Genomic DNA, 57,671 nt, shown 5'->3' with positions numbered 1-57,671 from the left:
GGTCTCCAGCATTTGCCCCGTATTCAGGATGAGCAAAATCATGGCGATGGGCATAATGCCCGGAAGGTCAATGTGGCGCATCCGCTGCATTTTCGTAGCCCCATCCATGACGGCTGCTTCATGAAGTGCCGGATCAATACCTGAAAGCGTTGCCAAAAAAATGATGCAGGAAAACCCGACATTCTGCCAGATATGGGACCACACATAGATCGACTGAAACCAGGACGCCTCCGCCATGAAGTGAAACGGACCGATGCCGATCCAGCCGAGCATCGTATTGATGAGTCCCGTTCTGGGATCCATAAACTGCAGCATCAAGCCCACCAGCACGACCAGAGAGATGAAATACGGCGCGTATGTAACCATCTGGACGGTATTCTTGAATCGCCGGTTCCTTACATAATTCAGTCCAAGCGCCAGCATAATGGGAAACGGAAAACTGGCGATCAGTGTATACAAGCTGATGGAGAACGTATTCTTCAGCAATCGCCAGAATTCATGCGATTGAAAGAAACGTTCGAACTGGGCAAATCCTACCCATGGACTTCCGTTGATCCCCTTCGTGACGTTGAACTCTTTAAACGCAATTTGCGCTCCGTACATCGGCACATACTTGAAAATAATGATGTACAGCAGCGGAAGTAAAAAAAGCGCATACAACTGCCAGCTGCGGATGAAACTTTTCCAGCCACTCAGCGGCTACCACTCCAATCTTCAATGGATTCGTCCCGGGTGCGGTCCGTGATTGGAGTATATACAGAAGGGTGGATCTGCGTAAATCTTCATGTTTCCGGTCCATTATTCAGAATTTTAGAATGGGCTGTTATTCATCAATTAAGCACTACGCATTTCTTTAGATTAAGCATGTTCTCCTTCACGTTGAAGGCGTCTATACTCGGTAGCACTAATGCCATTTACTCGTTTGAACGCACGGCTGAAGGTATTGAGTGAGAGATAGCCAACAGAAGCAGCGATGTCGCTTACCGGCCTATCGCCAGACGACAATTCCCGCTTCGCCCCATCCATTCGGAGCTGCTCCAGGTAATCCGAGAAATTCAAGCCTGTTTGCTCCTTAAAAAAGTAAGATACATAGGCTTCGGAGGTGCGCGTTTCCCGGGCAAGCGCGGTCAAACTGAGATCACTTTCCCAAAAGTGTCCCTTGATATAGGTTAGCAGTCGGTTCGTTAAATGATCATTGTGACTCTTCTTCCTCTCTTCGTTCTTCCGACAGAGCTGAATGAAAGCGGTATGGAGAATATTCATGGCTTCCGCCGGGGACATCACCGGATGTAGAGCTCTGATGACGGCATCCATTTCCTCCGTTCTGCCGCTTCCATCATCTCCTGTCTGTTCGCAGCATTTCATCAGGGTACCGCTAAGCTCCTGAGCAAGGAGTTTCTCCACAGCCATCGGCAATTGCCGCTCCGATCTATTCTTCTCCTTGATCTGCAATAAGAGCTGCTTGGTCTCATCCAGATTGCCTGCTTTTACAAGCTGAATCAATCTCATCTCTTCATCGGCCGGATAATAATAGGTGAAGGGCGGCGTTTCCATTTCAGCATGAAATAAGATGGGGGTCTTCTCGCTCCATCCAGCGTGATGAAGCACAAACCTGGCTTCTCCGTAAGAACGGTATAGCTCAGCAATGCTGGACTGGCATTCACCTACAGCTATATACAAGCCCGTATCCGGGATTGCGCTCAAATGCTCATAAATTCCCTGTATATATGCTCGCATCCTTGTCGTAAAATCCGCGTTGTCTGCCGCCGTTCCGGACAGGATCAGGACCAACTGGTTTTCACCAAAATCATGCAGCAGCACTTCCTCCCCGCATAACGATTGAATCCGGTCGCGGATGTTGATTTTTACAATATCAAGTTCCATCAGCATCTCTTCCATAAACGGCTCCTGGTATCCCCGAATATGAAGCAGGGCAACCGCATGGTGAGAGCCCCGAAGTTGGACTTGTGCATGTTCCATGGCAGCGTCGATCTCCTGCATCGAGGTGAAACCTCCCTTCAGAAGCCTGTCAACTACGACATTTCGCAGCATCGGGATCTGCTCTTCCAACCGCTCCTTCAGCGTATGATGGCTTTCGATCAGCTCGGACACGGAATGACCGATATAATCGACAGCGTTACGAGCAATAGCATGTTTTACATCCCGGCGCGATGAGGGTAGAAGCTGGAGAATCTTCAGGAATGGCCTGCTGCTTCGATACGCGAGATAGCCGGCTATGCCAAGCCCTAGGAGAAGAGCCGTGATAAAGATCGCCAATGTCAGCTGTTTGATATAATTTACCTTTTGCAGAACCACGGATTTCGGTTGGGCAGATACATAGCTCCAGCCATTGTATTGGGACGTGGATTGCGTCACCAGCATTTCTTGACCACCTAATCGAATATGGGAGTAGCCTCCTTTTTTAGGAAGCGCTTTCAACACATCCGGTTCTTTCAAACCAATGGAGCTGATCAGGTTGCCGTTCTGATCTGCAATGTAGGCAAAACCCTCTTGTTCTGGATCGACTTTACGAAGCATGTCCTGGATCTGCATATTATTAATCAGTACAGTGACCACTCCGCTGCTCCTTTTATTCCCGAAGGATTGCATGTAGCTGACAACCGAGTAAGGTTTCCCTTCATATACAACCGCATGGCCCGGGGCATACGTTTTATAATGATACTGCCCAAACAAAGCTTGCTTCCACTCGCTTAATGGCTGGTCGTCATAGTGCAGCTGCATTCGATAATACTGGTCCACCGTATACACCTTGCGAGGTGATACGATCATGTTGCTGTTTCTGTAGGCGATGTAATAATCCACAATGAAGTGATTGAACAATTTGTAATTAAACAAACTCTTTTCCAAATCCCATAGACGATAGGGACCCGTACCGGCAAACGGTTCTTTCTCAAATTGAAAAGAGAGCACCTTCGATTCGCTCGACATCTGCCGTGCAAGGTTCTCTATTTCAGCAAATCTCTGATCCAGCGCTTCCTGGATTTGCTGCAGAGCTGCGGAGGTGGTTCTCACCGTCTCGCTTTCGATAAGCTCTGCGGTCTTCCCATAAGCAAACCATCCAACCAATAGGGAGCCCTCCAAAATGACAGCATACGGTATAAAAAATCGAACCAGCAGCGCTGCCTTCTCCCCGGAAACGAATTTCACCGCTTGATTCCCCCTTTCTACTATTCAGATATGATCCAATATAACAAAGAAAACGACGGATAGTCAGTAGACCAAATGGCACTCTTTAAGAGTCAATCAGGGTTCTATTTTCTCGCAAATTGGTATGATCAAGCATTTGGATACTGTCGGCATTTCATCCGTAAATTGGTTATCTCCTCCTTCTTCCCTTATACTGGAGATGAACCTATCATTTTCGAGAGGAGCCCCTATATGACAAATGCGAACGAATCTCTGAAAAATGTATTGTTTACGAAGGAATTTACCCATAACCCTTATCCGGTATACGAGAAATTGAGGCAGAGCGATCCCATTCTGAATCTGCAATTTCCCGATGGACGTTTCGGATGGCTGATCAGCAATTACGAGCAAGCTGTTGAAGCGCTCAAGGATGGCCGATTTAGCAAAGACGTCGCTAGAGCAATGGGTCAGGAACAGACCAGCGTATTCAGCACCAACATGCTGTTCTCCGATCCACCGGATCACAAACGGCTTCGCGGCTTGGTTCAAAAGGGCTTTACGCCACAGAGAATCGCAGATATGCGAGGCCATATCCAAGAGATCGCGGACAACCTGCTGGATGCTGTCTCCTCCAGAGACACCATAAATCTCATTGACGATTATGCCTTCAAACTTCCCATTATCGTAATAAGTGAAATCCTTGGCGTGCCTACGGAGGATCAGGACAAGTTCCGGGTATGGTCCAACTCCATCATCGGCGCCTCCAACCAGGAAATGAACGAGCAAGTGGTCCAGCATATGAATGAATTTATCGCTTATTTGAAGGATTGGTTCGCGAAGGTTCGCGAACAACCGGGCGATGATATGATCAGTCAGCTTGTGATTGCCGAGAATCAGGGTGATCGCTTATCCGAACAGGAGTTATATGGCGTCGTCACCCTGATGATCATAGCCGGTCATGAAACGACGGTGAACCTGATCGGCAATGGCTTGCTTGCGTTGTTGGAGCATCCGGAGCAGCGCAAGCTTCTGCAGGAACAACCCGAACTCATTCATGGCGCAATTGAGGAAATGCTTCGCTACAACGGTCCCGTTGAATTCAGTACATCCCGCTGGGCAGCGGAGGATATGGATTTTCATGGCGTTCACATGAAAAAAGGCGACTTGGTTGTCATCGCTTTAAACTCCGCAAATCGGGATGCCTCACAATTCGAGAATCCGGATATCTTTGATATTACCCGGGAGAAAAGCCAGCATTTAGCCTTCGGCAAAGGAATTCATCTCTGCCTGGGAGCCCCGCTTGCCAGACTGGAGGGTGAAATCGCAATCAACACGCTGCTCCGCCGCTACCCCCATTTTGAGCTTCAACGGGACATCGATGAGCTTGAATGGAGACCGGGTATGATTGTTCGCGGTGTGAAGGAGATTCCGATTTCACTTCATGCCTGATGCTCAACAACATAAATGCCAATATGAAAAGGCGAATCCTGTTAGGGGTTCGCCTTTTTCATGTGTTTTTAGAAGACAACCAAAGTGAACTGAAGTAGGAACTTTTGATACAGTCATCTAACGGGCAGGAATTCATCGTTAGGATTTATCCGCGAGTTTACATATTATACATTATGTAAACTATTCACCGTATTGCCGTTTATCTTTTAGTTCAATAAGGAATCCTCATTCCAAGCCCCAGGAGTTATTGAAATGGTAAAAATGGGTAACCTTAGTTAGTAGAACCCTTTTAAAACAATACACTTCGAATTTTTATGAAATGGAAGAGGATGAACCGAATGAAGTCAACAAAATCCAAAGAACACCAATTACAGCGCAGACGTTACTCCGCACGTAATTTATGGGCCGGCATCTTATTCGGATTAGGTCTAGTCGGTTTTATCGATGAGGCTGTGTTTCATCAATTGCTGCATTGGCATCATTTCTATGATAAATCTACAAGCGATATCGGTCTTGTCTCCGATGGACTGTTTCACGCTTTCAGCTGGTTCGCCACCATCGGATCCTCGTTCATGCTTGCCGATCTTCACCGCCGAAATGCGTTCTGGCTGAAACGGTGGATTGGAGGTATCCTGCTTGGAGGCGGCGCCTTCCAGCTGTATGACGGCATCATTCAGCATAAATGGATGCGTCTGCACCAGATTCGTTATAACGTCGATATCCGTCCCTACGATTGGATCTGGAACCTGATTGCTGCGGGCATGATCATAGTGGGTGTGATTCTCATCGTGCGAACTCAAAACCGTGCTCTTTCCAGGGAGGCCTGATCTTATGGTGAGTAACCATTCGTTTGATCATGGGGCTGGAATGTCCGGAGCCTCTGCTTCATGGACGTCCTGGGATTTATTCATAGGTGGCTTGATCTTCGCGTTTCTCATTCTTCTGTATATGGTTGCTGCTAGAGTCTCCAATCGAAACTACCGAACATGGCCGGTCTATCGTTATCTGTGCTGGGTTGCGGGAATGCTTTGCGTTGGTTTGCCGCTGATCGGTCCGCTGGCGCGACTCGCCCCTGCGAACTTCACGATCCACATGCTCGGACATCTGCTGCTTGGTATGCTGGGGCCGCTGTTGATTGCATTCTCCACTCCGATGACGCTGCTGCTCAGGTCTACCCCATTACTATTCGCAAGACGGATCGCTCGTTTGCTGAAGAGCAAGCCAGCTCAAATCGTTGCTCATCCAGCGGTAGCGGCCTTGTTGAATATTGGTGGACTATGGGTCCTGTACACAACCGGCCTATTCATGGATATGCATCATAGTCTTTTGCTTCATATCGTGGTGCATTTTCATGTTTTTGCAGCCGGATATATATTTACGGTATCTATGATTTACGTAGATGTGGCTCCGCACCGTCACAGCTTCCAGGCTCGTGCGATCATCCTGGTCATCGCCATTGCCGGACATGGAATCCTCTCCAAATACATATACGCCCATCCGCCAGACGGCGTCCCTTCGGAACAGGCCAAGCTCGGCGGAATGCTGATGTATTACGGCGGCGACGCGATTGAGCTCATTCTAGTGTTTTGGCTGTGTATGCAATGGTATAAGTCGGCGCGCCCGCGACCTGCTGCATCCATCCTCCAAGCCTTGGATTAATCACCGTTTACCGGATTGTGCTTGGTGTCACTCGTCTCCTCCGGCAGCATGTTAGATATGCTTGGTACATTGCGCGGCTTATATTCTATGAGTTCGGAAGAGTAGATGGCAACGGTCATTCTTCCTCCATTACCGAATGCCCGGATGAGGATAGGCTGATTATAGGCGTTCTCAAAAACAAAATCCGGACCTCCCCAGCTCACCGTAGCATCGCGCCCCGGCAGCACATAAGGGACGTTCCGGCTGTGAGAGTAACGCTTTACAATCTGCAAGCCTGCACGGTCAATGGCGTTATACAATGTAGAAGAAACCTGACAGATCCCTCCTCCTACTCCCTCTGATAACTCACCTCTGACGATAACGCCGGCACGTCTGTAACCTCTGTCCACTGTTCTCATGCCAACCACCTGATTAAATGAGAAGGTTTCTCCGGGGAACACGACTGCACTGTCAATCGCCTGGGCAGCTAATGCTATATTATGGGAACGATTTTTGTTGTTGGAATTAAAATAGGTGACATAGTAACCTATCGGTTTAACCCGAATGGAGGCAAGAAGCTCGGTATCCACCTTCGGATAAATCGGATACCTCGGCGCTTCGACGGTAGCGCCCCCAGTCCCGTACCAATACGAATAATATCGATCCAACAGTTTGCGTCGATCCAGTCTATGACCATTCTGCCCCGGAATGATTTGGCCGCTGCTGCCAATCCGGGCATTCCTGGCTTCCAGATAGGTTTTCCGATCAAGCGCATCCACCCATTGATTGTATTTATCCATATCCAGCAGCGGGAATACATCAAGTGCATGTTCGCTTCGGCTCACGCTGGCCATGACTTTGCCTTCTTGCGTTATCATTAAATTGTTGTTTTCCGGTTCATCCCCTTGCAGGAGCATAAACAATAGACCGAAGACTGACATCCATCTCAAGCTGGTTCACCTGCTTTATCTTTATGTTTTTCTCTTCTTTCGGTTTACGTAATATGTCCGGTTTCGTTTACTCTCTGGTATTATGATTGCATTACAGGTAATTCATTCAGATTGTTTTATAAACCAAAGAAACCCGCACCATGTATGTGCGAGTTTCTTTATATGTTCTGTCTTTATTTTACAAGGAGACCGGCGTCTCTTTCCTATGACTAAAGGGCATAACAAGGAACAGGAACGAGCTTACAGCCAGTAATTCTGCAATCCCGATGACCGTTCCCGTAGTTGCAGCAGTCGTTCCGTCTCCCAGGCCCACCAGTGGACTTGCGGCTGCGCCTAATAGCAAAGGCAGTAATCCAAGAAGCGCGGACGCACTGCCTGATGTATGGGCTGCTTGCTTCTGCATCGCCAGTGATGTTGTCGTTGCACTGACCATGCCGACGGCAGAAACAATCAGGAATAACATCGGGGCAATCAGCAGCAGTCCGCCGCCAAGCCAGGTGATCGCGAACAGCGAAGTCCCGCCAAAGGCCGCTATGATGAGACCCGTTGTCAACAATTTGGACTCCCCTGTGCGAGAGGCCAATCTACCCGTGATTTGAGAGAACAGCACAATGCCAACCCCATTAACGGCAAAGAACAGGCTGTACATTTGAGGGGATACGCCGAAGATATCCTGCAGCACGAATGGTGACCCTGAGATATACGCAAACATCGCGGCTGATACGAACGCTTGAGAGAGCGCATAACCGACAAATACGCGGTCCCGAATCAGCGTACCGAAGGTACGGAAGGTTTGTTTGATCCCTCCATTGGCCCTTTTCTCCCGATTGAGCGTTTCCGGAAGACCAAACCATACCGCGAGCAGCATAAGCAGTCCAATCAGGAACAGGACAACAAAAACCCCCCGCCAAGAGACAAAATTAAGGATAAACGCACCGAATACTGGAGCGATAATGGGTGCCAAACCATTGATCAGCATCAGCAATGTAAAAAACTTGGTCAGCTCCGAACCGGTGTATAAATCCCGGACGACAGCCCTGGATATGACAATACCGGCTGCTCCACTTGCTCCCTGTACAAATCGAAGCGCAACCAGAACCCATATACTTGGGGCAAACGCACACAGCAAAGAGGTAATCGAATAAATAATCAAGGATATGATGAGTGGTGCTCTTCTCCCCCGAATATCGCTGAGTGGGCCTGCTACAAGCTGTCCTAGTGCAAGACCAAGTAGAAATGCCGTCAGGCTTAATTGGGCCAACGATGCTGGCGATCCCAAACTCTCGGAGAGTTTAGGCAGTGCAGGTAAATACATATCAACGGAAAGTGGCCCGAAAGCCGAAAGAGATCCGAGAATCAAGGCAAACTGAAGCCTCTTCCTCCGAGATAGAACCATGGTTGAACCGGCTTCTTTCGTGGACATCGACATACGATCTGTTACTTCCTTTCTTGCAACACATTGATGCATGAGTATAAATTTTTGCAAAACCATGTTGGATTTGCTAAACAACTATCCTATCATAGGATATATTTCGGTCGATTGCCATCCAAATTTTCTAAGCCAGTGGAATCCGCAAGGTAAACGTCGTGCCGATCCCTAGCTCGCTGTGAACCGTTATTCTGCCGCCATGGTCCTCTACAATTTTTTGACACAGGGACAGCCCAAGGCCGGTCCCTTCTTCTTTGGTTGTATAGAACGGATCAAAAATCTTGACCAGATTTTCATCGGGAATGCCTTTTCCGGTATCCTCAACTTCCACAACAGCCATTCGTTCTTCCGCCCTGAGCGAGAGTCGGACAGTACCGGTGTGCTCCATCGCTTGAAAAGAATTACGGATCAGGTTGATTAGCACCTGAATGATCTTATCACGGTCCATGACAATCTGAATCGGCTCATCACTTAAGTCCAGCCTAAACAAATGACCGCGCGAAGTTGCTTCGGATTCACACAAGGAATAGACCCGGGTCAAACAATCCGTTAGGGATTCAACCCTCATATTGCTGGCATGCGGCTTGGAAAAGTGCAAAAATTCTGCCGTCAGCTCCCCTACCCGCGTGATTTCCCCCATAATGACCTCATACCACGGCTGAATGTTATAACCTTGATTTTTGGAGAGTTGGATGAAGCCTTTAATAGAGGTAAGCGGATTCCGAATTTCATGGGCCATTCCGGCAGCCAATTCCCCAACCATCTTCATCTTTTCCGTTCGGATCATTTCCTCCTGGCCTCGCATCCAGGAATTTCGCCGCATTTGAAATATCCGGTCTTCTGCCGTGCTGATCATCTCTTGATAAGTTAAAGCTTCGTGCGGGTAACAAGTGATGCTATAGGTCACCTGTACGCCGATACTTTCAAAATTGAACAGGCTGCTGTCGATGTTGACATGCTCGGGGAGCAGCACAGCAAAGCGATCCCCTGCATATCGGGAGGCTGCCAGCATATCACTCAGGAACAGCATGCGCAGCGCACGAGAGAAGTTGATCAGAATCTCATTGGCTGTGGAGATGTCCTTCGCATTTAACGATTTAAAATTGTTGATGTCCAGCAGCACCAACTGGAAAGGCTTGTTCAACTCAACAAGATGCTGGACTTTATGCAAATATCCATCATAATTCAGAAGCCCCGTCAAGGGATCGTGATAGGTCAAATAATCGTTTTGCTTATATAACTTCTTCTTCTCCGATTCGAGAAAGTTTACAAAGTGAAATGAAACCACGATGACAAAGGAAGACAAACAATCAAATACAGCGACCAGTATGTTGTACTTTGTAATCGGCACATAAGTCAGACGAATGATGGAATATTGAAGGATCATAAGAAGGCACAGCGGCAACGATTCTATGAAACGCTCTTTTTTATGAATGAGGTTGATGATGAGTATGTAATACAACAAGATACACCAATTCAAATGGCTGACAAAATGAAACGCCCCGAGAAAGAGAAATTGAATATTGCGAAGCCATTCTAACTTTCGATCAAAAATAACGGATGCATACAGTAACGATGCCGTGAGCAGCATCATAGGGATTGACGTTTGATATCCAAGATAAACCGATGACACCATAATAAAAACCGATATCAATGGAACAAATAGGAGCTTAAGTACTATAAAAGACAAAGCGAATCACTCCTAAACCACTATTACTGGCGCAAAATGTAGAAATCACGGAGGCAAGTTTCACCAAATATGGTACACCATATGTATGCGTCTGAACAGCAGGAAAACACGACTTTCAAAAAAAGAAACCGTGATTCTCTTTCAGGAAATCGTGTTTATTCCTGCTAACAAGCTCGTTTTTTGGGCTAGATTTCCTCGTACCGAATCGATATGAACTGATGGGTTGTTGGATGAAACGCAACGGTTACATATACGCCGAATTCAAGAGCCCCCTCCTTAAGCCAAAGTTTAAACTTCTCCTCCGCCAGTTCACTAGAGATCGTGGTTCTTCCCATGTAGAGGTAGTCGACTACATCCATATTGTATTTACGCTTTGCTTCCGTGACGGCAAGAGTTCCCCACGTGGCGTAAGCAGGGTCTTTGCTGTTCACCGCATGGATCAAGGACTCTGCAATTTCTGTCAATTCCTGCTGCCTGATTTCTGAAGAAGCACCATTTGCAGCAGTTAAAAGGTATTGCCAGTTCCCCTTTTCGAATACGAACAGTTGCAGCGTATTAGTCGACCCCTTGTAAAACTTTGCGGATGTATGATCTGTCAGCATCAATTCCTGAAATGATAGATGTTTCAACTGCTGTTTATTCTCTAGCGGATATAATTCGATTTTGTAGTCATTATCAAGTTTATATCGGTTAAGATAATGAATCTCCAAATGCTCGTCCAATCCCCCATCCATGTCATAACAGCGGCCATACTGATGCGTGAAAGCGACGGGCGGCAACTGCGGCGGTAAGTAGACGGCTGTACCGAAATGTTTCGCACACGCCCTCACTGCCTCCTCCACAAGCTCACCACCGGATTCAAAGATGCCCTGCTGAACATAAGAATCCTGAGGTTTGTTAATGCCTTGATCATTACCAGGACTAATCCCAAGCGATATAACCCCGGCCATTAAGATACTGCCCAGCATAGTAAACCTCCTCTTTACACCTCTAGATAAAATCTCGCTTCGTCTCTCAAGCCTAAGCTTCCCGCTAACGGTCTTCCTAATTCGATATGGGATTCGTTGGATAGATCCAGGGCAAAGTACGCACACTATGACAGACTATGCAGGAATCCGAGGTGTAAAGACGTGGGAATGAAGCAGAAGTTAAAATCCATCTTTCTGGTCAACCATGAGCAAGCCGATAAAGGTCCGGCTCAAGAAAATCAACAGGACCCTCATCCCCAGGAGGGAGCCACGCTGACACTGCAGCATATCATCGATCAATTTGATCATGCCGCCGATTTTGTCCATAAATCCTATCTTAATGAACGTCTGCATGTTCTGTATTTCAGTCATTTAGTCAATGAGGATCGGCTGGAGCGTGATCTGCTTCCCCCTGTGTTGACCGCTGAAGCGCCGCTTGCGTTGTTAACGGAGCAATCCCAATTTAAACCAGTAACGGATACCAAAAAATGTGTTGAAGGCATTCTTAGCGGCATGGCAGCTATCTTTTACGAGGAAAATGCATTCATGATCGATGTCATATTCCCGGTGTCCCGTACGGTTGCAGAATCCGAAACGGAATCCATCATTATCGGGCCGCACGAGGCGTTTACCGAACAGGCTTATACGAATCTGTCTTTAATTCGAAAGAGAGTTCAGAGTTCTCATCTCAAAGTCATTAAACTTTCCGTGGGAGAAGTCACGAAATCAGATGTCTATGTTCTGTACGTCAAGGACATCACGAATGAGAAGTACGTAAATGAAGTGATAAAGCGAATTAAGGATATTGAAATCGATGCTATACATGATACGAATATGCTAATTCAGTGCATTGATGATGCTCCTTATTCGATCTTCGCCCAATTTCTGACCACCGAGCGCCCGGATACGATTGCATCCAAGCTGGTTTCAGGTCGAGTCGTCGGGATTATGGACGGGAGTCCGACTGCCTTCAGCGCTCCGGTCAACTTTTTTGAGTTCTTCTCATCCTCCGATGATTATTACCAGAGATGGAGCATTGGTACAGCGACCTTGTTCCTGAGGTTTGCAGCGCTCATCATCACGGTGACATTGACGGCCCTTTACGTCTCGGTGACCTCTTTTCACTATGAAATGATTCCACAGAATCTACTCCTTACATTAACCGAGTCCAGAAGCAGAGTGCCTTTCCCCCCGATCTTTGAAGCGCTTCTGATGGAGACAACCATTGAGCTTCTAAGGGAAGCCGGGGCCAGACTGCCCACCAAGATCGGTCAGACTATCGGTATCGTAGGTGGTATCGTCATAGGACAAGCTGCCGTGCAGGCAGGCTTAACCAGTAACATTCTGATTATCGCCGTCGCTTCCTCGGCAATTGCCTCCTTTGTTATTCCCAATTATGTCATGAGCGCTTCTTTTCGCCTGCTCCGATTCGGACTCATTATTATGGCAGGATTTTGGGGCAATCTGGGTTTGGCCTTTGGACTGGCGTATATCGTCGTTCACCTTAGCGGTTTGACGAGTATAGGCAGCTCTTATTTGTCGCCAATTGCTCCTTTTGAGCCCTATGACTGGAAAGACGTATTTATGAGATTGCCTTTTTCCACCCTGGCCAAGCGGCCGACTCAAGTTAAAGCGAGAAACAAAGTGAAGTTAAAAATGAAGAGGTGAGGACAATTGAAAGAAAAACTATCCCAATTTCATACAGCGATCCTCATCTATATGATTCAAACGGGCGTCTACGTATTCAGCATCACGCAGATCGAAGCCCAGTATTTCGGAACAAATGGATGGCTTATTGTAATCCCGATATCCATTCTGGTCTGTCTCAATATTTACCTAATGTATTGGGTGTATCGGCTGGGCAAAGGTCAATCGATCTTTGAAATACTGGAGAAAAGCATTCCAAAGTTCCTCCTGGTTCCCTTCTATCTGGCTTTTAGCATGGTATGGGCACTAATCGGCTGTCTTGTTGCTAAGGAATATGTGCTGATCTTTCAGATGTTTGCCTTCCCAACAACCGACCCGATGGCATTCAAGATTGCGATCGATGTTCTAGCCTTTATGCTGCTGACCAAAGGGCTCTATAACATCTCCAAGGCTTCGACCGTTTACTTCTGGTGCACCATTTGGATGAGTTTGCTGCTTATTTACTACTCTGGGGAATTCAGATTCGAGCGATTAACGCCTTATATTTTTCAAGACAGCTACAATATGACCGAAGGATTCTTTCATATCTATTTGGCATTTATGGGATATGAGCTGTGTTTACTATTCTTTCCTTACACCGATAAGAAGACGAAATTGTTCAGGGCCGTTATTTACGGTCATCTTATTCGTACAGTATCCTACGTTCTCTTGGGTTTTGTCTCGTTCGGAGTCATTGGCAGCGATATGCTGAAGGTTATGTTGTTTCCATTACTCGATTTATTGGCTTATATCAAGCTGCCGTTCATGGAGCGAATTGAGAATCTCTTCTACGGCTTCTTTCTGTTCACCACCATCATCACCCTCGTCCTTTACTTTTGGGCAGCCGGTGAGAGCACCCAACGAGTTTTCCCGAAGATCAAAATCAATGTTCACTATTTCTTTATCATTCTTTTTGCTTTGCTCATATCCTACATTCCAACCGTATTGAATACCATCCGAGAATGGATTTTGTATCTGGGTTATATCCAGATCGGATTCGCCTATATTGTACCGGTGATACTAATCATTCTGCTGCTATGGCAGCGGCGAAAAAAGGCAGCGTGATGTGATATGTTAAAAAAATGTACATGCTTGCTCCTCCTGCTGTGTATCATCCCTCTATCAGGTTGCGGAGATCAGAGGATTCTGGAAGATCTGGGTTTCATCCAGACCACCAGTTATGATTTGCTGCCGGATGGCAAGCTAGCCATCACGGTCTCGATTCCCCAAGCGGATCCGGAAACCTCCGCTAAACGGGAGGTATTGACGGCGACCGCCGAGAGCAGCAAAGAAGCGAAAATGATCATGTCCAGGAGAACGGGTATGCTGCTGGTAAGCGGACAAATCCGCAACGTATTGTTCGGCCTTTCGATGGCGAAAAATGGACTTCATGGACATCTGGACACCTTGTTCAGAGATCCCTCCATTTCATCACAGGTCAAAGTGAGTGCCGCCGAGAGCAGCAAAGAAATCGACGATTACAGTCAGCATCCGCGTACAGGTCGATATATCGACATGCTGCTTGAAAAAGAAGCGCTGGGGCAGACGATTCCAAAGGTAACTTTGTTCAACTTTGCTAGGGATTTTTTCGATCAGGGTATAGACCCCGTTGCTCCGATTATTAAGAAGCATGAGAATAATTACATTACGACGAATGGAATCGCATTATTTCGAGATGATCGTTATGTAACGAAGATCGAACCTCAGGATGCAATGGTCTTCGCTTTTCTGAAAGGCAAATTCAGAGATGGCCAAATAAATATAGAACTAGCGGAGCCCGGTGACACGAAGGAAATTGTCATGTTCAGTTCATTGATCAGCTCACGTAAAGTGAAAGTCACCCGTGGAGCTCAGGGCGTTGACAAAGTGACGTATCATATTAAAGTGACCGGCACTGTTCTGGAATACATCGGCGATGCCAGGTTGAGCAATGATCGGGAACGGCATGAGCTGGAGAAGCGGATCAGTAAATATATTTCGAAAAAAGGCGATCGCATCATTACGCTCATGAAACAGCATCAGGTAGATAGCCTCGGAATAGGAACGGTTGTCCGTAACCGTGTTGGTTACGCGCAATGGAAAAAGATGAACTGGCGACAGGAGCTTCAGAAGCTGCCGGTGGAATGTTTGGTTGAAGTGCATATTAAAGATTATGGCAAGTTTCGATAAATTGTGAAGGGCCCGAACAGGGTCTTTTTTTGTGCTTATAAGAAATCCTCTATCCCGCTTGGAGTAAATCTGATCGTGAAGTGAAGTTAATGTAATAATATCTCACATTAATATTGACTATTTATTTGGGTAGTGCTACATTTATCCAAAATAAACACCATTATGCATCACTATCTTTATACACACCACACGGTGTGTGAAGTATTCTAACAAATACAATGTGAAGGAGTGGCCAGGATGCATCTCACTTACCAGGAAAGAGACAAATTATTGCTTTTCCTCGCGTCGGAATTAGCGCAGAAACGGTTAGCCCGCGGGTTGAAATTGAACTACCCTGAAGCGGCCGCACTCATTTCAGGTTATGTTGTTGAAGGAGCTCGTGATGGTAAGTCTGTAGCCGAATTAATGGAAGAAGCGCGTCATGTGCTGTCAGCGGATCAAGTGATGGACGGCGTCGCCCACTTGCTTAGGGAAGTCCAAGTCGAAGCCACCTTTGTGGATGGTACCAAGCTGGTCAGCGTTCATGACCCGATTCAAGGCGCGTCAGACGCACCCGGCATTATTGCAGGCGAATACGACCTGCGAGATGAGCCGATTGAGCTGGTACCCAGCCGCCCTCGCATTACGCGTGAAGTCACCAACAGTGGAGACCGACCGATTCAGGTAGGGTCGCACTTCCATTTTTACGAATGCAATCCCGCCTTGTTATTCGAGCGGAACGGCACGCAGGGATACAGGCTAGATATTGCTTCCGGATTGTCGACCAGGTTCGAACCCGGGGAAACCTTGGAGGTCACACTTGTTCAAATTGGCGGCACCCAGGAGATTCACGGTTTTGCAGGGTTAACGAACGGAAAAATCAATGGGGTGGTGAGCTTATGACAACAATTGATCGTGCTACCTATGCCAGCATGTACGGGCCAACAATTGGGGATCGGGTTAGGCTGGCCGACACCTCCCTCTGGCTTGAGATCGAGAAGGATTATACCGTCTACGGGGATGAATGTGTGTTTGGCGGCGGTAAAGTGATACGTGACGGCATGGGGCAGCATCCCCTCGCGACCCGCGCGGAAGGCGCACTGGATCTGGTCATTACGAATGCCATCATTATCGATACTTGGGGAATTGTTAAAGCGGATATCGGGATCAAGGACGGGTTCATCTGCGGTATCGGAAAAGCGGGAAATCCACTCATGATGGATGGGGTCACCGAAGGTATGATTATCGGTGTGGGCACCGAAGTTATCTCCGCCGAGAACATGATCGTAACAGCTGGCGGTGTGGATTCGCATGTGCACTTCATTAGTCCACAGCAAGTCGAAATCGCGCTCCAAAGCGGTGTCACTACCTTTGTTGGGGGAGGCACCGGGCCTGCTACGGGAACTCTGGCAACCAATTGTACTTCCGGGGTATGGAATCTGCAGCGGATGCTGCAGGCGACGGATGCTCTTCCGATAAATATGGTTTTTCTGGGCCGCGGGAATAGCAGCCGTCCGGAAGCGCTGGCGGAACAAGTCCATGCAGGTGCGGCCGGACTCAAAATTCACGAAGACTGGGGCAGCACGCCCTATGTGATTGACAAATGTCTAAATGTTGCCGAAGAACTGGATGTGCAGGTTAACATCCATACTGATACACTGAATGAAGCGGGTTTTGTTGAAGACAGCTTGCGATCCTTTAACGGCCGGGCGATTCATACCTATCATACCGAGGGTGCGGGAGGCGGTCACGCCCCTGATCTGCTGCGGGTAGCATCCATGCCGAATGTCCTCCCTTCCTCGACCAGTCCGACCATGCCCTATACGGTAAATACGGTTGACGAACATCTGGATATGCTGATGATTTGCCATCATCTTGATCCGCGTATTCCGGAGGATGTTGCCTTTGCCGCATCAAGGATCCGAGCAGAGACCATTGGGGCTGAAGATATTCTCCATGACATTGGCGCAATCAGCATGACCAGCTCCGATTCACAAGCGATGGGCCGTGTTGGTGAAGTCGCTATCCGTACATGGCAAACGGCGGACAAAATGAAACAACAGCGCGGTTCGCTAGAATCGGATACGAAATCGGACAATTTCCGAATCAAGCGCTACATCGCCAAATACACCATTAACCCTGCCATGACCCATGGCATATCCGATTACGTTGGCTCCATCGAAGTCGGGAAAATGGCCGACCTCGTACTCTGGAAACCCGCCTTCTTCGGAGCCAAGCCGGAGATCGTACTGAAGAGCGGCATGATTGTACACGCGGTCATGGGCGATCCGAACGCTTCCATCGCTACACCACAGCCTTATATGTATCGGCCGATGTTCGGCAGCTATGGCGGAGCGCAGGCTGCACTAAGCGCAACATTCGTTTCCCAGTCCTCCCTGCAGCTGGGTACGCTTGATCCATTAGGATTGCGCAAACAGCTACTGCCTGTTCGAAACTGCCGAACCGTAAGAAAGGCCGATCTGGTTCACAATGGTGAGACACCAGAAATTATGGTCGATCCGGTGACTTATGCGGTAACCGTTAACGGCGAGAGGCTGACAAGCGCCCCATCCTCCCACCTGCCTTTATCGCAGCGTTATTTCCTGGTTTAACGAATAAGCGAAATAAAATCCTATCAAATGAAGCGAATGTAGATATCTCTGGCAATGCCGAAACATAAAAACCATGAGCTGCTTGGTATGCAGCTCATGGTTTTTTTCTCCATCAGAAGTTTCTTAGCAGCGAATGCGAGCATGCCGTCTGAAGATCCCTCCAGCAGCGATTGATATCGGCGTCTTCCATCGCAGCGGATAAACCCAACAGCGGGAACATCTGTTGGCCGCAGGATAACGCGGTTTGGGCTGCTGCTATGCTGCGGGCGGTTACCTCTACTTCCGTTGCATTTGATATTTCACCATTACGCAGCAGCTCCTCCCATGAGCTTTCCACCGTTTTATAAAAATCCGAAACAGATAGCTCCAAAGCAGCCTTACGCTCCTCCAGCTTGCTGAACACATGAGAAGAGCTTCCTCGCTGTGTCGCAAGCGATTCCGCGGCCTCAAGGAAATGCTCGGCGATGCCCGCTGCGACGCCAGCAAAAGATACTTGGGCAAACGGCAGGAAGGGATATTGATAGATCGTTTCGTTCTCATACGCTTGGATTTCCGTAAGGGAGAACGTCATCTCCACCGGCACGAACGCCTCCACAGCAGATATCGTATGACTCGCCGTTGCCCGCAGTCCGAAGGCATTCCAATCCTCCAGAATCTCGATTTGATCAGGATTCAGAATAAAGGATCGAATATGAGACTCGTCCTGGTCCGCATTCGGTACATCAGCTGCATCTTGTACCGTGGAAGCCGGTTCAATAACTGCATTGGCTGTAAAGGTCGTAGCATAGGTAGAACCGCTGCAATACTTCCAGCTGCCGTTCACAATATATCCGCCATCTACCTGTCTTGCCGTACCTGTTGGCATCCCGCTGCCCGCAATCACCGCTTCGCGGTGCGCGAATACGCGGCGGCTCACCTCCCGGCTCATCAGCGCAGCGAAGAATCCTCCACCTGCACCAATCGTAACCAGCCATCCCAGGTTGCCGTCGATCCTGGCACTCTCCTGAAAAATGCGCGCAGCCTCCGGCAGCGATGTCATTCTTCCTTCAAGCTCATCGGGCACAAACAAGTGAAACAAACGATGATCATATATTGCTGCCAACACTTCGGGTGTTACTTGTCGACGCTTGTCCATCCCAAGCGCTTGTTCTCGTATGGTTTGAATCTGCTGTGCTGTAAATAACATAACTCCACCGCTTTCCACTTTCATTTCTCGGTCTGAATGATATAACAATTAAGGCCTTGTTCGAATGTGTTTCATCTATTCTATCGGAGCCGTTTCATCGATCTGGGTTAACACCTTCTCCAGGGAACCCATCAAGGATATACGTTGTTCTTGATGATGATGATACGAACTCATAAAGTCCTCGATTTGAGATTGTATGCTGGTCGTAACAGTTTCCTGGTTGGAGGAAACAGATGCTCCCAGACCCTCTGCATCCAATTGGCGTAGTTCTTCCATGAATCCACTCTCTGCAATGTTAATTTCCATCATCTCATGCAGCAGCGACTTCAGCTTCACGATCTTAGCCAAGCGTTGTTCATGGCTCCACTGTTCCTCGGAAGTCGATGCATCCACAAGTGATATGCTGTAATTTCGCATGGCATCCAGCTCGCCGGAGTAGGTTAATGCGCCTTCCTGAATCAGGTGACGAACCCGATATTCGATAAAAGAGTCGGAAACGGTTAATTCACCCATTCCGATCACCTCGCCAATAATGCGGGCTGATTTCTTGAAGAACCCATGTCTGGCCTCAAGACGATAAGCGGCTTGCAGTATATCTGCATCATAGTAAGATTCAGGAACGGTGCACAGCCGCTCGCCTTGAAGGACGCGAAGGAACCCATCGTCGTTTACGAGACGCTGCCAATCCGCACGATAGCCAGCCTGATCCTGCGGCGATAATGGAACTTGCTCGGCTGTATCCAGCACGATTTGAAGTTTATCTGAAGTCATCTCAAACGTTCCCCGATACCAACTGTTTGGATCCTGCTGACGATGAACGCTTGTCCGGTCAGCTGCTGGGGCCAGGTCAGCCAATCGAAGGCGGCTTGCAGCATTGTTAATTTTCTGTCTTCCGCATGCGCAATGCTGTATCGTTCCTGAAACCACTTATTTCGGGTAGAGAACGAACGGGAGAAATCATGGTCTTTGGGAAGCGGCCCTACCATAAGGTTATCGCCCAATGTAACCACGATCTCTCCCGGTTTCGAGCGCAGCATCATCTTTAACGACCCTGCCGTTGAATCATCGAAGGCAATATGGACACGTGATACATTCCGGCGATGAATCGGGGATTCGTGCAGGTAGGCTTCATTCCCCAACGCCCACTCTTTATCGAATAACTGGAGAAAGAGCTCGAAACTTTGATGCTTGCCATCTGCCAGCAGCCTTGCCGATTCCGTATTCATTTTATCCTTCAGCTTCAGAAGCTTTTCATGGAAATGGTTAACGGCCGTGCTTTTGCCTTTTCGATATTCCTCTTGTGTCATATGCTCCCGAAGGGAAATGTATGGATCGTACATGCTTTGACCCTTCCATCCGGAATAAGCGAAAGTACGGGCAATCCCGATTGCACCAATCGCATCCAGACGATCTGCATCCTGTACAATTCGCCCTTCCAATGTACGCATGGCGCTCCCCGTTCCGCCTGAGAACGACATCGTACTAATAATCTCCAACACGTTCTCCTGGTCAGATGCTTCAACACCGGCTTGGTTCAACCATTGCTGAACCCGCTCGTAACCCGCTTCCTTTGATTCATTCAGCTTCTCATCAGCAACGTCATGCAGGTAGGCTGACAACTCACATATGTATGCATTCGCCCCTTCAAGATAAGCTAGGAGTCGGGCGATGCGGGTGACACGCTGAACATGCCACCAATCATGACCGCTGGAATCTTGTCCATGCACGGAACGTGCAAAATCTTGAGCTTGCTGAATGATATGACTATGAGTCGATTTCATCTGATTTATTTTCCCCCATCTAAAGGTTCCGGCTTTTGCCTCTAGGTTCTATTATTCCCGATTTACTAGAGCGTCGCAACTTAGAGAATGTTATAGGCTGTTGTATCCGCCTAGCGCTTGCGGGCATACGATAAACAGGATTGGGTTGACGAATTGGGTTTAACAACGGCGAAGACAAGATAGAAAGGAACTGAACGGTTATGCTGGTGTTTATTCTTCCAGGTTCATATCCCCATTTAAGCGAGAATACCGCAGCTTCGATAAAACGCGTTTGCCCCGATGCCCTTCCTGTGATAATTCCTAGCGAAGAAGTGACCGCATCGATCCTAAATGAGACACTTGCCCGGGAGATTAAGCCGTGGTTCATAACGCTCCATGCCGGAGATACTGTCCAGCCTCATGCCAAGGAAGAGATTGAACGTTGGCTAAGGTCCTGTAGCGAGTACTCTGCCGGCTATATCATGAATCCAGCTTCGAATATAGATCAGTTGTCACCATCTAGGAACAGATACGTTTCACCTTTACGGATTCCCCGTGGTCCGCTGTTATGGCGCACGAAGACTGTCATGACAGGACAGACACCGGGTTTCAGAACTAGAGAGCAGTTGCCATTCCAGAGGTACGTATTGATCGATAAACAATTCGAGTTATCCACGCGGTATGAATGGACGGAAGTTGATTCCGATGGATTCTTGTACCTTCAACGCCAGGCGCCCGCCTGGATGAAAGAAGCTGAGGAATGGCAGGCCATATTCCCTCTTCTCAAAGCTGGTGCCCAAGCACAATCACAGCCACCGGATATTGACTGCCCTCCTCTGGTGACTATTGCTTTGTGCACCTATAATGATGGCGCATATCTTCCTTGGGCTGTGCGGTCCGTATTAGCGCAGACCCTCGGGGCATGGGAGCTTGTGATTCTCGATGACGGGTCAACCGATGCAGAGACCGCACATTATCTGATGAGACTGCCTCAGGATCCACGCATTAAGCTGATTCGGCAAGAAGAGAATATAGGCAAATCACGAGCTCTGAACAAAATATTGAAAATAGCAAAAGCCCCCTGGTTATTGGAGCTGGATGCCGATGACTGGCTTGCTCCTGATGCGCTGGAGATCCTCCTGAGGGAGGCTGGCAGCCAACAGGATACGGCCGTCGTTTATGCTAATCATACGGAGTGGCTGGAACGCGCAAATAAACAGCTCGTGTATCAAGGAGTTAAAGCAGCCCCCTCTTCCTTATCTCCTTATGTGCTGCTGCACGAGGCCCCAGCCGTAGCTCCGCGCATGTTCAATGTTCCCATACTTACGCAGGTCGACGGCTGGGATCCTCATACTCTCTTTGAAGGGAGATTGTATGAGGATATCGGACAATTAATGAAGCTATCCGGTACACACAAGCTATGCCACGTGGCGGAGGCGTTATACCACCGAAGACTACGAATGACCAGCTTGACGCATCGACACCCCCATCATTACTTGAAATGGAGGAATTCCATGATTGACGAGACCGAAACACTGAAACATGGCCATCCTTCAGAGAGGCAGAATGCGCACGAATGAAATACTCTCATTTAGCACAGTGACCACTTGAGAGGTAGGGATATAATTCGAGCTTACCACTTCCACTGTAATTAATCCGTCTGCTGAGGATCGTAACTGACCTTGCAGAAATTGATTGACCTGAACAACCTCTACCGTTCTGCCCACGAAAGTAGCCAGAATTTCTGAAAAGTCCATACTATCTGCTTCCTCCCATCTTTTATCAAGCGATAGACAAGAAACTGCGGAGCGGGATTATGACGATACTACCGTTCGGCTCTGCAATCTGAACATAATCTTCTCCAATCGCGATCAGCGTTCCGAATATGGTACCTGCCGTTGTTTCCACCGTAACCCGGCTGTTCAACCTGCCTCTTAAAAAAGCAATGATGCTGCTGCCTGGACCTACCCCTGCACCTGGACCTGCACCTGGACCTGCACCTGGACTTGCTCCACCTCGTAAACCGTTCACCTGCTCTTGAAGCGCATTTAGCCGTTCATTCAATCGAGCAATCTGCAATCGGATTCCTGCAATACTGCGGATGAGCTTTCGACGCAGAGATAAAAATTTACTCCATATCGAATACGAGGTCTTTTTACGCTTTTTCTTTTTTCGGACTGTGATTTCTTTGCATCCCTCATCAAGACTCCTGTTCCAGTATCTCCTCACAAGTGCCCCTCCCTTTGTTTGGTCATTGGTACCTTATGTGAATGCCGGGACAATGGCTACCTGGAAGGTCAAAGATAAGGAAATGGCCTAAATTCCTGGACACCGGAAGCCTGCAATCAGTGGTGCCCTTTCCAATCTTTCCCGGTATTTCCCCTTCATCTGGTGTTCTACCCATACAGATATTTGGAATGATACATAGTTTGTTAAATAGACCCTTGCACCAGAGAGGAGGCTAACCTTGAATAAAATCAAGCCTTACCGCCGACGTAAATCTTCAACCCATCGCTCGGCCTTGCGTCAATGGAAACAGCGCCAACTTGCTTTGAAATATATCCGAAGGAAGCGATCCGCTCCACCTCCAACTCCCGCGTACACATTACCAATGACATACCCGCGATCCATACAACTTATGGATCATGCACCTATCCAGGCCGTGGACGTAAGCATGCCCGCTGGGGAGCAGCCCGAGCCTGGTACGATGCCGTTGTACGACATCATGCGGTTTCCCGTCATTGATTGGCAGTTCCGATGGCAGCGCCCCCAGCAGATGTCAGAGCAATTCGCTCAGCAGGGGCATCGAGTGTTCTACGTAAATCCCGAGATTGTAGGGTTAGGAAAAGAGGAAGCGTCAAGAGAAGAAATCAGCCGTCAGGTTAAGGTTAAAAATATTGATCGTAATATATGGCTGGTTACCTTGTGCGCCAATCAGCCTTTGAATTTGTACCGGGATCGAATGGAATACTGGGATATCCAGTATTTGAAGTGGTCGGTAGAGCATGTAAGGGATAAATTTGGATTATCCCAACTGGTCTCCATCGTGGATCTTCCATTCTGGACTCCACTCGTTACCGCTATGGATCAGCATCATATCGTCTACGACTGCATGGATCATCATGCAGGTTTCTCAACGAACGACAAGACAATGCTTCTGCTGGAAGAACAGCTGCTGCAAGAAGCGGGGCTCGTGGTAACAACCTCCCAGCATCTGCATGACTGGGCCTCCCAGTACAATCCTTCGGCTGTACTTATCCGCAATGCAGCAGATACTGCTCACTTCTCGAAGCCGCCTGATGAGGCGCTGCCAGAGCTTGAGTCTATTCATCAGCCGATAATTGGTTACTACGGGGCAATATCCGACTGGTTTGACATTCAGCTGATGGAGTCACTCGCCAGAAGTCGGCCGGATTGGACGTTTGTCCTCCTTGGAAATACTTTCGGCTGTGACACCTCGGGGATCGAGGAACTGAGTAACGTATTATTGCTAGGTGAGAAGCCGTACCATGAACTCCCTGCTTATCTGCATCGCTTCCAGGTCGCTTTAATTCCGTTCAAGAAGAACGAGCTGACGCAAGCTACCAATCCAGTTAAGCTGTACGAATATTTGGCAGCAGGCAAGCCGGTCATCTCAACGGAACTTCCTGAAGTGAAAACCGTTGCAGATCACCTGGTCACGATTGCGGATACTCCCGCGCAATTTGAAGAGGCAATTGAAGCTGCCCTTCTACAGTCCGAGCATAGCGTCATTGAACAGCGCCAGCAGTTTGCCGAGCTCAACAACTGGGATCATCGATATGAAGTGCTTCATGGTGATATCGTGCAGTACCTGTTCCCCAAAGTCAGTGTAATCCTGGTTGTTCATAATAACTGGTCTTATACACAGCAATGCCTTCATCGACTCCTTCAACCGGGTCATTATCCGAACCTGGAGATAATCATCGTAGATAATGCCTCAAATGATCAGACATCCGCCTATCTCAGGAGTCAAAATCATCCGCTGATCAAAGTGATCACCTCGCCTACGAATCTCGGTTTTGCCGCTGGCAACACGCTGGGATGCGCGCAATCAAGCGGAGAATTTATCATTCTGCTCAATAATGATACGCTTGTTCCGGATGGAAGCTGGATCTCGCGCCTGCTGAGACCTTTTCAGAAAGACGAAATGTTAGCTATGACGGGTCCGATGTCTAATCACGTGGGGAACGATCAAGCGCTGGATCATTTTATAGGGGATGCTGTTCAAGGCGCTCACCCCCGCTGGCTTAGCGAATTCTACGAGCATTACCGGCGAAGATACCGTTATACCGATCTGCTTGGATTTTTCTGTGTAGCCATTAGGCGGAATGTATGGGAACGTGTAGGGGCACTGGATCCCGCTTATGGACTCGGGATGTTTGAAGACGATGATTATTGTGAACGTGTCTGGAACGCAGGGTACCGCCTGGCCATCGTGGAAGACGCCTTTGTTTATCATCACGGGAGCGTTACGATCAAGAAGCTTAAGAATCATGTCTATAACGAGTTATGGAATAAGAATAAAGCCTATTATGAACAAAAATGGAACAAACCGTGGAGGTCGCCAAAAGGACCGGATAGCATTTTTCATATGGTAGATCGTCCGGATGAAATCGCATCTAGAGTCAATCAAGCCGGAACAAAAGTGGTGCTGGTGCTCGGTCTTACCGTTTGGGAGACCAATTCCAGACGCTGGCAGCAGATTGTGAAGGGTTTGAGCGAGAACGAGAATCTGCTAGTAATTGTGTACACCCATGTATATCATGGCCATCTCATCGTAGGAACCCGAAAAATAGGCCCGCGGCTGTATTTTACAAACCGGATTGATCTGTTCTCGGAGGTTCGATTTGATCAAGTCGTATATTGCGGCTCTACAGATGTCCACCCGCAGGTCCACTCCGATCATTATTGGGTGGATTCCCTAAGCTATCATGAACAGCAGCTCAATTCCTTGCTAACTCAAATATCCAATCTGCAGGTATTGGACCGGGTCGGGGTAACTCAAGCTGTCAGCCACTTATGCTCGTCTGTCCACGCTTCAACAATATGACAACGGAATAATAAAAGTAACCCCTTCAAGATGACTGATTCTACAATCAGGTCTTGGAGGGGTTATTTCTTGATTATTCGGTTAAGATCCTAAAGCATCCCGCCGATTTAGATAGTTCATGATAACCTCAGGATGCTTGCCCTCATAAGGCTGTGTGACGATATCATAGGCTTCAGGCTTGAATGTCCAATCCGGCTGTCCGAGATTCATCTGAACATTGACATCTCCTCGGCGGTTATCATTGTACTTGATTTTGTTGCCAAGTGCATAGTGGTAGTGATACACGTTCACATCGCATCGCCCGCGGGGGATACTCCATATACTCCGGCCATCCGCAGCTTCCAGCGTGCAGTGATGCTTCTCATCACGATAGCGTATTCCTTGCTTGGCCCTCCACATTCGGGTGATATCATTGGACCAGCGCTCATCGCCAGGGCTATTCATCCGAATCGTCCACGGATCCCCCCAGAAATTAACGAAGGGAAACTGATAGATATCCACGTCTTGACGGTTCACGAGCTCTGGCAAAACATCAGCGAATCGATCATCCATCAGCTCGTCGATATCCAGATTCATGATCCAGTCTCCTTGGGCCTGATCAATCAAAAAATTACGGACCACGGATTCGTTCCAATCCTCGGTGTATGGCATTCCGCTCTGCTGGACATGGAACAGTCGAATCGCATAGCGCTGCTGAAGGCGCTCGATCTCCTCAATGGTCCCGTCGGTGCTGCCACCGTCGGCAATGATAATCTCATCCGCGTAACGGATCGCACTTTCTATATACAATGGAACGAAGGTGATTTCATTTAATACCGGTACAATTACTGACAGCCTCATAAGCTATTCGCCCCTCCTTATTGAGAAGATGCTTCCTGAATCAATAGCCGCATCTCTTCCTGATTGCCGCGCGCCTTTAGATAGCGCAGATACAGCGCATAATTGGAATCGTAATTGGGATTCCCGTCAGGTCCTACGAATGGATGCCAAAAATGAACCATTTCCCCTTCCAGGCGGATATGGCTGCCGACCAAAGTATCCAGCGCATAGGCAAAAGCCTCATCTTCCCCGCCCCAACCGACAAATCGTTCATCATATCCTCCTACCGTTTCATAGGCTTCGCGGCCAAGCACATTAAATCCGCCAACAAATGCGGTCGCCTGCTCCGCGGCTGTTTCAGTTTTAACGGTCAATGGCCATATGTTTTCTTGCTGCAGCAGCAAATGCGATATTTCTTTGGATAAACGAAGGATCCGGCTGAAGGGAATGACCCACTGCCCGCTGTTCACGTAAGTGATGGATTTCCTCAACAGGTTCGGGTCGTATACGATATCGCTATCCGCAATCACGATAATGTCTTTGGTAGACTGGTGATACGCACGATTGATCGCCCTGGATCTGCTGAAGAGCTCCCTTGCGTCCGCTATTTCGCCTACACATACCTCGACTTCCGGCATCATCCGTGCGTAGAAGCCCAATACCCACTCAAACGCTGTATCTCTGGGTCCGTTTCCATCCGATTGATACGGAATCAGCACGGATACTCGATCTAACACAGGCTCCCCTCCTTCACGGCTGCTTCTCCCATTGGAATAACACCCTTAACCAGCGCTCTATTACTTGTTCTATTGTCCAATATGACTCAATGTAGTGTCTGCACTGCTGTCCGATGTCAGCCAGCTTACGCTGCTCTCCCATCCATTGATCGATCATGTTGATAAAATTCTCCGGATTGTCACTGTCCAAGATCAAGCCGTGCGCATCCGGATGAGCCGCAGCTTTAATATTACCCACATTTGTTCCTAACACGGGTACCCCGCATGCGTAGGCCTCCAGTGCAGGAGCTGCGCTGCCCTCATTTGCCGAAGTGATGAGCAGCAGGTCCAGCTGATGATAAAATTTAGGCATCTCTTCATAGGAGTAAGCTCCGGCTGTTTCAATAAATCGAATCCGTTCATCTTGGCGGAAATGGTCACGGATATGCTTATATAATGTAGCGTAATTTTTGGATCGTTTCGCAGGATCTCCAGCCCAGCCTATGACAAACGGAGCACTACCCCTGCTCAATATCTTGCATGGTTGGAATAATCGATGGTCTACAAAATGCCCGATATATTCCACGTTAGCCTCCGGAGCCACCTGTCTAAGCACTTGGGTCAGCTGTTGATTCATCGCACCGATTACGCCGATTCGGGGAATGACCAGCCTGAGAAACTCCGGGTCGGGGATCAGTTCGTCACCGATCCATTCGCGAAAGGTTTCGTAATTCTGACTGAAATAATAATAAGAGACCGCTGCCGAGGCGTCGATACGAATATGCTTGAAAATACAATAGGCTGCGATTCCCAAGCACATTGCACCGATTCGGTCATAGGCCTGATTCATATCCTCACTGCTGTGCCGTTCCAGATACCGATCCAATTCCCCGATGGACATCAGATCCAGGGATGGGTGAAACTGTTGAATGACCTTTGCATGTTTACCTAAAATCCACCACTCCACATCATAGATCAGCAGATGCCTTCCCATGGGTCGAACACTCCTTTATGCTCATAGTGAATTATATTCGTTCCAAGGCCGCCAAGTTTGTCACCGCGGCATAAATGATGAATTTGTCCATCATTCACGAAAAAAAGAGCCGCCCCATACAGACAAGTTCTGTATCGGCACGGCTCTTCATACGGATTATAGTTCATGGTGGATCGAGATCGACTTATACTCTTTTATCCACGATATGCTTAATTATTCTGAATGAATCCCTTGAGCAAACCTTGCATCATCGCAAAGACCAGCTCGGAGTCCTGAAGCTCATTCTCCTTAATCCGGTGCAGGCAATCCTTTACGCTCATTCTTACTACGTCGATGTCCTCGTATCCCTCGAGCTGCTGATCCGCTTGACTGATTACCTCATCCGTATAATAAACATGGGCAATCTCATTGCATCTCCAGGACGCCGGATAGAGCGTGCCCAGATAATGAAGCTTGCCGCAGGTGCAGCCCGTTTCCTCCAGCATCTCACGGCGTGCTGCCGATTCCAGGTCCTCCTCCTCGCTTACGCCACCACCGGGTAACTGAATGACGTAGTCATCCACGGCGGCGCGATATTGGCGGATCAACAGCAGTTTATCGCCATGCTTAGCCAGAACAACAACGGACACATGATTCTCTTTCGTATAATACACTTTACCTGACGCTTCCTCGTAAATCGAAATTCCATTATGACGGATCAACAATTGGGTATTATCCATGCAGGCAGAAGCTCCTTAACCATATGATAGATTTAAACTTCGAATTCATCTTTGAGGATGGAGAATAAATAGGAATCATGGTAAGCCCCTTTAAACCATAGGTGCTGACGAAGATGCCCTTCCTGCTTCATTCCGATATGGCGCATAACCGCAGCTGACCCGATGTTTCCCGGCCTGCAGGTGGCGTAAATCCGATGAACTCCCAGCTCCTTAAAACCAAAACGGCACATGACGCTAGCAGCTTCCGTAGCATAACCCTGTCGCCAATAGGCGGAATTCAAGCAGTACCCAAGCTCTGCGTTTGTCTTGGATCGGTGAAGACCTACACCGCCGATTAACTGGCCGCTATCTTTTAGCACGATCGCCAGTTCATAGCTGTCGCGGGGGCTCTGCTCTTTCATTTGGTGGATTTCCTTTAAATATTCTAAAGTTTCCTCTTCCGTATTCGGTCCCCACATCGTATACTCGGTCACTAATGGGTCTGAGGCATAGGCATGAATACCAGCAAAATCCTCCTCCTCAAAATCCCGGATCACCAGTCTTGTTGACTCCATCTGCATATGTACTCACTCCTTTGAAATAACCTTCACACCACGGCATTAATTCCTGATTATAACACACCTCAGGTTTTGGAAGACAAAAAGAAGCCTGGGCATCTCATCGCCCAAGCTTCATGCAGCATCCTTATTTCAGGATACACCGTCCAGTTTCTCTTCACTGCCATGCGTATTAAATTTATGAAGATAGCGGGAGAGCACGCCATGTCTCGGAGAGAACAGGAAGCTGAGAATAAATACAATTCCGGTAGCAAATGCCATAGAGCCTGAGATGGAGGTGTCCAGCCATAACGCGACGTAGTAACCCATGAATGCAGAAATGACGCCGAATGCACCGCTTAACACCAGCATGATGGAGAGTTTATCCGTCCATAGATAGGCTGCTGCGGCAGGTGTTATAAGCATAGCCACCACCATGATCGCTCCCACGGCATCAAACGATGCAACCGTCGTGATGGAGACCAGCGACATAAATACATAGTGCATGAGCACGACAGGAATGCCGATACTGGCCGCCAAAGCCGGATCAAAGGACGTAATCTTCCATTCCTTATAGAATGCCAGGATGACGATCAGTACAACGAGGAGTACGGCTGCCAGCATGAAGGTAGCTTTAGGTACCTCCCCTAATAGAGGAACGTGCATCACATCCCAAGGCACAAACGTAATCTCACCCATGAGGGCATGCTTGGTATCCAGATGGGCATTGCCAACCTGGGTTGCAATCAGGATGACGCCAATCGCAAACAAGGTTGTAAATACAACACCGATGGAAGCATCCTGCTGAACGCCCCGGGAATGAAACCATTGAACGAGAACCGCTGTCAGCAATCCGGCAATAATCGCACCGATCAGCATATGAGGTCCGCTTAATTCTCTTGTGACGATAAAAGCCGTTACGATCCCAAGCAGCACAGTATGACTGATAGCATCGGCCATCATCGCCATTCTGCGCAGTATCAGGAACACGCCAACGATACCGCAAGATAATCCGACGAGAGAAGCCGTTAGCAATATCCATCCTGTATAGGTCATTGATTGCTCCCCCTTTCGGACAACCGCGGACTTAGAACCGATGGGTTATTGGAGTCCATATGTTCTTTTTTCTGAGAGCGGAGCTGCAGCGCCTGGATTAGCAGTCCTTTCTCGGCACCGAAGACCAGAGAAACCGTGAACAATATGGAAGAGGCGACAACGATAAACGGTCCTGTAGGCCATCCTTTTCCGATCGTGCTGACCAAGGTGCCGACAAACCCGGAGCCGCCACCAAATATTGCCGACAAAATGACCATCATTCTGAAGGATTGAGTCCAATATCTTGCGCTTACGGCAGGTATGATCAGCATGGCCGCCATCAAAATGACGCCAACGGCCTGAATACCAATGACAATGACAAGAACAAGCACCCCCATATAGAGGGAATTCATCAGACGGCTATTCATCCCTAATCCCCGGGCAAAATCGGGATCAAACAGGAATAGCTTCCATTCCTTAAAGCCAATCGAGACAACCAGAATAACTAAAGCAGCCAGAATGAGCATCGTAAAAACATCCTTACGAACCATGGATGCAGCCTGACCGAAAATAAAGTTATCCAGTCCGCTCTGATTCCCGCCCGCTGTTCGGTTCACAATGGTAAGCAGCATAATGCCCAGTCCGAAAAATACGGATAGAATCATGCCCATGGCCGTATCTTCCTTAATGCGGCTGGAAGTACGGATCCACTGGATCATCCAGGCTCCGATTAAGGCGCTGACAGCAGCTCCGAGTATCATCACCAGCAGATTCTTGCTTCCGGTCAATGCAAAAGCAACCACGACACCCGGAAGAGCCGCATGAGACAATGCGTCACTCATCAAACTTTGCCGCTTCCAATAGGCGAGACAGCCGATCATGCCGGCTGCCATGCCCAGAATTAATGTGCTCAATAGCACCCATTGCGTGTTCGGAGATAATAATGAATTCAGCATGAATTACGCCTCCTTCATCCAGCGAAGCGAACCGCCGTAGGCGCGGTATACATGTTCCTTCGTGAATACATCTTCCGTCTTCCCATGTGCAATGACCGTACGGTTCAGAAGCAGCACATGGTCGAAATAATCCTCAACCGTCTGCAGATCATGATGGACCACCATGACCGTTTTACCGGCCATTTTTAGATCCTTCAGCGTGGTCATAATCGCCCGCTCGGTTGCCGCATCAACACCAGCTAACGGTTCATCCATGAAATAGAGGTCGGCATCCTGGACAAGCGCCCTAGCGAGGAATACGCGCTGCTGCTGTCCGCCGGAGAGCTGGCTGATCTGGCGGTCGGCAAAGTCCGCCATGCCCATTTGATCCAGCGATGCCATCGCTTTTTCCTTATGGCTCTTGTTCGGTCGTTTCAGCCAGCCCACCCGGCCGTATAGACCCATCATGACAACATCCAGTGCATCGGTCGGGAAATCCCAGTCCACGGATCCGCGCTGCGGCACATAGCCGACACGGGTCTTGGTTTTGCTTAAGCTTGATCCAAAGAATGACACATTCCCGGACAGTTTGGGGTGAAGCTCCAGCATGACCTTTAACAGCGTTGATTTACCGGCGCCGTTTGGCCCGACAATGCTGGTTAAAGAGCCTTGTTCCACATGAAAGGAGACTTGGTGGAGCACTTTATTTTTACGATAGGATGCATTGAGGTCTTGAACTTGAAGTACAGACATTTTATTCACCACTTCCTGTTAATGCATGATAGATGGTTTCGACATTATGACGATACATTCCTATATAAGTTCCTTCCGTTGTTCCCGCTTCGCCCATGGCATCGGAGAAAAGCTCTCCTCCAAGCTTTATATCCAGCCCGTTCTTGGCAGCACCTTCAATAACGGCATTAATGGAAGCTGGATTGACGCTGCTCTCAACGAATACGGCAGGCACCTTGTGCTGCAGCAGGATATCGATCGTTCCGTTAATGTCCGAGAGGCCGATTTCATCCTCCGTACTCAATCCTTGCAGTCCAACTACCTCCAGACCATGCAAACGGCCGAAATACCCAAAGGCATCATGAGCGGTAACCATCACCCGCTGTTCTTCCGGAATTTGACTCAACTTATCCTTGGCCTCGGCTTTCAATTCATCCAGCTGGGCAAAATACTTCTGCTTGTTCTCTTCAAAATAGTCAGCGTCATTCGGAGCAAGGGACTTCAGCTCCTCTACAGCCGAATCCAAAGACACTTTCCACAAATCGATGTCAAACCACACATGGGGATCAATGGCCTGCGTATCATCCTGCAGCAATTGATCCTTCGGGATGGCATCTGCAATCGCCAGTACAGGTTTGTTCTTACCGATCTGTTCGAATATTTCCGTCATGTTGCCTTCGAGATGAAGCCCGCTATAGAAAATAACATCGCCACTATCCAGTTTCTTGATATCGCCTTGGGTAGCATTATATAAATGCGGATCGACGCCAGGCCCCATCAAGCTCAGTACCTCGACCCGATCTCCCCCAATAACGGAGATGGGTTCCGCAATCTGTCCAATGGTTGTAACCACTCGGATTTTCTTATCCCCTTGTTCACCCGCTGTTCCTTCCTGCTTCACTTCTCCCGTAGCGCAAGCGGTTAACACCAGCAGCAAACTCAGAATGGCGGCTGCCCCTAATAATATCCTGTTTCTATTCGTCCTCTTCTTCATCTTCTTCTTCTCCTCCACTCCACATCAATAATGAGTTTGCTCAATCCTTAGACGATCCCGGACATTCTCAAACCTCGTCCTGCCGCGATCCAATTATTTTGCTCTAATGCAACTTTAATTCCTATGTACAAAAAATAATCCATCTTTAGGATTTTGTCAATGGAATTTTATAATTTCGCAGATCTCATTCTAATGGATTTCTCCATTTTTCTTGATTTCATTGAGAATATTCGTACATTTATAGCTTGTTTTTCATTAAGGAAAAATATTTAGCTGCATATAAAATATTTTGTCAGTTAGATTTTCTGTTACCTTACAGACAGAAAAAGACGACTTCCCAATATGAGAAATCGCCTTTTCTTTAGTTATATTCCCGCTATCCTAAAACTCTACACTACGAACTTTCGAATAAACCTTCAAATGTGAAAATCCATCCACTTGTTATCCAAAAAATCGGATGTGCGCAAATTTGGTTTTGATTCGATCGAGTTTCTTCTTGGCGGAGCTGCGATGATCAGGCAACAGCTTCACATTTGCCAAAGCACCGATCGTTTCGACCACTTCATCGATCGATAGATGATCCGTGTCGATATGATGCTGAAACACTTCATTCGAGAATCCGCTGATACACCGGTCAATTTGTTGTGCGGCCCATGAATTCGAACCTTCCCCTCTGCTCCGCAGCCGTCTAAGGAGCACTTCCTTGGAAGCGCACAATGTAAAATGCTCTACTTTCACGCCATCACGTCTCAAATTACCAACGATTTCATCGAAATATTCCGCGTTTGTAATGGTCATCGGAGCAATGATCAATTGATCCGATTCCTGGTCCATATACTTAAACATGGAGTAATTAAACTCCCTCCACATCGGATAATGCTGAAAGTCATCGCGTTTGGCATCTCTTGGCACATTATCGCGAATGAAGTAACCTGCATTTTCCGGATCGTACACGTACGAGTTCGGGATTCTTCGCTGAAGCTCATGCGCAGCCTGGGTCTTCCCCGAACCGAATGCGCCGTTAACCCATATAATCATTGAGGAATCCCCCTTCTAACTAATCCTTCCGCAGAAAATCCGGCATACGAGTCAATGTTTTTCCATGATCGCGGACAAAACCATATTGCTCATACAGACCATGGGCATCCCGCGTTGCCAATATACCGAATACATTTAGGTAATCCTCGTGGGTCGTAATCGTTTCGATTAATTTCTTCCCCACGCCAATTCCACGATATGCCTCATCCACAAATACATCACACAGCCAATAGACGGTTGCGCCATCACTTACCACGCGAGCAAAACCGATCTGTCGGTTGGCATAATATGCCCCGAAGCACGTAGAACCTTCTAACGATGTTTTGATTTTTTGGTCAGAACGCTCATTAGCCCAGTAGCTTCGCCGCAAAAAATGTACAATGGCATCCAAATCCAACAGCGAAGGGTCGCTGCTGATAAGGACCTGCTTCATATCAATGTCCGACATCGCACCCACCTAGTCCTTTATCCCGGAGCCAAATCCAATTACGTAGCCGTCTGGATCTTGAATCGCAAAATCCTTCCACACGCCCCAGTCCGCTTCCATGAATACAGGTTCCTGTGCCACTTCGGCCCCCCTGGAGGTCAGTTCTTCATACAACGCATCCAAATCATAATGTGTACCCACGTAAGCGTATGTATCCCAGCGCGTCGTATGGTCCTTCCCCGCTGGATTGGGTGTGACATCAGCGCGGGATTCCGCCTGAATCAGCTTGAATCCGAGCGCAAAATCATCCCTGACCGCCCATACGTCATTCACTTCGCAACCCAGTACTTCTTCATAGAACTGTTTGGAACGGGTAAGATCGGATACCAATCGAACTTGGACTGAGAATTGAATCTTACTCATAAGATCATCTCCGACTAGTTTTATTCCATATTACAACCGTCCAATTCGCATAACAAGAGCTTTTCGTCAGCTTATTTTCAAAGCTATTTTTTTTCGTAATATTTTTGCAAGATCGGCGCGACTTTGTTCACGACATACCCGCTGCCTCCCCGATCTTCAACATGCTCTATCATCATCGCAAGGAGAAGCTTGGACTCCCTCGTGTCAAACGCAACGAACCATCCGTTCTCCTGTCCTTTTTCGCCTTTGCTGATTTTCAGTTCGGCGGTTCCCGTCTTCCCTGCAAGCTCAATGCCTGATAGATCAGCACCGTGTCCGCTGCCTTTTGGATCCTGAACCACATCGACGAGCATACGCTTGATGATTCCGGCAGTGTCCGAATCCAACACCTCTCTTGTCTTCTGAGGCTTGTTCTCCTGCTCTGATAAATCCAGTACAGGCTGAATCAGCTTCCCGCCATTAATGAAGGGAGTATAGGCCAATGCCAAATGTAAAGGACTCATGAGTACTTCACCTTGACCATATCCGGAGTCTGCGAGTTGAATTTCGTTCTTGATCCCCTCATTAGCCAAGCTTGCTTTCGGGAAAGGGAATGGAAGCGGCAATCCCTCTTCGAACCCGAATTTTACAGCTTCCTTCAGAAAAGGATCCGCACCCATCTCCAATGCTTCCTGTACCAGATAGATGTTATCTGAATACACAAGAGCATCTCTCAGATTCAGGACGGGTACTTCCTTCACGCGTGTCACGTAATAATTTCCCCAGCTCGGGTCTTTGGACCAACGCAAGCCGTGGATCTCCCTGACCTTTCCAGGGGTAGTAACCCCAAGCTTCAGACCAACCGCAGCCGTGATCGGTTTAAATACCGAGCCCGGAGCGTACAGCTTCGTGAATCGATTCAATAGCGGTTTATCCGGATTGTGGTTCCACTCATCCCACTGCTCTGTCGATAATCCAACAATGAAAGCATTGGGATCATAGGACGGGCTGTTAACCAATGCCAAGATTTCTCTGGTCTTGGGGTTGATGGATGCTGCGGTACCTGCATCCTCACGAAATGAAGCAAATATGGATTTTTGAAGTTCAGCATCAATGGTTAAACGAATATCCTGACCATCTACCGCTTCCTTCTCGGCTACGATTTCTTTGACCTTACCCGAGGAATCCACGATCGAGATCCGCTTACCGTCCCGGCCACGCAGCACTTCATTATATACCTGCTCGGATCCTGATTTACCTATAAGTTCAGTCGGTCCATACTGCGCCTCGGGCGCATGGGCCAAATCCTCCTCTGTCACTTGTCGGATGTAGCCTGTTAGATGTGCTGCCGCCGCGCCGTAAGGGTAGACTCGAGCACGTTCCTTCTTCTTTACAACGCCTGGCAGATCACTGTAATCCATTCTGCCCTGCTGGGCATTCAGGTTCAAGATGGGTACGAACAAATCGTCTTTCACCCACGGCGCATCAAGCTTACGCTTCATAATCTCGGTCGAAATCCCCAGGCGTTCAGCTAATTCAACCAAGGTCTGTTCTCCATCGGCGCCGAGCTTACCCGGAACGATACCGATGACCTCAATCGTGCCATTAATGGCCAGACCGTGACCGTTACGATCCAAAATCTCGCCCCTGCTGGATGGTAACGTCTGCACGTTCACCTTATCCAAGGCATCCATAGCCGGCAATATCAAGGAAGGTTGCCACACCATTCGCCAAGACAGCTTCTTAGTCTCGGTTGGATCCTCCTCTTTTAATAGCTCAAACGAACCTTCTGCCTGCACCCGACCTGCCGATGTTTCCAATTGGATTTGATAGGGATAGAACACTCGCTCATCCCTTGTTTCGCTTGCATCCTGAGCCGTAAAGTCTGTCGTGATGGTGAGGTCTTCTGCTCCAATCCCCTCATAAATGTTCCGAAATCGTGTTATAAAATCCTCTTTTGTCATCTTCTGTCTAGACTCCAGTGACAGCACATCATACATCGATTCGTAGCTGCCCTGCTCCCACCATTCCACATACTGTTTCACAATCTCTCCCGGATCCGATTCCTTGATGCGGTCACAGCCCGTAAGGATTACCATCACAATCAGGCACAAGAAGAGCCATGTCCATTTTAAATGCATCGATCCCATTCCTCAACCTCCGTATTAATCGTCATTACATCGTTCTCCTAACGATGAAAATGATCATGATCAGCACACAATCCATCCCAATCAACATCAACAGCTTGGCATGTTGTTTCCTTTGAATCGCAATCCCGGTTTCTATGAGTGCAATAGCAAGCAAGCTCCACAGAGAAACCTCCATCATGATCCCTGCCTTCTCAATTAAAACAATATCGAACCAAACCCCTGCTGTATTGTAGAGTATACTTATAGCATGTTGTTGTGAGAATGCATGTTTTCCGGCTCTGTACCCGTACAGATCGAATGGAGGTATAACGAGATATGAAATACACCGACATTATTCAGTCAGTTGAACGCCAAATACTGGATGGTTTATTGAAACCCGGCAGCAAACTGCCATCCATCCGCGCTTTGACAGAATCCTATTCATGCAGTAAAAATACAGCCATACGGGCCTATGCTGAATTGGAAAAGAGACATATTATCTATGCTGTTCCCAAGAGTGGTTACTATGTCGTGGAGGGCAGAGGAAACATAAACCTCTCGAACCCAGCGGACCAAGTGATCGATTTTCGATCTGCGGGACCTGACAAAACGGTCATGCCCTACCGAGACTTTCAGCATTGCATGAACCAAGCGATTGAAATATATAAAGAAGAGTTATTCACCTATTCCCAAATTCCGGGTTTGCAGTCACTTCGTATTGAGTTAGCACGGCATTTACTCGACTTGCAGGTCTTCACGGCTCCTGAAAGGATCTTTGTTGTGTCCGGTTCGCAGCAAGCGCTGCATCTGCTGGTCTCCCTTCCTTTTCCTAACGGAAAGAACAATATTTGCGTGGAGCAGCCCACGCACTTTAGCATGATGGACTCCCTCAAGATTCATCAAGCCGTGACATACGGGATTGAGGTTACGAAGAACGGCATCGACTTTGGGCGGTTGGAGGACATTTTTAAAACTCGGGATATCAAGTTTTTCTATACGGTCTCAAGGTTCCATAACCCAACAGGCTACAGTTATACCAATGTGGAGAAGAAGAGGATTGTAGAGCTTGCGCAGAAGTATGATGTCTATATCATCGAGGATGACTACATGGGAGATTTGGATCCGGATTCGAAACATGATCCGATGTTTGCCTTCGATCCCTCTGGCAGGGTGATCTACACGAAGAGCTTTTCCAAAGTCATGCTCCCCGGACTACGGCTGGGCTTGGCTGTGATCCCCGAAGCGATGAGTGAAATATTCCAGCGGGCGAAGCACGCGGCGGACATACACAGTCCGGTGCTCATGCAAGGCGCCCTCGAAATTTATCTGAAGAACGGGATGTTCCGAGCACATATTCAGAGGATGAGGCAGACCTATAGTAAAAAAGGGGCTCTGCTCCAGCAGGCTTATCAAACTCACCTGCCGCCCTTCTTATCCTTTACGGGTTCGCCATCCGGATTTTATTCCACGATCCAGCTGCCAGAACCATTAAAAGCATATCAATTGGTTCACTATCTGGAGAATGAGAACGTATATGCTCAGGATGCCAGCAGCATGTTCTTGCCTGAGTTTAAGAACGAATCCATGATACGACTAAGCGTATCTCAGGTGAAGGAGGAACTCATCGAAATCGGTGTTCAGAAAATTGCGGAAGGAGCCGCTGAATTGTTGAAGAGACGCAGCGAGGTGAGGTTCATCTAGTCGGTCCAAGCCGCAAGCGACCGGACCGACAGATGAAATAGGTTTAAGCGATGGGAGTGCCATTCGGCAGATCAACATCCGGCTTCAGAAGCACGACGTCTCCCTGCTCCGGCACCCCGCCGAGGACAAGCACTTCGGATTGATAGCCAGCTATGCGTCTAGGCGGAAAATTGACGATAGCGACGACTTGATTACCTATGATGGTGTCCGCATCATATCGATTCGTAATCTGGGCACTGGTGCGCTTGATCCCGAGCGGGCCGAAATCAATCTTCATTTTGATGGCGGGAACGCGCGCTTCCGGGAAAGGCTCTGCTTCCACGATCGTCCCGATCCGAATATCCAGCTTGGTAAAATCATCGATGGTTGCCATGACTATAGATCTCCTTACAGCTAGGTTATGAAGCAATAAGACGATGCTTCACAACACGAATTTTATGTACCATCTTATCATCTGCGTTTCCCGGTATTCAAGTGACAGATTGGTTTAGCATGTTCTATGCCGCTGAGGATCAGCTGGGGAACTAAAATAAGGTGAATCATTCGGTGTCTTCTATACTTGCTCATTCTCCATAAGCTTCTTCCAATTCTGATGCTGCCTGTTAACCTTATCCCATATCAGGTCCCGTTCGATCATGGAATAGTTGACGAGCGGCTCATTAAATATGTCCGCCAGGATCTCGAACCATTCCGACTTCGATGAAATCTCTATCTTATCCAGGGTATTGCCGCTCCACTTTCTCCATATGCAGCCCTTGAGTTCGTTCATGTCCTGCTCGTGCCGTTGCCTAACAATGAACAGCTCCATCCACGGGGATTCCGGTGATCGGCTATAAAATTCATGGTTTGATTTAAATAGTTCCAAGCTGTTCACAACATCAGGGGCATAATCTACGCCTACATATGAATAATGGGGATCATGGATCAGCCTCCAGCCACCATCCGTTATGCGAGACGGCTCAAGCGCATATTGAAAAGGTCCCTGTATGTATTGTCCGAATTTCAATGGGATCGGTTCCCATGGCATATCGCCAAGACCGACATCCACGAGCCACCGCTCTTCTTCCCCAAGTTGTTCATTCAATAGACTTACCGTTATCCCGAGATGGAAGCCGTTAATCCGTGGTTCTTGCCCTAAAGGCTGTACTCCTGCCCGATGCCAAGAAACCTTATAACCTAAGGCTCGAAGAAGCGCGGTAAAGGCTCCATTCAGATGAAAACAATAACCGCTTCGATGATGGATCATAAGTTGTACGGATTCCTGTATATCGATGGATGTCGGTTTCCCAGCAAAAATATCCAAGGTCTGCCAAGGTATTCGTGCCACGTGGGCTTTATGCAGCTCGAACAAATATTCCTTCGTCGGAGACTGAATATCCGAAATGCCTAAACGGTTTAAATATGCCCTTACCTCACTTTGGGTGATCATAGCATGCACTCCTACTTTTTTACGCTTATCATAAACAAGAAACTGACCCTTATGAAATGGTCAGTTTCAATATTTTATAAAAGACAGTCATAAACAAGCCGTGTTCAATCCATGTTCCAGGCCTTCTTCAGAAGCCGTATCCCCTTTTCCATGTCAGCTGCGTTCAAGCTTGCAAATCCCATATATAACCTCGGGAACTGGTTTGCATCTTGCTGGTGGTTCATCCACATTTTTCGCAGGTCGTATACGATAACCCCGACGTTCGCCGCCCTCTGAATCAATTCCTCCGAGGACACTTCTTTTTTGACGATGAGCTGAATATGGAGCCCTGAATTCTGACCCGTAATTTCAACAAACCTGCCAAGATAAGCCTCAATCAACTCAATCAACTGATGATGCCTCTTCCTGTACAGATTACGTACTTTACGAATATGACGGTACCAATGCCCCTGTTCAAAAAACGCGGTCATTGCCCACTGTTCCACGCGTGAAGGGGCAAAGAATACTTCCTGACGTTTGTGGGATATGTGATTCAGCAGCGCCGGCGGCAGAACAAGATAGTTCATACGCAGTGTCGGAGTCAACACTTTCGAGAACGTGCCGGCGTATATGACCCGCCTGTTATGATCCAACCCTTGAAGGGAAGGAATCGGTTTTCCCTGGTAACGAAACTCGCCGTCATAATCGTCCTCGATAATGTATGCATTTCTGGTATTGGCCCACTCCAGTAATCGTTCCCGCTCCGGATAAGGCATGATGCTTCCCGTCGGGAATTGGTGAGATGGTGTTACATATACGAGCTGTGCGTGGCTGCTCTCCAGCTGGTCAAGCGAGATTCCCTTATCACTAAGCGTAATCGGATGTAAATCACAGACATTCAAGTGAAATTGATCTCGTACCAAGCTGTAACCCGGCTCCTCAACCGCAATGTGCTTAAGTCCTGGCAGTACTCTGGTAAGCAGACCCATGCTATAGGCCGTGCCGGCGCCGATCACAATTTGATCAGGTGTTGAAATAACCCCTCTGGAATTTCGCAGATATTCCGAAACCACGGTGCGAAGCCCGTATTCGCCCTGCGGATCCCCATACATTCCCATTTCACTCACATGCTGTTCCAGCGCTTCCTTGAGCATTTTATTCCAGGTGCGTACCGGAAAAGACGCTTGATCTAATCGAGTGGGATTAAAGTCAATAACTCCTTGATTCAAGTGCCCGTTGGAATGCATAACTGACATCGTTGTTATAGAGGGGGTCTGCTGTTGATGATGGTGAGATAGTTCCTTGTATGGATTTATGACATATAGCCCCGACCTCGGTTTGCTGATCACGTACCCTTCAGACGTTAACATTTGATAAGCCGTCTCGATCGGCGTTTTGCTTATATTGAGCTGAAGCTGAAGGGCACGAACGGAAGGCAATCGTTGTCCGTCGGGAATGACCCCATTACGGATACCCTCACGAATTTGCAGATATAACTGCTGGTATAATGGGAACTCGCTTTGCTCGGGTAGAAGAATATCAAACAAGTGGGACCACCTCAGGCATTATATTAATAAAATTCACTGTCGTCATGGTAGGTATGTTTAATGAATTATACATGAAACTCAGCCCATGTTGCGCATCCTATTTCACGAATCGCTTCATTCGGTAACATAACCTTCAGTATATCTGACTTTCATAAACAGATAAAAACTGACCATTTCTGTATGGTCAGTTTTGTCTTAAGCTAACGTTAAATTGGATGTATCTCAATATGAATCTATTACGTTATGAAAGGACGTATGATCCTATGTCTTATCCTATCCATCTCCAACATAAAATCGGCCAGGGTTTAACGCCTCTCCAATTCATGGAGAATATGAAGATTCGGGAAATGAAATTGAGCAGAATCCCAAATACGAAGGAATTATTCAGACAAGTATATGATCGCTTTCAGTGGGAGAACAAAGAGACTGAGGGATTCTTCACTTCTGAGCCAAACCCATTCAACCATCTGCACTGCCTGATTCTCTGTACGGATTGGTGCCCGGATGTCATATGGAATGTTCCTGCCCTATTTAGAATATTGGAATATAGCCGAATCCCGTCCGACGTGCTCATCATGGAAGATCATATGGAAACAATGGACCTTTTTCTAACGGATGGCGGACGCGCACAGCCGATTGCTGTCTTCCTCCATGCAAGCACAGGGGAAGTACTCGGAACTTGGGGCGCTCGTCCGGCGTATATCCAGAACGTCATGGATGAGTTCAAGAGGAACCACCCCGATAAACAAGCAGCATCCTATCAAGAACAACTGGACCAAACGTACAAAAAGATCGGAGAGCTCTACCATGACGGTAATAAATATCAGAGGGTCATGATTCAGGAAATAAGGCAACTGCTTACTTCGTTTATACCTGATAGAATTGACGATAATAACCTATAACCGCGTTTGGCAAAAGCGTGATCCCCTCCCCTGATGAAGGTGTGGTTTCTGACATTGTCAATGTTAAAAATGAACACACAGGATGAAATATATCACAATCCCGCTGCTTAAATCTTCCTGAATATGTTATCATTACTATCGATGAAGTCTTAGGGGTTCACTGTTCCGGCAGCCTTTTATTAGGGTAATTCATCAGAAGTATACCATTCACCAAATTTCATTAACTCAGTACAAGGGAGCGAAACACTTATGACAAAAAATGAAGCTCAGCGTCCGTCCCGCGTGGTGATCATCGGTACAGGAGCTGTGGGAGCAACGACTGCGTACACCTTATTCTTACGCGAAAGAGTATCTGAACTGGTATTAATCGATGCGAACCATGACAAAGCGCTTGGTGAAGCCTTGGATATGAATCACGGCCTCCCCTTTGCCGGAGGCGTCAAGCTGTGGGCTGGAGATTACAGCGATTGCAAGGATGCAGACATCATTGTCATTGCCGCAGGCTCCAACCAAAGACCCGGCGAGACGCGAATTGACTTATTGAAGCGAAATACGGCGATATTTGACGATATTATCCAAAACATCGTGAAATACAATGACCACGGCATCATTCTTGTGGCTACGAATCCGGTGGATATTCTCTCTTACGTCACGTTGAAGAAGAGCGGCTTCCCGGTCAATCGCGTGATCGGCTCCGGCACCTTGCTGGATAGCGCCCGTTTCCGGTATTTGATTGGTCAAAACAAAGGCATTAATCCGCGCAGCATTCACGCCCATATCGTCGGGGAACACGGTGATTCCGAATTGCCGCTCTGGAGCATTGCCAACATCGCGGGGATCGGAATCGATCTGACTGACGGTGAAAAGGAAGATATTTTCGACCGCACCAAGAATGCGGCTTATGAAATCATTAACGCCAAGGGTTCCACCTCCTATGCAATCGCATTGGCACTCGATCGGATCATCGTCTCCATTTTGCAAAACGAAGGTTCCGTTCTCAATGTATCCACGCTGCTCACGGACTACCACGGTGTGTCTGATGTATACTTAGGCGTACCTTGTGTGGTTGATCGTACAGGCGTTCGGGAAATTCTGAATCTCGAGTTTAATGACGAGGAACTAACCCAATTTCATGCATCTGCTAACAAACTGAAAGAGCAGATCTCCAACATTTTCGAGTAATACAAAGCAAGGCTTTCCGGATGTGTGATTCGGGAAGCCTTGTTCTTTTGGCTGAGGAGCGATGACATTACGTTGTAGCTAGCAAATCAGTTCGTGGCATAAATAGAAAAGGCGCTGTAAAGCAGAAGCAATCCCATCGATATATTAAACGGGCGCTCATATCGGGATAACAGATGCTGGAACAGCGAACCGAATAGCGCCCAGGTCATGTTGGCACAAATGCCGACAATCGTGAGCAATAACGAGTAGGATATCAACTCCGCATGGGAAGTAGAGATCGGCATGACGAAGGTCGATACAGCTGTGATCCCGTATAAAATAACCTTCGGATTCATGAACTGGAAGATGAACCCGAAATAAAAGGTATTGAATCCACGTGCCTTATCATCTGCATGAGGGGGCTTGCTCTGCATGATTTTTATGGCAAGATAGATCAGATACAAGCATCCGATGATATTCATAACAAACCTGATCTTCGGGATGAATGGATATAATACCAGATTGAAATAGCTGGACAACAGCATAATGACCAAGCATCCAGCTGCTACCCCTCCGATAAAGCGCATCGTTTTTTTAAATCCGTGGCTCCGTGCATTCGTCATCGAAATGATGTTGTTGGGTCCGGGCGTAAATGACGCGACAATCGCATAGGTCAACAGCGAAACGATGAACACGCGCTCCCTCCTCTCGCGTATGTTATAGTAGTAATAATTGTACGTTATAGCGTCTGTGCGTTATAATTATACAATATGTATGTTATAACGCACAATCTAAAAAAGGCGGTGTATGATGTTGAAGCCGATTCATTTAATATTGGCGAATAATATGAAGCTGCTAAGGGAGCAAAGGAAGCTAAGCCTGGATAAAGTCGCGGAGATGACGGGGATCAGCAAAACGATGCTGGGCCAGATCGAACGAGGAGAATCGAGTCCCTCTATAACAACCGTATGGAAAATCGCGAACGGGTTAAAGCTTTCTTTTACGTCTTTGATTAATGAGCCTCAATCCGAAACGGTCGTGGTATCCCAAGAAGAGGTGCAAGCGCTGGTGGAGGATCACGGAAAAGTTCGAATTTATCCTTATTTCCCTTTTGAGGATGGGCGGCGCTTTGAAATGTATTCATTAGAAATGGACTGTGGCGGTTATTTAAGTGCAGAGGCTCATATCGAAGGGACGGAGGAGTTTATTACCGTATTCGAAGGGGAGCTCACCATTCGTATCGATCAAGAGGAATATACGGTAAAGCAAGGGGAATCCATCCGGTTTAAGGCCTATAAACCGCATGTTTATCATAACTCCGGCTCCTCCATGAACCGGTTAAGTATGGTGATCCATTATTCCAATTGAAAAAGCCGCAGCCCCTTCATAAGAGGGAGCTGCGGCTTCGTATAATAGCACTACGTTCATCTACGTAGCGAGTTCGTACTAACCACCCCGTAACGGGACAACAACTTGCGCCCGAGCAGACCTACGGCACGGTCCGTTATGAACCCCATCAATCCCAGACAAATCAATCCGACAAAAATCCAATCCGTACGGAAGAACAAACGTGAATTCCAGATCAGATACCCCACGCCTTCATTCGAAGCAATCATCTCTGCCCCGATAATCGCCATGAACGAGGTTCCCATGGCAAGCCGGATGCCGGTGAACATAAATGGGATCGTTGCAGGAATGATGACATGTTGCACAATCTGCCACTCGGATGCCCCCATGCTGCGGGCGGAGCGAATCTTATCCTCTTCTACGGATAACACACCCGTCAACGTATTTATTACCACAATAAAGAAGGTTGCATACAGAATAAGCATAACTTTCGATGTTTCCCCGATGCCGAACCAGACCAGAAACAAGGTGATGAAGGCAATCGGCGGAATGAACCGGATGAAATTGAGGAACGGTTCGGCGAAAGCGCGGATCGGCCCTACCTTCCCGATGATAAGTCCGGCCGGGATTGCAAGCAGGCTGCCGAGGGTCCATCCGAGCAGCACCCGGTACGAACTAATCCCGATATACTGAATCAGGGTGCCGTCCATCAACAATTCATATCCGCCCTTGGCGGTATAGATTGGACCTGGCAGAATTTCGGGCCCATACGCAAGGGAAAGCAAATGCCAGACGCCAAGACCAGCAATCCACACCAGAATATGAAGCGACCATTTCTTAATTTTCTTGCTCATGGGTTCCCTTCCTCTCTACTCGTCAAAATGCGATTGGATTTGGTTGTACAGCGCATGGAAAGCCGGATTAGATATATCTCTCGGATAGGCGAGAGGCACCTCGTAGATATCCGTTATTTTTGAGGACGGACCCGCTGACATGATGCCGATACGTCCTCCAAGTAGTAGAGCTTCCTGAATATCGTGCGTCACGAAGATGACGGTTTTATCCGTGTCCTGCCATATGCGTACCAACTCTCTTTGCATCGTCCGTCTTGTCATCGCATCCAATGCGCCGAATGGTTCATCCATGAGCAAAATCGCTGGATCATTGGACAATACCCTTGCCAGCTGTACCCGTTGTTTCATACCGCCTGACAGTTCGCGTGGATATTTGCTCTCATGCCCCGCAAGACCCACTAACGAAATAAACTGGCTGGATATGTCCTTTCGCTTCGCGGGAGGTATTCGCTTCATCCGAAGTCCAAATTCCACATTTTCTCTTACGGTCAGCCATGGGAACAAGGAGGAGTCGGCTTGCTGAAATACGACGGCGCGATCCTGGCCCGGACGGTCCACCTCCTTCTCGCCTACTCTCACCTGACCCGAAGTCTTGGATACAAAGCCGGCGATCAGACTCAGCAGCGTCGACTTGCCGCACCCGCTTGGACCCAGAAGAACAAAGAACTCGCCGCCTTTTACCGCCAAGTTGACGTCCTGGATAATATAGTGCAAGTCACCTGCCGAGGTTTGCTGCGCGTAACTTTTATTCAACTGTTCAATATGGATTTCATTCTGCCTTGACGCTGCTCTCATCGTCTTCATCTCCTCACTTCAGTTCAAGGACTCGATCCGGGAATGCTTCCCTCACCAAATCCAAATTCAGTTTCTCGTTCATCTCGAAATCCTTTTCGATGATGCCGTTATCCACCATATATTCCTTCTGTCCCTGTAATCCTTCGTAGGCTTTTTCCGTAAAACCAAGATTCCATGGATTCTTCGGCAGATCTTTTAGCGTCGCTTCTCTCGGCTGCTTGACCTCTTCATACATCAGATCCGCCGTTTCCTCCGGATGCGCCTGGGCATAAGCTGACGCCTCATCCAGCGCTTTCAGCAGCGCTACGAAACCTTTCTTGTTGCTGTTGAGCAATTCATTCGAAGCGATCAATCCGGTACCAAGCCTTACGGGTGTCTTGGACATATCCGACATTTCTTTGGCTTCGGTAAGCGCACCAAACTTCTCGTTTAGCACTGCTCCATATACCCAAGTGGCGTCAATGTCGCCTTTTTTGAGAGCCACATACGCCTCGTCGAAACCTCCCTGTCCGATCAGTTCCACATCCGAGAGCGCAACTCCGTTTTCGGCCAAATACACATCCCAAAGATAGGGGATGAAAGTGCCTCTTGAGAAACTTAACCTTTTCCCCTTGAGATCCGCAGCGCTTCCAATCTCTTTACGAACGAACAGCTTCCATTCGCTCGCACTTAAATCCGTTGCCGTTCCTGATGAAGCAAAGATGGAGTAATCGCCTTTGCTGACAGCGTTCAGGAGCGGGAAGTCCGCTCCGAACGCAACGTCGACCTGTTTAATGAATAAGGAGTTCACGCCTTCAGCCGGCGTAGCGAAGTTTACCAATTCGGCATCAATTCCGTGTTTGTCGAAGAAACCCTTGCTTTTTGCCACACGAAACACGGTATTGGTGGAAATGTCCGCGATTTTCAGTTTGAACCGATTCCCCTGCTGCTCACCCGAAGCATTGCTGCACCCGCTTAGCATACTCATGATAAGAATCACCGACAGCATCCGAAAACTCCATTGCTTCAAAGATTGATGTCTACTCATCCCGATCCCTCTCTTTATGCACGACTTCATCCGTTCTGGCCACGCAAAGCGCGCCCTCACCGTATGAGATTGTACCTTCGACTTCCACGCTTGTAACGGCACCTCTCGGCGCGGCCCCCGGCAGACGGTAATCGGCAACATCCAGCGGGGCAATCTCCGTCTCAACGGGCAATTCAAGCTGAGGAACCCATTCATATGGAACCCGGTATGCGCGATAGACCATATTGGAGTTGCGGCTGTTCTTATAAGGCGAAATATATTCCCACACCAGCTCGAATTCTCGTGTCACTTCGAATATTCGCCCGTCAGCCCCTTCGGTAATCAGGGTGTTGCCATTGGGAAGCCGCTGTGCTGAGCTGATATACGGGCTGTAAAAGCGGTAAGAGTCAAGCGGAGCCTGGAATCCGGCTTCCGTCGGCGTATATTGCCATTCAATCTCTAAAGTAACGGGGTTGATTTCCAGGATGCGCGAATGGTCACGCCGAGCTATTTTCAATCCATCTGCGGCTTCCGGATTCGGCTTTCCGTAACCGCCCCAACCCCCATTATCAAAGATCAAAATGTTGCCCTCGCCCGGAAGGCCCTGCGGTATGAGATGGGCATGATGCTGGCCGATAATCCAGCCGATATGCTTCGTTTCCTCCGTGGAATAATCGGGGCCAAGCTTCCAGACGATGTCCCCGGTTTTTTTATCAATGATGGCAATAATATTCGTTTCCCTGGCATCCCAGATTATATTATCGGGATGAAAGCGTTCGTCTCCCTCATCATAAAATCGGTTAGGCCCGAGCACCGAAGCCGAATTAATGTGCATCCAATCGCCCGCATGAGCTCCAAAGCCGCGGGTGTTCGGATCGCGGGATAATGCGAGCTTAGCATCCTCATCAAATCCCAGTTCATCAAAGTGATCGCTGACGGCCCATTCCCACACCACATTTCCTTCCCAATCCACTTCGATGATCGTATCATCCAGCAGCTCGATGTCGGATATCTCGGGACGCTTCACATTCTTGTGGGCCAGAATGAGCGTATTTCCCGAATCCACCTTCGGATCTTGCCCTGGAACATAATAACCGACGGGATTGCCCTCACGCTGATAATCGTGATGCTGGCGTGCCATCCACTGCGGCGGATGCCCCGGATCCTCTATGTATTCATAACGGTCAAATTTCCAGACGATATTGCCGTCCCAGTCGACCTGCACCAGATTTGTTTCATCCTGAAACCCGTATTTCGGGTCGCGCTCGGAGGTGCTTCCCAGCACGTAACCACCCGGAAACAGCTTGTTGGGAAATCCTCGAAGCCCTTTCCACAAATGAACCTCTCTCCCATTCATGTCAATGAGGAGAGCTCCTGTATCCGCTGCTTGATATATCGTGTAACCGCTCCAAGTCTTCTCCGGATTATAAACCGTTGTACCTGTTGGATAAATCGTCGGGTGTCCCATCGTCACAACTTCCTTTCAAATTTGATTTTTAGTAAGAAATAAAGGCATTTGAACGTTTCACGGAACCGCGATTACCTTGAACATTCCTTTCGTTTGGCTCGGTAAATATTGCACACTGTTGAAGCACGGAATCCGAGAAACCTTCAAGATGTTCATGAAGCTGTTTAAAATAATGAATGAGTTCCCTGAGCTCCTCGTGCGAGAATGCGCCGAAAATGAGGTCAATCATATACCCGCCAACATTTTCATTACGCTGCAGCATCTCTCTTCCTGCTTCTGTAATTTCTAAGGCAATCGCTCTCCGGTCCGTCTTGCTACGCCTTCTGATCGCGAACCCGGAAGTCTCCAGCTTGTCGCATATCGCCGTTACAGCTCCGGATGTGAAGTCGAGCTGTTCCGCCAGTTCGCCAAGCCTCTGCTCGCCATTCCGGAATATCGTGTTAAGAATCAACAAGCCTGGCAAGGATATGCCTTCTACCGAAATCTTGTCACGTTCTTTGACAAACCTGCGTACCACCTTGCGAAAATGCCAATCGGCCTCCTCCAATAAGTCCCAATTCTTCTCTTCCATGTCGCTCCTTTCTCGGGTCATGAACCTCCGTTTGCCGGTCATTATCCCCCATCGCTAACTCTTAAAAATACAGAAAGACCCCCATCTACCCCTTTCGTCGTACTAACGACTAAGGAGTAAACAGGAGCCTTTGGTGGACCAATCGGCTGACATTATCCTTCAATGCTAAGATAATGAATGGTCATTTAATGATGACTGAAGGGTGATACATGTGGCTAGATTAAACCAATTAATTCCACCTGTCAAGTAGGAATTAAATAAAGTTCATCCAGGGAGAAATGAGCAGCATTATAAAAAAGACAACCGCGCACCCATTTGACGGATATGGTTGACGTCCGCAAACAAGATAAAATAATTGTAGAACGTTTCCCCGATCTGCACAGGGCGTGGGTATCTTACGATCAGAGCGGACTGCTTATTCATCTCGGCTGGCTGGTCGGCTGACGGGAAAATGAAACACGCGTCTTGATGTTGCACCTTCACATGGATAATAGTTGGTGATGAGCCGTAGGGCATTAATGGATGAAAAGCCTCAGCGTGGCATACTTCGGTAATAGGGTCACTCGAGGAAATTGCGGATACCTGAAAAAAACCGTCGGCCCCTTCGTATCTTTCTTCACTTACCTGACGCCAGTTTGCGGGATATGGAAAGGATACCCGATAAACGAGGCTGGTGAAAATGTTTTCCGGAAGCCTTCTGGCGCGAGGAGACCACTGCACGGCGGTAATACGCCCGCCGCTGACGACGTTCACCGGCATCTGATCCCTGATATCCACGATCCAGAGCTGACTAGCGCTTTCAACACCTCCGCATCCCGACAAATACGCGATTTTCGCACCATCCGGCGACCAGCCGACAGGGGTGGCAAAACAGTCGGAAACCGCAACCGTCCTTTGATTCTGTCCGGTGCGGCTGTCAATCTGGATAAGAGAATAATAATATGGCTCTTCATAAGCGGTTGCGCTGTAGGCGATGTTCTGGGAATCCGGTGACCATGACGGAAAATAGTTTTTGGCGAGCGGTCCGCCTTCCAGCGTATAGACGGTTCCGGTTGCCAAATCGACAGTTGATATCATGGAGATGCTTGCACCGGGGAATGTATAGAGTGCGAAGGCACCGTCCGGGGATATCCGAACGTTATGGAGCGGTCCATTCGTATTCCGTGTGATTTGTCTCCGATTCGTGCCATCGCTCCGCATGCGGAAGAGCTGCGTAATGCCGCTGGCATCCGGAGCCGCAAATAGAAGCTCTGTACCCGAAGGGAACCATTGGACATCGCTAGCTCCAGGCTCTGAGATGGTATAGCTCCGATGTGTGAACGTATCATAAACGACGATTCGGCCGTTTTTAACATACACCAGCGACCGGTTATCAGGAGACCAGTCCAACAGCGTGTAAGGTTCGATTTGGTCAATTCTGGCTACGGTAAGCGTGGTTGTATCCAGCAAGTGGACAACATTTCCAATTCCGATAAATGCAATTCTCCTGCTGTCGGGCGACCAATAGGGAACGGAGAATTCCGCGCCAAGTCCCCGGGTAAGTTGAACATGAAGTCTATCCTGCGGTCGGTACAGCCAAATGTCGAACGATCCGGCACGATTCGATGTATAGGCGATCCACCCTTGATCTAGATCACGAGAAACAGCTTGCAAGGCCAACATCCTCTCTTGAATCATCTGATACTTCAGATATATTCAGTGGAGGACGGTTAGGCGACCGTCCTGATCGGATTTATATCGAGCTTCTTCATTTTTATTTGATTGGCTCACCATGCGTATGTGTCGTATTTTCGAACGAGCTGTTAGGCATTAAATTCAATTGCAGGGTTACCTGAATACGTTGTTTCGGAATATTCGCCGATCGTGTATTCTGAGATGATTTTTGTCCAAAATGCTTGGGCTGACCGATTTTTTCCCAACCAGGCAATACTCCACTTGCCTTTAAACATTTTGAATACTTTAAAGGCTGCTTCCTTACCAATTGCCTGCTTTCGGTATTTTTTTAAGATGAAAAATTCCGCCATGGAGTAGTTTCGAGTGGAATCTCTTGCTGTTTTTATTTCTCTCACCAATACAAATCCGGCCAGCTTCCCTGATTGTATAACAAAGTAAGGATGCCGCCCCTCTTCCGTCCAGTAATGGTCTAAATACTTATAATCGTACAGGCCAAATTCATTAACGTCATTCTCACTCTCAGCTTCATATTGACTCATATCGTATTGATAGAGTTCCATAAGGTTACGTAATATTGTTTTCTGTTCATATGAAACCTTTAAAAGTTCCACCTGCCCACCTCCTTGATCTCTGTATGGATGTAAAAATATATTCAACATGGTGTGTATGGATCCTGCCCATATTTGAGAATACGGCAGTCGAGGATCATTCTCTCATTGGTAATGATTTGCCTTTTTCTAGTATTGCTCAACTCCATGATGATTGGTAGAATATAACAGTTATATTATCGTACATATACAAGGAGAGGAACACAATGACAGTTCAACAACAAGCAGCAATGGATTCCATGATCGAATGGCTGGCAAATGAACAAGAGCTCGGTCATAAACCCAGCAAAATCGAAAAAGACCCTGTTTGGCAAATGGCTGGTCGGTGTCTGTGGCGGTTATGAAAATCCGTCAGACACCGAGCATTGCGGACATGTATTCAGTGAGATGCAGTCCTATCATTCTGCCACGGCGGAACAGGAAGCTGTAGCCATGGTTAACATGATTCGTGAGTATTGGATGAAACAGGCGGCGCTCTATGAGGCAGGGGAAGCTCCAGAGAATAACCCGACGGACTCCAACGAATCTTCCGGTATATTTAACGGCTTCGTTCTGTTGAACTCATCGGAATGCGACCTGGAGCAGATCAAAGCAAATCTTCAGCACGATTGGAATATTTCCTCTTCCCCGGAGAATGGCAGCTCCGAAGAGGAAAAGGAAGGTATTCTGGTCTTTGAAGCAGACGGCTGCATGGTCGCGGTCAGCTTCGTTGATGCTCCGGTACCGGATGGCGAGGCTGAGCATTACGCGCAAGGAAACTACCTGTGGCCAGAGGCAGTAGAGGTAACCAAAACCCATGTCAGTCAGCTTATTCTGGCTGTGTTTTCGCGTGCTGCCTCCCCGCTTGATAGCGGCAGGATGTACACCAAGCTGGCGGCGAGCTGTTTAAAACTGCCTAATGCCGTCGGTCTCTATTCATCCGGCACGGTATTTCAGCCCGAGCTCTTTGTGGAAATGGCTGAAACCATGAAATCCGACGATCTGTTTCCGCTGTTAAATCTCGTATACTTCGGGCTCGTACGCACGGAATCCGGAGTCAATGGTTATACCTATGGACTCAGAGCCTTTGGTAAAGACGAGATCGAAGTGCTGGACAGCCAGGTAACACCTGCCGAGCTTCGTGAATTCCTGATGGATATTTCTTTATATATCGTTGAACAGAACGTCACACTAAGGGACGGGGAAACCATCGGCTTTTCGGCGGAACAGAAGCTGCCGATTATGCGTTCCGACGGGGTTTATCTTGATGGTGACACACTTAAAATCAAATTCTGATTCAAATGTGATCTCTCATATTAAAAAGGCTCTCCAATTATCTTGGAGAGCCTTTTTAACTACAGCCCGTAGCTTGCCCTAAGAATTTATATCGTTAAAACAAAAGCCGTTCGACCCAGCGACTTCTCAAGTGTGTATGTACTAGTTCTTGTAGTAGTTATGGTCGTCCCTTCATTAAAGAGTCCATCCTCTAATCGTTGTCACCACTCATTTTCTTCCTAAACGCGAAAATGGCTGCGACCATGATAACCGCTGAATATCCAATCACCCACCACAGATGAGGTAAGATCGAAGCATATTCACCTGAAATAGCGGCTCTTCCCGCGTCAACCGCATGGGCGAAAGGGAGAACATACGCGATCTCTTTAAACCAACCACCGACAAGATTCAGATCAAACCAAGTACCGCTAAGCCATGCACTAAGATTCGTCAATAACGCTCCACATATACCGCCTACCTGCTTATCATTAAATATACTGCCTGTCAGTAACCCGATTCCTATAAACAATACTGCTGTTGGAAGGAGCACAATAACGGAGAGCATGACATTCAAAGTTACTTGCAGACCCAAGAAAGATGCCGCAACAAAGGTTATGGCAACTTGGAGAATCGCCATTGGAATTAATGGTAATGTGTATCCCAAGATATAATCCGGTGCTGTTAGCGGACCCGTATACAATCTCATCAAAAATGAGGAACTTCTATCTTTGGCTATGAGCATCCCAGAGAAAAGTGAAATGAAGGAGAAACCGAACACAGCAACGCCCGGAACAAGATGATCAATGACAAATAGTTCAATTTCAATATTCTGTTGAAGGGCTGTGAGCAGCAGCAGAATAACCAATGGGAAGCCGATGCCAAATGCCAAATTCAGTGGATCCCTAACCATTTCTTTGCGGTTTCGTGTGGCTAATGCTGCTGATCTCATCCTGTTGCCTCCTCAAATGCAGCTAATGATACAAATGCATCTTCAAGTGTTAGTGTGTTTGTCTTTGCTGTTAATTCTGCAGTAGTTCCAACTGCCTTTAATCTCCCTTTCGCCATAATCCCGATTCGATCCGAAAGCGCTTCTGCTTCCTCCATATGGTGAGTTGTGAGAATGATGGTGATTTTTCCCTTCAGTTTTTTAACAGCCGTCCAAAGCTGCCGTCTTGCGATAACATCCAGTCCGAGTGTGGGTTCGTCTAGGAAAAGGATCGAAGGGTTGGAAATCAGGGCCATTGCAATACTAAGGCGTCTTTGCATTCCTCCTGATAACGTTTTGGCTTTATCTTGAGCCACCTCGCGAAGACTAAAAGTATCCAGCATTTCTTCCACCTTAACGGCTATAGATGGACGTTCAAATCCGTAAACTTTTGCAATAAACTCAAGATTCTCTTTCACAGACAAATTCCGAGCAACAGCCGTTTCCTGTGGGGATACATTAATTTTTTCTTTCACTGTATACGGATTGGTAACGACACTGTCCCCTAACAGAGCGGCGTCACCGCTACTCGGCTTACTGAGGCAGGTTAGCATCTTAATCGTTGTCGTCTTTCCTGCACCATTCACGCCAAGCAGTGCAAACAGCTCGCCTTGCTCGATCTTAAGATTAAGAGAATCAACCGCGGTTTTGGTTTTATATCTTTTTGTTAAATTCATCGTTTGAATGGCAATCACTCATCTTCCTCCTCGTATGTCTGCGCATGTAATATATCCTCTGCAAACTGCAGCAAGCCTTCGCTTTTCATGATGGCAATTCCCTTCTGCGCCTCATCACCCAGAACCACCAGGTTATCACCGTGGCGTATATCGAATATTTCCCTGGCTTTTTTGGGAATTACGATCTGTCCTCGTTCCCCGACCCGGACCATTCCAAAGATATGTTTTCCCTTTGGCCGAAGGCCGATTTCTGAATGCTTATCGGAATAATGGACCAGATCATCCAGTACCACGCCATACAGATCTGCCAAAGCTGTGCAATGCTGAATATCCGGTACGGTCTCTCCATTTTCCCATTTCGCAACCGCTTGTCTTGACACGCCGATCTTTTCGGCAACCTCTTCTTGTGTGAATCGGTGCCTTTTTCGCAATTTCTTCAAATTCATACTAATCATATGGATCACATCCCTTTTTCTCATTATAAAGTCATTTTCAGAGTAAACCACCAATCAAGGATAACATCTCATGTTGCTTTCAGTTGCAGCAGAACAGTCTCACATAAAAAAGCCCCCTGTCAAAGGGAGGCTTTATTCGCGATTATGATCATCGTATTACGCCTGGATAAACAGGCTGAATTCCTGGCCGTTTTTGACCGGCTCCTGTGCCATGGTATAGCCGTGTTTGACGACTTCCTCCGGCACGTTCCGAAAAGCGGACGGACAGTCCGAAATGACCTGAAGCGTCTGCCCTTTTTTCATATCACGGAGTGTTTCGAGTGTGTAGATGACCGGGTAAGGACAAGATTCCCCCCGGAGATCCAGTGTGAAATCAACGGACATGGGTTGCATCCCCTTTCTTGAATCCAACGCCGAAGCGGTAGTTTTTTTGCCAGTATGCGGCGACAGCGAATCCGCCCCCGAGTACAAGCAGCGTAATGATCAATGCACCCGCCGGACCCATGGCGGTGATCAGGTTGATAGGCGAGCCGCTCTTCACGAGAAGGTTAAATATCCCCATATGATCCCATGCATATGCCAAAGCAGTTGCACCTATTATATTGCCGATAAACACAGGTAAAAAGACAACTTGTCCCTCCATCAGCCGGTACATCATGCCGGTTTCGCAACCGCCGGCCATAACAATACCCAAGCCGAAGAGCAATCCGCCGATAAAGGTGCTTGGGGCGGCAATTTTTGTAATCGGGTCCAGACCGTATACAAGAATAACGATAAGTGTAGCGACAGAGCTGACTGCCATACCGACGGCAATCGCTTTTGTCATCGTAGCCCGGCCGCTGATCCACAGATCGCGGAAAGCGGAAGTAAAGCAGATCTGCCCCCGTTCGATCAGAATACCGAATGCCGCTCCGAAAAGGGCGGCTGTCCCCAACATCGTGCGACCTGTTGCGTAAAAGTATACGATCAGCGCGATGTACGCAAGACCTAGCACACCCCCCAATAGGGGTTGCCGGTTCTTACCCGTTTTAAGGGAAGACACGGTACCGCCCATTTTCAAGACGGGCTTCCCTTTCCACCATCTTGTGTTAACCAGCCGAGCACCTAAGAATGTGCCCGCGCCGGTAGCAACGATAAAGATCCAGGAATGAAGGGAGAATTGTGGGACGCCGGTAAAAAAGGCTGCGAGATTGCAGCCCAGAGCCAGCCGGGCTCCGAAGCCCGCGATGATTCCTCCGGCAAATCCCTGAACGTACCGCCGTTTCTGTCTCGGCATTCGGATCTTGAAATTGCTGCTCAGCAGAATCGTAATGAGGGCTCCGATAAACATGCCCCATACGATCCAGCCGTCGGTCCGCGTCCAAGTCGTTCCGTTCATATGTACGAGGTCGAAATACGCCCAATCCGACACATCTACCCCGATGAATTCCAGAATATGTCCCCCGAAACGGGTAAACTCACCGGTTACCGCCCACACCGTATGGGTGATTCCGAAGTAAACCGCGCTGAGAATACCGGCCAGAGCCATAACCAGATAAGGGCTCCAATAACTTCCGAACCATGTTGAATATAACTTTTTCACTTGCCTCAATAACTCCTCTTCCATAAAGTCACGACACTCATCTATGGTAAAACCCGCACATTCCATTTTACTATAAAAACTGCAACGCAGGGATGAAAATGTTCATGCCATTACATCGTTAAAACAAAAAAGCCGCGTTTGTGGTATTATCCCCTTTTAGTAGACAAGAGAAAAAAGACATCTGTTAAGATGGACTTAATCTTGCCTAACGAAGGGGATTTTTTCATGGCTAAAAAAGGACAAACTTACCAACGGTACTCCTTGGAATTAAAATTGGAGGCGGCCCGGCACATCGTTAAAACAAAAAAGCCGCGTTTGTGGTATTATCCCCTTTTAGTAGACAAGAGAAAAAAGACATCTGTTAAGATGGACTTAATCTTGCCTAACGAAGGGGATTTTTTCATGGCTAAAAAAGGACAAACTTACCAACGGTACTCCTTGGAATTAAAATTGGAGGCGGCCCGGC

Annotated in this window: 56 protein-coding genes and 1 pseudogene (1 of these 57 running past the window's edge); 16 read left to right on the top strand and 41 right to left on the bottom strand. The window is 47.9% G+C overall.

Annotation, left to right across the window (positions count from 1 at the left end; translation table 11 throughout):
• Together ACPV3A_RS28040 and ACPV3A_RS28035 are read right to left on the bottom strand one after the other, a co-directional pair.
• Window positions 1-660, bottom strand: partial view of an ABC transporter permease gene (locus ACPV3A_RS28040; RefSeq protein WP_220685343.1) — the 5' portion only. 213 nt of this gene lie to the left of the window's left edge; 660 of the gene's 873 nt are visible here — the first part of the coding sequence; the start codon lies at window positions 658-660; its stop codon lies beyond the left edge, outside the window.
• A 198-nt stretch (window positions 661-858) separates the two neighbouring features.
• The gene (locus ACPV3A_RS28035; protein ID WP_426202703.1) at window positions 859-3,168 is read right to left on the bottom strand and encodes a helix-turn-helix domain-containing protein; all 2,310 of its coding nucleotides are present in this window, start codon (window positions 3,166-3,168) and stop codon (window positions 859-861) included.
• A gap of 231 nt (window positions 3,169-3,399) precedes the next feature.
• Between ACPV3A_RS28035 and ACPV3A_RS28030 the strand changes: the two genes are divergently transcribed.
• From ACPV3A_RS28030 to ACPV3A_RS28020, 3 genes are all read left to right on the top strand, one after another.
• Window positions 3,400-4,596 (top strand): cytochrome P450 family protein, encoded by a 1,197-nt coding sequence (locus ACPV3A_RS28030; RefSeq protein ID WP_426202700.1) that lies wholly within the window; start codon window positions 3,400-3,402, stop codon window positions 4,594-4,596.
• Between the two features lie 338 nt (window positions 4,597-4,934).
• Window positions 4,935-5,423, top strand: coding sequence for a DUF2243 domain-containing protein (locus ACPV3A_RS28025; protein ID WP_426202698.1), 489 nt, complete (start codon window positions 4,935-4,937; stop codon window positions 5,421-5,423).
• 4 nt (window positions 5,424-5,427) lie between these two features.
• Complete coding sequence (locus tag ACPV3A_RS28020) at window positions 5,428-6,255, top strand: cytochrome c oxidase assembly protein (RefSeq protein ID WP_426202696.1); 828 nt, start codon at window positions 5,428-5,430, stop codon at window positions 6,253-6,255.
• Here ACPV3A_RS28020 and ACPV3A_RS28015 read toward each other — a convergent pair.
• The 4 genes from ACPV3A_RS28015 to ACPV3A_RS28000 form a co-directional block, all read right to left on the bottom strand.
• Window positions 6,252-7,175: a VanW family protein gene (locus tag ACPV3A_RS28015; RefSeq protein WP_426202841.1), complete on the bottom strand. Its 924-nt coding sequence runs from the start codon at window positions 7,173-7,175 to the stop codon at window positions 6,252-6,254. The genes ACPV3A_RS28020 and ACPV3A_RS28015 overlap by 4 nt on opposite strands.
• Before the next feature lie 187 nt (window positions 7,176-7,362).
• Complete coding sequence (locus tag ACPV3A_RS28010; protein ID WP_426202694.1) at window positions 7,363-8,613, bottom strand: multidrug effflux MFS transporter; 1,251 nt, start codon at window positions 8,611-8,613, stop codon at window positions 7,363-7,365.
• Window positions 8,614-8,740: 127 nt separating this feature from the next.
• On the bottom strand, window positions 8,741-10,303 hold the full coding sequence (locus tag ACPV3A_RS28005) for an ATP-binding protein (protein WP_426202692.1): 1,563 nt from the start codon (window positions 10,301-10,303) through the stop codon (window positions 8,741-8,743).
• Between the two features lie 185 nt (window positions 10,304-10,488).
• Window positions 10,489-11,271, bottom strand: a complete 783-nt coding sequence (locus tag ACPV3A_RS28000) for a YqzG/YhdC family protein (protein WP_426202690.1) — start codon at window positions 11,269-11,271, stop codon at window positions 10,489-10,491.
• A gap of 162 nt (window positions 11,272-11,433) precedes the next feature.
• Between ACPV3A_RS28000 and ACPV3A_RS27995 the strand changes: the two genes are divergently transcribed.
• From ACPV3A_RS27995 to ureC, 5 genes are all read left to right on the top strand, one after another.
• Complete coding sequence (locus ACPV3A_RS27995) at window positions 11,434-12,939, top strand: spore germination protein (protein WP_426202688.1); 1,506 nt, start codon at window positions 11,434-11,436, stop codon at window positions 12,937-12,939.
• 6 nt (window positions 12,940-12,945) lie between these two features.
• Window positions 12,946-14,022, top strand: coding sequence for a GerAB/ArcD/ProY family transporter (locus ACPV3A_RS27990; RefSeq protein ID WP_426202686.1), 1,077 nt, complete (start codon window positions 12,946-12,948; stop codon window positions 14,020-14,022).
• Between the two features lie 6 nt (window positions 14,023-14,028).
• A complete protein-coding gene (locus ACPV3A_RS27985) occupies window positions 14,029-15,126 on the top strand; it encodes a Ger(x)C family spore germination protein (protein ID WP_426202684.1) in 1,098 nt (365 codons plus the stop codon).
• Window positions 15,127-15,363: 237 nt separating this feature from the next.
• Window positions 15,364-16,008, top strand: coding sequence for an urease subunit gamma (gene ureA / locus ACPV3A_RS27980; protein WP_426202682.1), 645 nt, complete (start codon window positions 15,364-15,366; stop codon window positions 16,006-16,008).
• Window positions 16,005-17,717 carry an urease subunit alpha gene (gene ureC, locus ACPV3A_RS27975; RefSeq protein WP_426202679.1) on the top strand — a complete coding sequence of 571 codons (1,713 nt, stop codon included), beginning with the start codon at window positions 16,005-16,007 and terminating at the stop codon, window positions 17,715-17,717. Before ureA ends, ureC begins: the two co-directional genes overlap by 4 nt.
• 112 nt (window positions 17,718-17,829) lie before the next feature.
• Here ureC and ACPV3A_RS27970 read toward each other — a convergent pair whose 3' ends face one another.
• From ACPV3A_RS27970 to ACPV3A_RS27960, 3 genes are all read right to left on the bottom strand, one after another.
• On the bottom strand, window positions 17,830-18,903 hold the full coding sequence (locus tag ACPV3A_RS27970; RefSeq protein ID WP_426202677.1) for an acyl-CoA dehydrogenase: 1,074 nt from the start codon (window positions 18,901-18,903) through the stop codon (window positions 17,830-17,832).
• Window positions 18,904-18,978: 75 nt separating this feature from the next.
• Window positions 18,979-19,674, bottom strand: coding sequence for a DUF3658 domain-containing protein (locus ACPV3A_RS27965; RefSeq protein ID WP_426202675.1), 696 nt, complete (start codon window positions 19,672-19,674; stop codon window positions 18,979-18,981).
• Window positions 19,671-20,684, bottom strand: coding sequence for a DUF1835 domain-containing protein (locus ACPV3A_RS27960; protein WP_426202673.1), 1,014 nt, complete (start codon window positions 20,682-20,684; stop codon window positions 19,671-19,673). Before ACPV3A_RS27960 ends, ACPV3A_RS27965 begins: the two co-directional genes overlap by 4 nt.
• A 200-nt stretch (window positions 20,685-20,884) precedes the next feature.
• Between ACPV3A_RS27960 and ACPV3A_RS27955 the strand changes: the two genes are divergently transcribed.
• Window positions 20,885-22,243, top strand: coding sequence for a glycosyltransferase family 2 protein (locus ACPV3A_RS27955; RefSeq protein ID WP_426202671.1), 1,359 nt, complete (start codon window positions 20,885-20,887; stop codon window positions 22,241-22,243).
• Here the strand turns inward: ACPV3A_RS27955 and ACPV3A_RS27950 are convergent.
• Together ACPV3A_RS27950 and ACPV3A_RS27945 are read right to left on the bottom strand one after the other, a co-directional pair.
• Window positions 22,217-22,420: a hypothetical protein gene (locus tag ACPV3A_RS27950; RefSeq protein ID WP_071220647.1), complete on the bottom strand. Its 204-nt coding sequence runs from the start codon at window positions 22,418-22,420 to the stop codon at window positions 22,217-22,219. The genes ACPV3A_RS27955 and ACPV3A_RS27950 overlap by 27 nt on opposite strands.
• A gap of 25 nt (window positions 22,421-22,445) precedes the next feature.
• Window positions 22,446-22,892 carry a hypothetical protein gene (locus ACPV3A_RS27945; RefSeq protein ID WP_426202669.1) on the bottom strand — a complete coding sequence of 149 codons (447 nt, stop codon included), beginning with the start codon at window positions 22,890-22,892 and terminating at the stop codon, window positions 22,446-22,448.
• A gap of 238 nt (window positions 22,893-23,130) precedes the next feature.
• Here ACPV3A_RS27945 and ACPV3A_RS27940 point away from each other — a divergent pair, with 238 nt between their 5' ends.
• Window positions 23,131-25,734, top strand: coding sequence for a glycosyltransferase (locus ACPV3A_RS27940; RefSeq protein ID WP_426202666.1), 2,604 nt, complete (start codon window positions 23,131-23,133; stop codon window positions 25,732-25,734).
• A gap of 81 nt (window positions 25,735-25,815) precedes the next feature.
• Here ACPV3A_RS27940 and ACPV3A_RS27935 read toward each other — a convergent pair whose 3' ends face one another.
• From ACPV3A_RS27935 to ACPV3A_RS27870, 14 genes are all read right to left on the bottom strand, one after another.
• Window positions 25,816-26,574, bottom strand: a complete 759-nt coding sequence (locus ACPV3A_RS27935) for a glycosyltransferase (RefSeq protein ID WP_339223960.1) — start codon at window positions 26,572-26,574, stop codon at window positions 25,816-25,818.
• Window positions 26,575-26,591: 17 nt separating this feature from the next.
• Window positions 26,592-27,290, bottom strand: coding sequence for a galactosyltransferase-related protein (locus ACPV3A_RS27930; RefSeq protein ID WP_339296506.1), 699 nt, complete (start codon window positions 27,288-27,290; stop codon window positions 26,592-26,594).
• Between the two features lie 13 nt (window positions 27,291-27,303).
• Entirely contained in the window at window positions 27,304-28,263 is a 960-nt protein-coding gene (locus tag ACPV3A_RS27925; protein ID WP_426202663.1) for a glycosyltransferase family 4 protein, read from the bottom strand.
• A 209-nt stretch (window positions 28,264-28,472) separates the two neighbouring features.
• Window positions 28,473-28,982 (bottom strand): NUDIX hydrolase, encoded by a 510-nt coding sequence (locus tag ACPV3A_RS27920; RefSeq protein WP_426202661.1) that lies wholly within the window; start codon window positions 28,980-28,982, stop codon window positions 28,473-28,475.
• Window positions 28,983-29,014: 32 nt separating this feature from the next.
• On the bottom strand, window positions 29,015-29,542 hold the full coding sequence (locus tag ACPV3A_RS27915) for a GNAT family N-acetyltransferase (RefSeq protein WP_426202659.1): 528 nt from the start codon (window positions 29,540-29,542) through the stop codon (window positions 29,015-29,017).
• 129 nt (window positions 29,543-29,671) lie between these two features.
• Window positions 29,672-30,574: a metal ABC transporter permease gene (locus ACPV3A_RS27910; RefSeq protein ID WP_113059910.1), complete on the bottom strand. Its 903-nt coding sequence runs from the start codon at window positions 30,572-30,574 to the stop codon at window positions 29,672-29,674.
• Window positions 30,571-31,509, bottom strand: coding sequence for a metal ABC transporter permease (locus ACPV3A_RS27905; RefSeq protein ID WP_426202657.1), 939 nt, complete (start codon window positions 31,507-31,509; stop codon window positions 30,571-30,573). The genes ACPV3A_RS27910 and ACPV3A_RS27905 overlap by 4 nt, the downstream gene beginning before the upstream one ends.
• Before the next feature lie 3 nt (window positions 31,510-31,512).
• On the bottom strand, window positions 31,513-32,241 hold the full coding sequence (locus ACPV3A_RS27900; protein WP_194542542.1) for a metal ABC transporter ATP-binding protein: 729 nt from the start codon (window positions 32,239-32,241) through the stop codon (window positions 31,513-31,515).
• Window position 32,242: 1 nt separating this feature from the next.
• On the bottom strand, window positions 32,243-33,214 hold the full coding sequence (locus ACPV3A_RS27895) for a metal ABC transporter solute-binding protein, Zn/Mn family (protein WP_194542541.1): 972 nt from the start codon (window positions 33,212-33,214) through the stop codon (window positions 32,243-32,245).
• Window positions 33,215-33,655: 441 nt separating this feature from the next.
• Window positions 33,656-34,252, bottom strand: coding sequence for an AAA family ATPase (locus tag ACPV3A_RS27890; RefSeq protein WP_194542540.1), 597 nt, complete (start codon window positions 34,250-34,252; stop codon window positions 33,656-33,658).
• 19 nt (window positions 34,253-34,271) lie between these two features.
• Window positions 34,272-34,700, bottom strand: a complete 429-nt coding sequence (locus tag ACPV3A_RS27885; protein WP_426202654.1) for a GNAT family N-acetyltransferase — start codon at window positions 34,698-34,700, stop codon at window positions 34,272-34,274.
• Between the two features lie 9 nt (window positions 34,701-34,709).
• The gene (locus ACPV3A_RS27880; RefSeq protein ID WP_426202653.1) at window positions 34,710-35,102 is read right to left on the bottom strand and encodes a VOC family protein; all 393 of its coding nucleotides are present in this window, start codon (window positions 35,100-35,102) and stop codon (window positions 34,710-34,712) included.
• 83 nt (window positions 35,103-35,185) lie between these two features.
• Window positions 35,186-37,231 (bottom strand): penicillin-binding transpeptidase domain-containing protein, encoded by a 2,046-nt coding sequence (locus tag ACPV3A_RS27875; RefSeq protein WP_426202651.1) that lies wholly within the window; start codon window positions 37,229-37,231, stop codon window positions 35,186-35,188.
• A 25-nt stretch (window positions 37,232-37,256) separates the two neighbouring features.
• Complete coding sequence (locus ACPV3A_RS27870; RefSeq protein WP_194542536.1) at window positions 37,257-37,409, bottom strand: hypothetical protein; 153 nt, start codon at window positions 37,407-37,409, stop codon at window positions 37,257-37,259.
• A gap of 137 nt (window positions 37,410-37,546) precedes the next feature.
• Here ACPV3A_RS27870 and ACPV3A_RS27865 point away from each other — a divergent pair, with 137 nt between their 5' ends.
• Window positions 37,547-38,911 carry a PLP-dependent aminotransferase family protein gene (locus ACPV3A_RS27865; RefSeq protein WP_426202648.1) on the top strand — a complete coding sequence of 455 codons (1,365 nt, stop codon included), beginning with the start codon at window positions 37,547-37,549 and terminating at the stop codon, window positions 38,909-38,911.
• A gap of 43 nt (window positions 38,912-38,954) precedes the next feature.
• Here the strand turns inward: ACPV3A_RS27865 and csaA are convergent, their stop codons facing one another.
• The 3 genes from csaA to ACPV3A_RS27850 form a co-directional block, all read right to left on the bottom strand.
• On the bottom strand, window positions 38,955-39,284 hold the full coding sequence (csaA, locus tag ACPV3A_RS27860; protein ID WP_076323418.1) for a chaperone CsaA: 330 nt from the start codon (window positions 39,282-39,284) through the stop codon (window positions 38,955-38,957).
• A 180-nt stretch (window positions 39,285-39,464) separates the two neighbouring features.
• Window positions 39,465-40,340, bottom strand: a complete 876-nt coding sequence (locus ACPV3A_RS27855; protein WP_426202645.1) for an arylamine N-acetyltransferase family protein — start codon at window positions 40,338-40,340, stop codon at window positions 39,465-39,467.
• 104 nt (window positions 40,341-40,444) lie between these two features.
• Window positions 40,445-41,866, bottom strand: coding sequence for a PLP-dependent aminotransferase family protein (locus ACPV3A_RS27850; protein ID WP_426202643.1), 1,422 nt, complete (start codon window positions 41,864-41,866; stop codon window positions 40,445-40,447).
• A gap of 347 nt (window positions 41,867-42,213) precedes the next feature.
• On the opposite strand from ACPV3A_RS27850, the gene ACPV3A_RS27845 reads away from it, so the two are divergent.
• Together ACPV3A_RS27845 and ACPV3A_RS27840 are read left to right on the top strand one after the other, a co-directional pair.
• Window positions 42,214-42,768: a thioredoxin family protein gene (locus ACPV3A_RS27845; RefSeq protein ID WP_426202641.1), complete on the top strand. Its 555-nt coding sequence runs from the start codon at window positions 42,214-42,216 to the stop codon at window positions 42,766-42,768.
• A 249-nt stretch (window positions 42,769-43,017) separates the two neighbouring features.
• Window positions 43,018-43,950: an L-lactate dehydrogenase gene (locus tag ACPV3A_RS27840; protein ID WP_071220627.1), complete on the top strand. Its 933-nt coding sequence runs from the start codon at window positions 43,018-43,020 to the stop codon at window positions 43,948-43,950.
• A gap of 86 nt (window positions 43,951-44,036) precedes the next feature.
• Here ACPV3A_RS27840 and ACPV3A_RS27835 read toward each other — a convergent pair whose 3' ends face one another.
• Window positions 44,037-44,624 (bottom strand): LysE family transporter, encoded by a 588-nt coding sequence (locus tag ACPV3A_RS27835; RefSeq protein ID WP_426202639.1) that lies wholly within the window; start codon window positions 44,622-44,624, stop codon window positions 44,037-44,039.
• A gap of 118 nt (window positions 44,625-44,742) precedes the next feature.
• Here ACPV3A_RS27835 and ACPV3A_RS27830 point away from each other — a divergent pair, with 118 nt between their 5' ends.
• Window positions 44,743-45,297 carry a helix-turn-helix domain-containing protein gene (locus tag ACPV3A_RS27830; RefSeq protein WP_426202839.1) on the top strand — a complete coding sequence of 185 codons (555 nt, stop codon included), beginning with the start codon at window positions 44,743-44,745 and terminating at the stop codon, window positions 45,295-45,297.
• Between the two features lie 56 nt (window positions 45,298-45,353).
• Here the strand turns inward: ACPV3A_RS27830 and ACPV3A_RS27825 are convergent, their stop codons facing one another.
• From ACPV3A_RS27825 to ACPV3A_RS27795, 7 genes are all read right to left on the bottom strand, one after another.
• Window positions 45,354-46,130 (bottom strand): ABC transporter permease, encoded by a 777-nt coding sequence (locus ACPV3A_RS27825; protein ID WP_426202636.1) that lies wholly within the window; start codon window positions 46,128-46,130, stop codon window positions 45,354-45,356.
• A 15-nt stretch (window positions 46,131-46,145) separates the two neighbouring features.
• Window positions 46,146-46,925 (bottom strand): ABC transporter ATP-binding protein, encoded by a 780-nt coding sequence (locus tag ACPV3A_RS27820; protein WP_194542528.1) that lies wholly within the window; start codon window positions 46,923-46,925, stop codon window positions 46,146-46,148.
• Between the two features lie 13 nt (window positions 46,926-46,938).
• A complete protein-coding gene (locus tag ACPV3A_RS27815; RefSeq protein WP_426202836.1) occupies window positions 46,939-47,892 on the bottom strand; it encodes an ABC transporter substrate-binding protein in 954 nt (317 codons plus the stop codon).
• 52 nt (window positions 47,893-47,944) lie between these two features.
• On the bottom strand, window positions 47,945-49,399 hold the full coding sequence (locus ACPV3A_RS27810; protein ID WP_426202635.1) for an aryl-sulfate sulfotransferase: 1,455 nt from the start codon (window positions 49,397-49,399) through the stop codon (window positions 47,945-47,947).
• A gap of 28 nt (window positions 49,400-49,427) precedes the next feature.
• Window positions 49,428-49,970 carry a MarR family winged helix-turn-helix transcriptional regulator gene (locus tag ACPV3A_RS27805; RefSeq protein ID WP_426202834.1) on the bottom strand — a complete coding sequence of 181 codons (543 nt, stop codon included), beginning with the start codon at window positions 49,968-49,970 and terminating at the stop codon, window positions 49,428-49,430.
• Window positions 49,971-50,258: 288 nt separating this feature from the next.
• Window positions 50,259-51,632 (bottom strand): hypothetical protein, encoded by a 1,374-nt coding sequence (locus ACPV3A_RS27800; protein ID WP_426202832.1) that lies wholly within the window; start codon window positions 51,630-51,632, stop codon window positions 50,259-50,261.
• 140 nt (window positions 51,633-51,772) lie between these two features.
• Window positions 51,773-52,255 carry a GNAT family N-acetyltransferase gene (locus ACPV3A_RS27795; RefSeq protein WP_426202633.1) on the bottom strand — a complete coding sequence of 161 codons (483 nt, stop codon included), beginning with the start codon at window positions 52,253-52,255 and terminating at the stop codon, window positions 51,773-51,775.
• A gap of 203 nt (window positions 52,256-52,458) precedes the next feature.
• On the opposite strand from ACPV3A_RS27795, the pseudogene ACPV3A_RS27790 reads away from it, so the two are divergent.
• Window positions 52,459-53,527: pseudogene (locus tag ACPV3A_RS27790) on the top strand (DUF4261 domain-containing protein).
• A 190-nt stretch (window positions 53,528-53,717) separates the two neighbouring features.
• Here the strand turns inward: ACPV3A_RS27790 and ACPV3A_RS27785 are convergent.
• The 5 genes from ACPV3A_RS27785 to yedE form a co-directional block, all read right to left on the bottom strand.
• Window positions 53,718-54,455: an ABC transporter permease gene (locus ACPV3A_RS27785; RefSeq protein ID WP_426202631.1), complete on the bottom strand. Its 738-nt coding sequence runs from the start codon at window positions 54,453-54,455 to the stop codon at window positions 53,718-53,720.
• Entirely contained in the window at window positions 54,452-55,183 is a 732-nt protein-coding gene (locus ACPV3A_RS27780) for an ABC transporter ATP-binding protein (protein WP_426202830.1), read from the bottom strand. The genes ACPV3A_RS27785 and ACPV3A_RS27780 overlap by 4 nt, the downstream gene beginning before the upstream one ends.
• Window positions 55,183-55,623 carry a helix-turn-helix domain-containing protein gene (locus ACPV3A_RS27775; RefSeq protein WP_426202629.1) on the bottom strand — a complete coding sequence of 147 codons (441 nt, stop codon included), beginning with the start codon at window positions 55,621-55,623 and terminating at the stop codon, window positions 55,183-55,185. The genes ACPV3A_RS27780 and ACPV3A_RS27775 overlap by 1 nt, the downstream gene beginning before the upstream one ends.
• 156 nt (window positions 55,624-55,779) lie before the next feature.
• On the bottom strand, window positions 55,780-56,007 hold the full coding sequence (gene yedF / locus ACPV3A_RS27770) for a sulfurtransferase-like selenium metabolism protein YedF (RefSeq protein ID WP_015735163.1): 228 nt from the start codon (window positions 56,005-56,007) through the stop codon (window positions 55,780-55,782).
• Window positions 55,997-57,229, bottom strand: a complete 1,233-nt coding sequence (gene yedE, locus ACPV3A_RS27765) for a selenium metabolism membrane protein YedE/FdhT (RefSeq protein ID WP_426202626.1) — start codon at window positions 57,227-57,229, stop codon at window positions 55,997-55,999. The genes yedF and yedE overlap by 11 nt, the downstream gene beginning before the upstream one ends.
• 201 nt (window positions 57,230-57,430) lie before the next feature.
• On the opposite strand from yedE, the gene ACPV3A_RS27760 reads away from it, so the two are divergent.
• A partial coding sequence (locus ACPV3A_RS27760) for a hypothetical protein (protein ID WP_426202625.1) occupies window positions 57,431-57,671 on the top strand: 241 nt, incomplete at its 3' end.

Source organism: Paenibacillus sp. Dod16 (assembly GCF_049893405.1).
In the GTDB taxonomy this organism is placed as follows: Bacteria; Bacillota; Bacilli; order Paenibacillales; family Paenibacillaceae; genus Paenibacillus_AQ.
Note: the sequence above shows the minus strand (reverse complement) of the source record. Positions and strands in the feature narration are given on the sequence as shown.

Coding starts and splice junctions, on each gene's coding strand:
- ACPV3A_RS28030 (WP_426202700.1), top strand. CDS start 3,400: ATGACAAATGCGAACGAATCTCTGAAAAATGTATTGTTTACGAAGGAA.
- ACPV3A_RS28025 (WP_426202698.1), top strand. CDS start 4,935: ATGAAGTCAACAAAATCCAAAGAACACCAATTACAGCGCAGACGTTAC.
- ACPV3A_RS28020 (WP_426202696.1), top strand. CDS start 5,428: ATGGTGAGTAACCATTCGTTTGATCATGGGGCTGGAATGTCCGGAGCC.
- ACPV3A_RS28015 (WP_426202841.1), bottom strand. CDS start 7,175: ATGTCAGTCTTCGGTCTATTGTTTATGCTCCTGCAAGGGGATGAACCG.
- ACPV3A_RS28010 (WP_426202694.1), bottom strand. CDS start 8,613: ATGTCGATGTCCACGAAAGAAGCCGGTTCAACCATGGTTCTATCTCGG.
- ACPV3A_RS28000 (WP_426202690.1), bottom strand. CDS start 11,271: ATGCTGGGCAGTATCTTAATGGCCGGGGTTATATCGCTTGGGATTAGT.
- ACPV3A_RS27985 (WP_426202684.1), top strand. CDS start 14,029: ATGTTAAAAAAATGTACATGCTTGCTCCTCCTGCTGTGTATCATCCCT.
- ureA (WP_426202682.1), top strand. CDS start 15,364: ATGCATCTCACTTACCAGGAAAGAGACAAATTATTGCTTTTCCTCGCG.
- ureC (WP_426202679.1), top strand. CDS start 16,005: ATGACAACAATTGATCGTGCTACCTATGCCAGCATGTACGGGCCAACA.
- ACPV3A_RS27970 (WP_426202677.1), bottom strand. CDS start 18,903: ATGTTATTTACAGCACAGCAGATTCAAACCATACGAGAACAAGCGCTT.
- ACPV3A_RS27965 (WP_426202675.1), bottom strand. CDS start 19,674: ATGACTTCAGATAAACTTCAAATCGTGCTGGATACAGCCGAGCAAGTT.
- ACPV3A_RS27960 (WP_426202673.1), bottom strand. CDS start 20,684: ATGAAATCGACTCATAGTCATATCATTCAGCAAGCTCAAGATTTTGCA.
- ACPV3A_RS27955 (WP_426202671.1), top strand. CDS start 20,885: ATGCTGGTGTTTATTCTTCCAGGTTCATATCCCCATTTAAGCGAGAAT.
- ACPV3A_RS27950 (WP_071220647.1), bottom strand. CDS start 22,420: ATGGACTTTTCAGAAATTCTGGCTACTTTCGTGGGCAGAACGGTAGAG.
- ACPV3A_RS27935 (WP_339223960.1), bottom strand. CDS start 26,574: ATGAGGCTGTCAGTAATTGTACCGGTATTAAATGAAATCACCTTCGTT.
- ACPV3A_RS27925 (WP_426202663.1), bottom strand. CDS start 28,263: ATGGGAAGGCATCTGCTGATCTATGATGTGGAGTGGTGGATTTTAGGT.
- ACPV3A_RS27920 (WP_426202661.1), bottom strand. CDS start 28,982: ATGGATAATACCCAATTGTTGATCCGTCATAATGGAATTTCGATTTAC.
- ACPV3A_RS27915 (WP_426202659.1), bottom strand. CDS start 29,542: ATGCAGATGGAGTCAACAAGACTGGTGATCCGGGATTTTGAGGAGGAG.
- ACPV3A_RS27910 (WP_113059910.1), bottom strand. CDS start 30,574: ATGACCTATACAGGATGGATATTGCTAACGGCTTCTCTCGTCGGATTA.
- ACPV3A_RS27905 (WP_426202657.1), bottom strand. CDS start 31,509: ATGCTGAATTCATTATTATCTCCGAACACGCAATGGGTGCTATTGAGC.
- ACPV3A_RS27900 (WP_194542542.1), bottom strand. CDS start 32,241: ATGTCTGTACTTCAAGTTCAAGACCTCAATGCATCCTATCGTAAAAAT.
- ACPV3A_RS27895 (WP_194542541.1), bottom strand. CDS start 33,214: ATGAAGAAGAGGACGAATAGAAACAGGATATTATTAGGGGCAGCCGCC.
- ACPV3A_RS27890 (WP_194542540.1), bottom strand. CDS start 34,252: ATGATTATATGGGTTAACGGCGCATTCGGTTCGGGGAAGACCCAGGCT.
- ACPV3A_RS27885 (WP_426202654.1), bottom strand. CDS start 34,700: ATGTCGGACATTGATATGAAGCAGGTCCTTATCAGCAGCGACCCTTCG.
- ACPV3A_RS27880 (WP_426202653.1), bottom strand. CDS start 35,102: ATGAGTAAGATTCAATTCTCAGTCCAAGTTCGATTGGTATCCGATCTT.
- ACPV3A_RS27875 (WP_426202651.1), bottom strand. CDS start 37,231: ATGGGATCGATGCATTTAAAATGGACATGGCTCTTCTTGTGCCTGATT.
- ACPV3A_RS27870 (WP_194542536.1), bottom strand. CDS start 37,409: ATGATGGAGGTTTCTCTGTGGAGCTTGCTTGCTATTGCACTCATAGAA.
- ACPV3A_RS27865 (WP_426202648.1), top strand. CDS start 37,547: ATGAAATACACCGACATTATTCAGTCAGTTGAACGCCAAATACTGGAT.
- csaA (WP_076323418.1), bottom strand. CDS start 39,284: ATGGCAACCATCGATGATTTTACCAAGCTGGATATTCGGATCGGGACG.
- ACPV3A_RS27855 (WP_426202645.1), bottom strand. CDS start 40,340: ATGATCACCCAAAGTGAGGTAAGGGCATATTTAAACCGTTTAGGCATT.
- ACPV3A_RS27845 (WP_426202641.1), top strand. CDS start 42,214: ATGAAATTGAGCAGAATCCCAAATACGAAGGAATTATTCAGACAAGTA.
- ACPV3A_RS27840 (WP_071220627.1), top strand. CDS start 43,018: ATGACAAAAAATGAAGCTCAGCGTCCGTCCCGCGTGGTGATCATCGGT.
- ACPV3A_RS27825 (WP_426202636.1), bottom strand. CDS start 46,130: ATGAGCAAGAAAATTAAGAAATGGTCGCTTCATATTCTGGTGTGGATT.
- ACPV3A_RS27820 (WP_194542528.1), bottom strand. CDS start 46,925: ATGAGAGCAGCGTCAAGGCAGAATGAAATCCATATTGAACAGTTGAAT.
- ACPV3A_RS27815 (WP_426202836.1), bottom strand. CDS start 47,892: ATGAGTATGCTAAGCGGGTGCAGCAATGCTTCGGGTGAGCAGCAGGGG.
- ACPV3A_RS27810 (WP_426202635.1), bottom strand. CDS start 49,399: ATGGGACACCCGACGATTTATCCAACAGGTACAACGGTTTATAATCCG.
- ACPV3A_RS27805 (WP_426202834.1), bottom strand. CDS start 49,970: ATGGAAGAGAAGAATTGGGACTTATTGGAGGAGGCCGATTGGCATTTT.
- ACPV3A_RS27800 (WP_426202832.1), bottom strand. CDS start 51,632: ATGTTGGCCTTGCAAGCTGTTTCTCGTGATCTAGATCAAGGGTGGATC.
- ACPV3A_RS27785 (WP_426202631.1), bottom strand. CDS start 54,455: ATGAGATCAGCAGCATTAGCCACACGAAACCGCAAAGAAATGGTTAGG.
- ACPV3A_RS27775 (WP_426202629.1), bottom strand. CDS start 55,623: ATGATTAGTATGAATTTGAAGAAATTGCGAAAAAGGCACCGATTCACA.
- yedF (WP_015735163.1), bottom strand. CDS start 56,007: ATGTCCGTTGATTTCACACTGGATCTCCGGGGGGAATCTTGTCCTTAC.
- yedE (WP_426202626.1), bottom strand. CDS start 57,229: ATGGAAGAGGAGTTATTGAGGCAAGTGAAAAAGTTATATTCAACATGG.